The following is a 57,671-nucleotide window of genomic DNA, read 5'->3' as shown; positions in this document are numbered from 1 at the left end:
GGCTGATGAGCGGTAGCAACGCTACAGCGAGGAGTAGGTATCTATGGAGAGATTGTATGGTGCGAATCATATAGAATACTTGATATGAAGACAAAGATACTACTTCCCGCGAAAATAGAGGTTAGACTTTAGAGATTAGAGGTTAGAGATACTACACGCCAAAGGATACGAGAAGAGATCTAACCTCTAATCTCTAAAGTCTAACCTCTAAAGTCTAATCTCTAAAGTCTAATCTCTAACCTCTAAAGTCTAATGCGACACATGCACCCGCTTGGTGGCGGGAGCCATCGTCAGCCTCTCCTGCACGCGCTCCGTCACAGCCGTGGCTAGCTCGGCGAAGTAGTGACTCATCACCTGATCACTCTGCGCTGCTATCGGCTCTCCCGCATCGCCAGCCTCGCAGACACTCTGCACGAGCGGTAGCTGACCCAAGAGCGGGATGTGAAGTTGCTCGGCCAATCGCTTGCCTCCGTCACGACCGAAGATGTAGTACTTATTGTCGGGCAGCTCGGCAGGCGTAAACCATGACATATTTTCCACCAAGCCGAGGATAGGCACATTGACAGGATCCGTCTGGAAGAGGTTGATCCCCTTCATCGCATCGACGAGCGCCACCTCTTGCGGTGTGGTCACCACGATAGCGCCCGTGAGTGGAAGCGTCTGCACCAGCGTCAGAGCGATGTCTCCCGTTCCTGGAGGCATATCGATGAGTAGGTAGTCCAACTCTCCCCAGTGACCCTCGGTAAGCATCTGCTTGAGCGCATTCGAAGCCATCGTACCACGCCATAGGAGCGCTTGGTTGGGACTCACGAAGAAGCCGATGGAGAGCATCTTGATCCCCTCAGTCACGACGATCGGAGCGATGCGATCCTTGCCGTCCACCTCCTCAGCCACAGGCCGAGCGTCCTCACAGTGAAACATCTTAGGCATCGACGGACCATAGATATCGGCATCAAGGAGCCCCACTTTATACCCTTGGCGAGCTAGAGCCACCGCCAGATTGCTCGTGACCGTACTCTTGCCCACGCCCCCCTTGCCACTGAAGATGGCGATCGTGTTAGAAACCATCGGGAGCGGGTTCTCCACTTCAGGCTGCTCAGGCTCCTCTCTAAAGGTTGCCTTGATACGACCCGCCACATCTGCCTTCGCATCTAGGAAGGTGAGGATAGCGGTCTCAGCCGCTTTGACCACGGAACGAGCAAACGGATCTCGCACACGGGGGAAGTGTAGCGTCAGAGAGATCTGTCGTCCATCGATCTGTATGTCGTCTGTCACGATACCTGACGTGACAATATCGGTACCCGTACCTGGGTAGCGCACATTGCGTAGCGCATCGAGTACCTGCTCGGTTGTATAGCTATTCATATCTTGTTTCGATTACTTGGTCTGAGCTTTTATTCTTCCTGAGCGAACGCTCGCTCCACTTGATGCAGGAGTCCTCCAGGGACTTGCGACCAACTGGTATAGTCGTCATGCTCTGGCTCACTTTCGGGCTCCAGCCACTGCTCGCGCATAGGTAGCGCAAAGCGGATATACTTGATCACCTTACCTCTGCCTAGCCACTGCTTCTCGTAGTGAGTCAGGACACGTGGTATGCCGTACTGTGTCAGCAGAGATTCCTCTTGGTAAAGGTCTGCCAGCGCCACGATAGGCTCCACGCCATTGACCTCCAACAAGCTCAGCGTGTACTCATAGAGGAAGGTGCTATCGGTCTTAAGGTGCACCACTCCATCGGGCTTGAGATAGCGGTTGTAACTAGCCAAGAAAGCTGACGAGAGAAGTCTAACACGTGTGCGCTTCATCTGCGGATCGGGGAAAGTGATCCAAAGCTCACTCACCTCACCAGGGGCAAAGGCTAGTGGCAGTAAGTTAATGTCCGTACGCAGGAAGGCCGCATTAGTCAACCCTTTGTCTAGAGCCTCCGTAGCTCCGTGCCACATACGTGCGCCCTTACGGTCCACGCCAATATAGTTGTGCGTAGCATCTTGCTGAGCCAGTGCCACCGTGTACTCACCTCGTCCGCAGCCCAACTCTAAGACGAGCGGGCGATCCGCATCAAAGGCGCACCCACTCCACCCGCCAGCTATCTCTCCCGCCACCTCTGGTGAAGAGAGCTCCGCATAGCCATACTCATACACGTTGGGATAGCTATGCAGGTCGGCAAATTTCTCCAGTTTACGTCTAGCCATAGGCGCTCCTCAGGATCAATTACTCCTGATCCTCATCGGTGTCTATGACATCGACCAGCCCCTCCTCGGCATAGTAGTCGTAGAGCGTAGAGACGAGATCGTACGCATCGTCCTCGTGCATCTTGACGCCCATGTCCTGACTCAAGTGATCAGAGACATAAGCTGCCATTGCGTCTAGGTCTAGACAGACCTCCTCATCATCGCCCTGCGTCTCAGTATAGTCGTCACAGAGATCCATCACATAGAGAAAGATCTCATCATCGTCATACTCCTTGATAAAGGAGGGATCGAGATGATTGCGCATGTACTGAACCGCACCTCGATCAAGCTGCTCAAAGTCTAAGTCTGCCATCTTGATATGTAGTCTATATGTATAGGTTAAATGTGTCTCTCGTCCCCTTTACTTCAGCGACTTGTAGAAAGCCTCCAGGAGCCGTCCCGCACCCACGAAGGGGGTGATATGATTCTCCAGAACCTCGTGCTCTACCGACTCTTGAAGCTGCTTGACCTGCTCATTGTCGTAGAAGGAGCGGCGAAGCTCCTCATTGACCGTCTCATACATCCACCACTTCTCCTGCCGACGACGATTGTAGTCAAAGTAGCCACTCTCCTTAGTCGTCTGACGATAAGTATCGATCATGTCAAAGATCTCCTTGATACCTATCCCCTTCAGTCCTGAGTAGGTCATGACCTTCGGCTCCCAGCCCGACTCGGTAGTGGGAAAGAGCTGTAGCGCATTGCGAAAGTGCTGCGCTGCCAGACGAGCCTTGTCAACGTTGTCGCCATCAGCCTTGTTGATGATGATTCCATCGGCCATCTCCATGATACCGCGCTTGATACCTTGCAACTCATCGCCTGTACCAGCCAGCTGAATCAAGAGGAAGAAGTCGACCATCGAGTGTACTGCCGTCTCACTCTGCCCTACCCCCACCGTCTCAACGAAGACCGTGTCAAAGCCAGCAGCCTCGCAGAGGATAATGGTCTCACGCGTCTTGCGCGCCACACCACCCAGCGAAGAGCTACTAGCACTCGGACGAATGAAAGCACGCTCCTCCCGTGAAAGGCGCTCCATGCGTGTCTTGTCGCCTAGGATACTTCCCTTAGAGATCTCACTACTAGGGTCTATCGCCAGCACCGCCAGCTTGTGTCCCTGCTTGATGAGGTGCATGCCGAAGGCATCTATCGACGTACTCTTGCCAGCTCCAGGCACGCCCGTGATACCGACACGCATCGACTGCCCACTGTATGGCAAGCAACCCTCCAGTATCTGCTGCGCCTTGAGCTGATGATCGTGACGTGTACTCTCGACGAGCGTCACGGCACGAGCCAGGAAGGTACGATTGCCCGCTAGGATCTCCTCTATATAGCGCTCAGCGGGATAGTCCTCACGCTGTACCCGTTGCTGGCGCAGATAGGGATTGACCATAGGCTGGACGGAGACACCTTTATTCACCTTGAGACCCGCATAGCGAGGGTCATTCTCAGGATGATCGTTTGTGAGCATGGAGGATTTAGAGGTTAGAGATTAGAAACTAGAGGTTAGAAGCTAGAGATTAGAAGCTAGAGATTAGAGGTTAGAAATCCAGTTATTCTGATAGCTCCGATGGCTTTAGTCTATCGCTTAGGAACGACGATCAGGACGTTGCGTAGCGGAGCATTCGGATCGTTGAGCAGGAGGTCAAAGTTTGCCTTGAGAGCTCGACGTGAGCGATCCACGCCCTCCAGCTTGAGCTGATAGCGTATGTCGGCACTAGCACCTGGAGCTATCGTCTTCGGGTAATCCAAGATGGTCAGGAAGACGGTATTGCTCTCCACTGAGTAGAGCTGCATAGGGGCTTCGCCATCATTCTTTAGGGCGACAGTTCCCTCATAGACTTGATCTTCTGGGGTCAAGTCGGTCAGACGCTGGTAAGTCTTCAGATCGGCACGAGGTGTTGGTGCTCCCTTGACAAAGCTGGGAGGCATCACAAGTCGTACCATCACTCCACCCGAGAGGTCTGACTCGCCGTCCTGCGTATGTACGGTGATGCCTATCCACCCTTTGTGAATGCCAGGCGCTATCGACCCGTCATTATGTGCCTTTAGAAAGATCTCCTCAGGCTCGTAAGCCGCCAACGTAGCTCGGCTTATACTAGTAGACAGGAAGCTAGGCACTGTATCCAGTGACACCTCTAGAGGCTGACCCGTCGGATTGTTGAGCATCAGGCGAATCGTATTCTCTTCGCCAGCAGGCTGTAGCGGGAAGTCTAGAAAGAGGTTACTCACCTGTAGCGCTCCGATCTCTTGCTGGTAGAGCGCATTCGTTGGGGTCTGCCTACCAAGTGTAGCTACATTGCCCTTGATCGTCAGCTTGACAGGCCTACTCGGATCTACGGAGGTGTAGACACGGGTATACTTGACGAAAGAGCCTGGACGATTTAGCGGATTGTAGGTGATCTGGATAGGTATCGAATCGCCAGGAGCTACAGCGGTACGATCATATGTAGGGGTCGTACAGCCACAGTCCGTATTGACACGCAGGATGACCATCGGCTGGTCAGAGACGTTGCGCAAGGTGAAGCTATGCGACACCGTCCCCCGCTCCTCAGCTATCGTCCCGAAGTTGTGGATCGCTGAGAGCGAGTCAATCATCTTCTCCGTCTGCTGTGCACGTACTACACATAGGGTAGTGGCAAGGCAAAGCAGGAGAGCTACCATTCGTCTTGTAGCCATACACTATCTATCTTAGTTCGCTTGAGATACACTCCTCCACCCCATCGCCTTCGTGATGAAGGCTCTAGGGCTGAGCGTGTATCGCTTCAAGTGACTGTAGAGTCCTAACTCTCTTACAGTAGTAGGACTACTCGACAATACCCTTGATGCGTAGAATGTAGCTACCATCCTTGCCATTGCTATAGACAGAGATGGTCTTGACGAATTGACCAGGACGTCCAGCAGGGTTGTAGGTCACCTTGATCGTAGTGCTCTTACCTGGAGCTATAGGTGCTGTCTCAAACTCAGGCTTCGTGCAGCCACAAGAGGCTACGACACGAGTGAGCACGAGGGGTGCTGTACCTGTGTTCTTGATCGTAAAGGTATGACTGACAGGGCCATCAACCTCCTTGATCGAGCCAAAGTCAAACTCAGTCTCCGTAGCGGTGATCTGAGGACCAGACTGCTTGCCAGTTTGCTTGTTCTGAGCTCCAGCTAGTGTAGCACAGAGGAGGAGGATCGTTGTTAGGATTGCAATGCGTTTCATAAACTTTGTAGTCTTAAGATTTATACTCTATATGACTGGTACGGCTATAGAACTCTGATCCAGCGGGTAAGCCTCTCAGCGCCCCATCGCCTCACCTAGTAGGTCGTCCAGTGTCCGCCACACATGCGACAGAATGGAGTGGACGCAACCTACGCACTGCAAATATACTATTTTCTAATGATACAGAAATCAATTACGCAAATCCGACTGTGCGTTCCTACAATCGTTACACGTATCGCCTTGACACAATGGACGCTCAGTCGAGCGTCCCTACGACGATTACTCGTCCCAAGCGTTTCCTCTCTAACCTCTAATCTCTAACTTCTCCCCTCTCTAACTCCTTCGACGCACTCCGAGGCCCTACAATGACTCCGACGCCACGCCCTTGAGGAAATCAGCGATTTCCTCGGGATGAATTTTTGATCCTCCACGGAGGAATAAAAAAATTCTTCGGAACTTTGATTTCTTTCTTCCGAACTTTCATTTCATTCTTCCGAACTTTTATTTCCCGGCTCCGTGGGGATTTTTCGTTTTCTCGTGAGCTATTTGGAAATAGCTCCGTGAGGAGTGCGTACGGTATGTGTCAATTAGCCAGAAGTCTATCCGACAAAATCGGATCTAGACCTGTCGCTACAGTGAGCCTGAGCGGGGTAAATAGGAAGAGAGGTGGCGACCTATAGATCACCACCTCTCTTATTTGTTGCTTGCTCGTCTAGCTAGCGCTTATCTAGGAGTGCTCCTAGCCTAGCCTTATGACGTCAAGATATAGTTGTCGTTGCAGTCGATTACTTGATATCGATGATAGCGACGCGGTTCCACTCGTTGGTAGCGAATGGCTGTACGGTATCACCCTTGTAGTCGATGACGATGTTGTCTGGGTTGACTCCGTATTTGTTTACAAGAGCCTTCTTGACAGCCTCAGCACGACGCTGAGAGAGTGACATGTTGATCTTGGCATTACCAGTCTGCTCGTCAGCATAGCCTACGATGTAGATCTTGCCACCGTTTGCCTTAGCAGCCTCAGCAGAGTTGTAGACGTTGATCATCTGGTTCTTGTCAATCTTAGCGCTACCGATACGGAAGGCTACGACATTCTCAATGACAGCTGAGGTCTTAGCAGGAGCAGCCTCTGGGCACTCAGGGCAAGATACAGGACGCTTGCTGAGCTCAGCATTCTGAGCACGCAGTGAGCTAATCTGACCGTTGAGGTCGTTGACGAGGTCGTAGTCCATAGGAGTAACTGGCTGGAACTCTACCTTACCAAGCTTGAAGGTCAGACCTGCAGATGCAAGTGCTGTGACATCAGCTGGCTGATGAACGGTATAGGTGCCCTGGAAGTTGTTCTTAGAGACCATCATCTGACACTCGAGGTTGAGGTCGACACGCTTGCCTAGACGGAACTTGAGAGCGAGACCACCGTTGAGGAGACCGCTGTAGTCATTCTCCGTACCGAGCTTGTCACCGCTCTTATCGTCTGCTGAGTAGAACTTCATATGACCACCTAGACCAACGAAAGGAACGAGGTGGAAGACGCGGTTCTCTCTGTATGGAGCGAAGTAGTTGACCAGGTCAAACATAAACTCTAGTGAGGCAGCTCCGAAGAGGTTTTGATAACGTGTTACCTCAGTAGCACCAGGGAGCTTGTCAAAGCTATATACATTCCAAGCGTAGCCACGTAGACGAGTAGCAAAGTAAGGAGAGTGCCAACGTCCGAACGAAAGGCTGGCGATGGGAGATATGCGGTTTACAAACTCAGCCTCACCATTAGCCTTATTGCCGAAAGGTAGCATAGCAGCACCTCCGTGTAGCTCGATGAACCAGTGAGCAGCTGGATCTTGCTCAAACTCCGTCTTGTATGCGGGGCGGTTGTCGACCTGTGAAGCCTCCTGAGCTTGAGCTACGAAAGCTGTTAGGGCAACAACGAGTGATAGCATAAATACTTTTGCTTTCATATTTCTAGTGTGTTTAATTCGTAGATTGATGATTTGAGTGAGCTATACGACTTACTTAGAGCGGATGATGACGACACGGTTCCAAGCCTTCGTATCAAACAGCTTGTCTGTAGCGCCCTCCCACTGAGTCGTGATCATGTCAGCAGATACGCCGAAGTCGTTGACAAGAGCCTTAGCAACAGCCTTAGCACGACGCTCAGATAGACCTAGGTTGTACTGAGCATTACCCGTTGTATCGGTGTAGCCGATGACTAGGATAGGCGTGTTGTGAGCCTTGACATACTCGCTAACGTTGTAGAGCGTAATCATCTGGTTCTTGTCAATGCGTGAGCTGTCAAACTTGAAGAGGATCGTCTTGTCAGACATAACCTCGGTAGTCTTAGCAGGCTGTGCTGCTAGCTCGGGGCACTCAGGGCAAGAGACGGGACGCTTGCTGAGCTCAGCATTCTCAGCACGGAGTGAGCTGATCTGACTGTTGAGATCGTTGATCAGGTTGTAGTCCATGGGGACAACCTCTGTCCACTCGACACCACCCATGCGGAAGTTAAGACCAGCCGTGAGGGCTCCGTAGAGACCGTTGTAGGCATTAGGATTCCAGACCTTAGCCTTTGGGCAGTTGCTGTAGTCAAAGTTGAAGTTGTTGTAGATAGCCTTACCCTCGATGACGAGATCAGCACGACGACCAAGACGGAACTGGAGCTGTAGACCAGCGTCGATAGCTGCTGTGTGATGTAGATCCTCGAAGGCTTTGTTGAACTTCATGTTGTAGCCCACACCTGCAAATGGGATGATGTGGAAGACACGCTTAGCATTGTAACGGCTGAAGTGATTGACGATGTCAAACATGAAGTCGTAGTGAGCGCCTACGAAGCTCGTCTCGTAGTTCTTGAGCTCGTCACCCACCTTATAATAAGTGTGAGCCTGAGCGCCAACTAGGTTAAGGCGCGTAGCAAAAGAAGGAGTGTGGTACTTGCCCAGAGAGAGCGAGTAAGACATCTGGAGGCGATCCATAAAGGGCTTCGCATCGTTGCAGGAGATGAACTGAGCTCCTACGCCACCCTGTAGCGTAAGGAACCAATGATCTGCTGCTGTGCCATGCTCAAAGGTTGTCTTGTAGACAGGCTTTGTGCCAGCTTGAGGTGCTGCAGTCTCCTGCGCACTCAGCGTTAGAGTAGTAACTCCCAACAAGAGGGAGATCAGAAAGAACTTTACTTTCATAATATACTTTGTCTTGTTACTGGTTTGTTTCTGATTAGTTAGTTTAGGGTGTCTTAGAGTACTCTTCGCACCCGAAGATCGGTATGCTAAGACACGCAATACACTGCAAAAGTAGTATTATTTATTGACGTAGCCAAATGAATTACAAGATTGAGGGGAAATTTATCCTTCAAAGCTTCCACATTGAATTCCAATGCGCCGTCAGCGCTCCTCGTAGGAAAGGCCTTCCAACGTTTGCCCCACACTAAGGATCTCTCGTCTCTAATCACCAAAAGCTGTACCTTTGTGTCGCAAAGCTGTAGTACGACCCCTATGTCTCATACGTACATCCTCATAGATCAGGGTAATAGTCGTCTGAAAGTCGCGCTAGCGACGGACGCTCAGCTCTACCCGACACGACTCTACCCCGAGCCTCCCTCCAGCGACCAACTACTGGAGCTACTGCGCATGTACCAGTTGCCAGAGCAACCTCTATACGCTATCTACAGCTCCGTGGGAGAGCGAGAGGCACCTTGGCTAGAGTCGATCAAAGGCATCTGCCAACGCTTTGTCACGCTTGACGCTGAGACTCCACTACCTCTAGCAGAGGTGCAGTACGATAGGCAGTGCCTGGGGGTAGATCGCATAGCCAGTGTCGTCGGCGTAGCTCAGCTTACGACGGAGCCCTCGCTGGTCATTGACATTGGCACCGCCATCACCTACGACCTGCTCCTACCCGAGAGACGATACATGGGTGGCAACATATCCCCAGGTCCTGAGCTACGACTTCAAGCACTACATGACTACACGGCTCGGCTACCTCGTGTGCCGTGGTCTGACATCCAGTCACATCTAGACTTATGGCACCAAGAGCTAGGCGAGCAGACGGATCAAGCTATATGGCTGGGTGTGGCTCGAAGCATTGTCCACGAGATAGACTCCTATATAGAGGGTCTACGCAAGCGCTACCCTAGCTTAGAGGTCTGGATCACGGGCGGATATGCGGTGGATTTTGTCAAGTGGCTAAAATATCCGACCTTTGTGGAGACAAACTTAGTCGAACGAGGGCTACGTGACATACTTCAGTATCAAGTAGCACGCTCGCACGATAGTTAACCGATCCGTAGTTCGCGACGGCCACAGCTACCACCCCTTATTATAATACAGCATATATGTCTCGACACATAGCACGCATCACTACCATAGTAACGCTCCTAGCGACTATCTTCCTAATGCCGATCACAGCCTCCGCACAGAGCAATAACACGGAGTCGCCTTACAGTCGCTTCGGCTTGGGTCGGCTAGACAAGCAGACGCCTCATGCCCTCAGGGGAATGGGTGGACTGACGACCGCTATACGAGACAACATGATTATCAACCCAGCCAACCCAGCCTCCTACACGGCAGTGGACTCGATGACGTTCCTCTTTGACTTCGGACTCTCTACGGGTATGAATATGCTCTCCGAAGCGGGAAAGCGTGACACACGTATGGTGGGCAACTTCGACTATGCCACGGCTTTGATACCACTCGGTAAGCACTTTGCCGCCAGTGCAGGACTGGTTCCCTACTCGACTGTCGGCTATCGCTACGGCACAAAGGTCTCGGTACCAGGTGTCCAGGATCACTACGCTGCGCATGCTTACAAGGGAGAGGGCAACCTACAGGAGGTTTATCTAGGCTTCGCTTGGAAGCCTCTTCCCTACTGGTCGCTTGGTGTCAACGCTTCGTACCTCTTTGGCAATATACAGCATGAGCGTCGCATCACATACGATATTAAGGAGAGTCTGAATCCGACTTTCCTTGACCACCTCCGCATTCGCTCGGTGGGTGTACGCATCGGTACTCAGGGGATCATACCACTCTCAGCTGAGGGGCACCAGATCAATATAGGTCTTACCTACGAGCCCAAGCTCCCTATGTGGAGCAGACAGCTCTCTCTCCAGACGGAGACCGTGACTGGCAAGGGAGCTCAAGTCATCCAAACGGATACGATCACTAGTAAGTCACTCTTTGCCCGTCCACACGTCTTCAGCGCGGGTCTAGCGTATCAGATAGAGAATAAACTTATCGCTGGAGCGGATGTCAAATACAGTAGATGGGGCGAGGCTCTTGCCACGAACCAATCACTAGACTACCAGGGGGTAGACCAGTGGCAAGTGGCGCTAGGCATGTCGTGGATACCTAACGAGCGCTCCTCAAGCTACGGACAGCGCATAGCTTATCGCGCTGGTCTGCAGGGAGAGAACGCATACCTACGTATCCCCAACAGCCTAGGAGGGCACAACTCCTACTACCAGATAGGAGCTAATCTGGGACTCGGACTACCACTCGTGGACAGACGCTCGCATGTGGACGTAACGCTCGGGTACTCCTACCTGCTCCCCTCTAGCCGCACAGGACTAGCGGAGCACTATCTGACACTGGGAGTGGCACTACGCTTCAACGAGGCGTGGTTCAACCCAATCAAACTTGATTAAAACCTTTTATATAAGCACTAAGCCATACAGACAATTATGAAACTGAAGAATCTACTGATAACCTCCATACTCGTCCTGCTAGCGACGGCACTGACGCTGGGAGCTCAGACGGGCGTAGAGACGGGAACACCATTTGGCTCTGGAGATGATAGCATTCAGTGCCGACAAAACATTAGCCTTTTCACCACTTATGTCAAGGCTAAGAACTTTAAGGAGGCTTACCCCTTCTGGCTGGAGGCGCTGGAGAAGTGTCCAGGCTCCACAAAGAACATCTACCTCTATGGCGTGCAGATCATAAACTGGAAGATTGAGAAGGCCGAGAACGATGCTGCTCGTCAAGACGCTATCGAGAAGCTATTCAAGCTCTACGACATGCGTATCAAGTACTTTGGCGATGACCCTAAGTATGGCAAGGACTACATAACCACGGCTAAGATCAATGACTACCTACGTCTCTACGGTGACAAGGTTAGCTATGACAAGATCTACGAGTGGGCTAAGCCTGTCGTTGATGAGATGGGTGATCAGACCGAGAGCCAGCTAGTATACTTCTTCGTCTTCTCATCTATGAATAAGGCAATCGGGAACCCCAGTTGGCACGAGCACTATGTAGATGACTACATGACGGGCAACGGTATCCTACAGGCAGACGTAGACAACCTCACTGAGGCTGGCGACACTGTCAAGCTACAACATCTTCAGACCCTCAAGGGGCAACTCGACGAGCTTTTTGCCACAAGTGGTCTAGCTGATTGCAACATGCTTATCAAGATCTATGGCGAAGGCCTAGAGAAGAACAAAGACAACGTCAAGTACCTACAGGCGATGCTGGATATGTTTCGCTATGCTAAGTGTGAGAACAGTCCTCTCTACGCTACCGCTAGTCGCTACCTCTACAACATCAAGCCTACCGCAGCCTCTGCTATGGGCTTAGCCTCTGACTGCATCAACAAGGGACAGATGAGTCAAGCTAAGCAGTATCTCATAGACGCTGTCTCTCTCACCTCAGACAAGCGTCTTCAGGCTACGGCATACTACACGCTTGGCGTCATCGACATGAAGGCTCATAGCTATGCATCTGCGCGTCAGTACTGCAACAAGGCTATGGCTGCCAATCCTTCCTTTGGTGCTCCGCTTATCCTCATCGCTCAGATGTACGCAGCCTCCGCCAAGAGCATCTTCCCGGGCGATCCTCTCAGACAGCGTCTCGTCTACGGTCTAGCTATCGACAAGCTACAGAGAGCTCGTAGCATCGACAGTAGCGTCTCTGGTGAGGCTGGCAGACTCATCAGTCAATACTCAAGGCAGCTACCCTCTCAGCAGGATATCTTCTTTGATCCTAACCTGAATGTGGGAGACTCCTTCTACGTAGGCGGTTGGATTGGAGAGTCTACACGCATCCGCTAAGGAAGTCACGTTCCCACACACTGTGGGGCACATCTATAGATCTCACAACAACTAGAAAAGTCAGCCAGCTTAGCAAGACAATGAGACTCGCTATACTGGCTGACTTTTGTTATATCCCTCAACCATCACCCTATGAGACACGACAATAGTAGCACCGTGCAGATGATGCGGACACTCCTATGCCTCTTGGCGGGGAGTCTGCTTGTCGTGACCAGTTGTCAGCGCAAGGATCCCCCGCCACTCTCCGACGTAGGTCTAGATCCCGAGACAGCCTACTCAATGTACACGAGAGATGTGCGTGCCCTCGTCGCCGACTCAGGCATCACCCAGTACAGACTTATCACGCCCGAGTGGTACGTGTATAATAAGAACGAAAAAGTAGGTCGTGAGGCTCACTGGTATTTCCCTCGAGGGATCTACACCGAGCAGTTTGACGAGCGGGACAGTACGACCGTCTTCGTAGAGGCAGACTCAGCCTTTTACTGGACAGACCGCAAGCTATGGGAGCTACATGGCGAGATCAACGTGCGTAACCGTGCGGGCTCACGCTTTTACTCCCACCTCCTCTACTGGGATCAAGAGGAGAAGCGCATCTACACACCAGACAGTGTATGGATAGAGACCCCAGAGCGAAAGATACAGGGGTGCAACTTCGAGAGCGACGAGCAGTTTACCCGCTACACCTTCCACGGGAGCAGTGGTCAGATGCTCGTAAAGGATGATCCCGAGATGAGTCAGTAGCATGTCGTGATGCGCATATTTCCACTATCTTTGCAGACATATGAAGCATACAGCTAGAGATCCATTACATGGCTGATACGATTTGGTTACTAGTATATATAGTCCTGCTCCTACTCCTCTCGGGGTTCTTCTCAGGGACTGAGATTGCTTACCTCTCGGCAGATCGTCTGCGGCTAAAGCTCGACAGCAATCGCGGAGGGGTCGTCGGGCGTACCTTGTCGATGCTCTACCGTCGGCCAGATCGCTTCATCACGTCCCTACTCGTCGGCAACAATATCGTGCTGGTCATCTACGGTATGCTCATGGCTCGGCTCTTCGCCCCCGTGCTCACCTCTATCAGCAGTAGTCCCGTCTTCCAGATCACGGTCAATTCGCTCATTTCCACCTTCATCATCGTCATCTTCGGAGAGTACCTACCCAAGGCGCGCAATCGCATGAATCCCAACGAGCAGATGTATCGCAAAGCTCTGCCCTCGGGATTCTTTCACATACTCCTCTACCCCATCACACTCTTCTCCATAGGGCTCTCCAAGCTCTTCATGCTCCTATTGCCCAAAGGCGCTATGCCCGCCACTGAAGAGCACCCCAAGCTCACGACCCTAGACCTAGATAACTACCTCAACATGAGCCAAAGCGGAGAGGGCTCCAGCGACCTTGACACCGAGGTCAAGATCATTCAAAACGCTATCGACTTCTCCACCACACAAGTGCGAGACTGCATGATACCCCGCAACGAGATCGTCTCCTGTGAGATCGGCACAGATGCGGAGACACTCACCTCGCTCTTTATCTCTACGGGTCTAACCAAGATTATCGTCTACCGAGAGAACATAGACAACGTACTAGGCTACATTCACTCGGCAGAGATGTTCAAAGGTCCCGACTGGCAGGGGCGTGTCCGCACGGCAGTCTTCGTCCCAGAGAGCATGAATGGGCAGAAGCTCATGGGTATCCTCATGCAGCGCAAGAAGTCCATCGCCATCGTCATCGACGAGCTGGGAGGCACCTCTGGACTGATCACCCTCGAGGACCTTGTTGAGGAGATCTTCGGAGACATTGAGGACGAGCATGATCAAAACAAAATCGTATCTAAGCACAATGCCGACGGGACCTACACCTTCAGCGGACGACTAGAGATCGATGATGCGAATGAGCAGTGGGGGCTCGCTCTCCCCACCGATGATGAGTACATCACCATCGCAGGACTGATCATCCATCACCTCGAGCGCATCCCTGTGCCTGGTGAGCAGATCGTGATCGGCAAGCTACACTTTGATATAATCAAGTCAACGGATACCCGTATCGAACTCGTCAAGATGTGGAAAGACCTCTGATAACTGAATTTTAACTACCTTTGCCACCTAGATAGCTTTCATCTCCTGTTCTCCCCCTAGAGGGAATAGTCACAGACAAGCTACCAGACCTGAGAAAGAAAAAACAGATAGTACTATATAATGGCTACGCTACAGAAAATTAGAAATCGTGCCGGCCTGCTCATCATCGTAGTAGGTGTCGCACTCCTAGCATTTATCATCGGTGATGGTCTACGATCAGGCTCATCGCTACTTCAGGACAACAAGATGGTTGCGCTCAAAATTGACGGCAAAAAGGTCAAGTACGATGAGTTTCAGCAACTTCTGACCGAGCGCACCGAGCCATACGAGCGCCAAGGCAAGCTAACGGATCAGGATCGTATGCAGATCAGCAATCAGCTCACACAGGAGCTCATCTCAGACTACGTCCTAGAGCAAGAGGCCAAGGCGGTCGGACTACGTGTCACCCCCGCAGAGGTTTCAGCACTTATCTTTGGAGAGGGGCTACCTACCTCACAGATGGCGGCTCAGTTCTTCTCTCAGTTTGGCGTGAATATGGGCGATCCCGAGCAGATTCGCAGCGTCATGAGCGAGCTAGACCTAAACAAGATCAAGGCTCTCCCCGCAGAGCAGCAGAGCATGATGATCTCTGTACGCAACCAGTGGCTAGAGACTGAGAAGCAGATCCGTAGCCAGAGACTCTCTGAGAAGCTCAATGCACTGCTCACACGTAGCTATGCCATCAACTCACTAGACGAGAAGTACACCACAGGACTAGGCTCACGCACGGTCGCTGTCGTACGCACACCTAGCACCATCCTGCCCAATGATCAGGTCAAAGTCACAGACCAGCAGGTACGAGCTTACTATGATAGCCACAAGCAGTTGTACGCATTCCCATTTGAGCAGGCTAAGGTCAACTACTACAGCACGCTCGTACGTCCTAGCGAAGCTGACTACGCTGCCGCAAAGGCCAATGTAGACTCTGCACGCATGCAGCTCCTAGCTACGACGACTCCTGACAAGGTGGTACGCAACTATGAGAATGGTCACGCTTACGAGACCTACTTCACTGACAAGGAGCTAGAGCAGTTCCTCTCTACCCAGCCCAACGCTATGACTATGCTTCGCGAGGGTGCTATAGGTAGTGTCAATGAGCCAGTTATTGTCAATGACAGCTACACTCTCATCAAGCTCATCGACCGTAAGCAGGCTCCCGAAGAGGTCAAGGTGAACATAATTCCACTGGACTCAACCAACGCTCCGAAGGCTGACAGCCTAATAGCTGCTATCCAGAGCGGTGCCACGACACTAGCTCAGGTCGTAGCGACCTACTCTATGGATGATCAGATTAAGGCAAATGGTGGATACCTCATCAATTCGGATCAATACACTGGCATGCCCGACAGCACCTTCACCGAGTCCGAGCTCTTTGGTATGCAGCTAGACACACTGAACAAGACTCCGATCAATCAGTTTGTCAAGATAGAGCGTCCTGGAGCTACCCTTCTCATTCGTAAGACAGCCCCCTCGGCATCTGTCAATCTCTACAAGATCGCACAGCTCACAGTACCCATCAACTTCTCCGAGGAGACCTACCGTAAGGAGCAAGCTAAGATCAACGAGATCTTTAGTGGTGACAAGAAGTTTGCCCAAATGATGGATGCAGCGCAGAAAGCTGGTCTATCCGTCGTCCGTGGTGAGTATGTCAACAGCTCCTCAGCTTCTCTCGCATCGATTCCTAACTCTCGTGAGATCGTCAGCTGGGCACTACGCTCTAAGGCGGGTGCAGTATCAGACAAGATCTTCCGCTGTGGCAACAACGACTATCTAGTCGTAGCAGAGGTCGAGACAAAGTATCCTGCAGGCTTCCAGCCCTTCGAGCAGGTTGCTGATCAGATACGAGACTACGTCCTGATGGAGCAGCGTGGTGACCAGCTTGCAGCCAACCTAGCAAGCAAGAAGCTCAAGAGCCTCGACAGCTATGCCACAGAGATGCAGTCGAGCGTAGATACCCTCTACAACATCAGCTACGTATCCTCGCCCAATACACCTGCAGCACTCGTAGGTAATGCCATGACAACTGGCATCGGTCAGCTCTCGACACCATTCCGTGCAGGCACCGAGGTCGTTGTCCTCCAGCCTATATCGGAGAATGTAGACGCTTCTGTCACGAAGCCCTCACCCGCAGCTACGGCTCAGAGACGTCGCTCCTATGGGCAGCAGATGGCATACAGAGCTATGCAGGAGCTTATCATACGGACGCCTATTGAGGATACACGCTATCGCTTCTGGTAGGAGACAAGCGTCGCTTTAGGACGCTCCTATAGCTTCATAGTAGACGCACACCTGCAGACGAGCGGGTGTGCGTCTTCTCATATCAGATGCGACGATCCTAAGACCCGCAACGCATACAAGCCCGATGCAGGGTATAGCGACTGTTGCAAAAGTCAACAGTCTCACAATCTTGCATGCTAAATTGTCCTGACCTTGCAGAAAGGATGAAGCGCAAGGCGCTGAGGGTGAGGTCTGAAGGGAGCATACCTCCGTATGTGACCGAAGCCGAATCCCGAAAGCGACACAGCGATTCGCCTTTATGCAACAGTCTCTTTTAGGATCCACAACATAGGATGACTTCTAGGGTATATATGGCTAGAGCCTCGCTACGTAGCGCTATAAGCGCCCTCGATAGCTACTCCTACATCTCCGCTGATTTTAGTTTCTACCGAGGAATTTGGGGATCTTCAGGGAGCAAACAAAAATTCTCCACGGAACCGGGAAATAAAAGTTCGGAAGAATGAAATGAAACTTCGGAAGAAAGATTTCGAAGTTCCGAAGAATTTTTTCGTTCCTCACTGGAGATTCGGAAATCTCCACCGAGGAATCCTTTGATTTCCTTGATACTCCCGTGTATGGAGTCGTCCTATACCATGGACATATGCGTCTAGCTAGACCCGACAATGCAACATTTTGCCACTTTAATCGTCTATTGGGTATAGCACCTCTTAGGAGCTGACGACTATAAGCAGAGTTCCTTTAGGACTATTCACCTTGTCAATCTAATTAGCAAACAGATATACCTTCAATACTATGAACAAATACCTCAAGTACACACTCCTGACACTGGGCATAGCCCTCGTCAGTGGATTTGTATCGTGGGCGGTCGTACGCACCACCCTCAGGAGAGCAGCCTCAAGTGACTCTCCCTATGCTGCTATGCTACAGAACTACCCAAGCTCCGAAAACGACTACGGCTTCCTACAGTCCGACTATGAGCTCACCTCCAGTCGTACCGTAGGCAATGCGCCAGACCTCACCCCAGCAGCTGAGCTCGCCGTGCAGGCTGTCGTACACATCAAGGTCGAGGGAGAGCAGACCATCGACTACGTAGACCCATTTGAGTTCTTCTTCGGTGGTGGTCGAGGCTTCGACCGTCCGCAGTCACGTACCGTCACCAGCTTCGGCTCTGGCGTCATCATCAGTACCGACGGATACATTATCACCAATAACCACGTCATCGAGGGTGCCAAGAGCATCTCCGTCTCGCTCAACGATGGTCGCTCCTTTGATGCTAAGCTCATTGGCTCCGACCCTTCCGTAGACATTGCGCTACTCAAGGTCGATGCTAAGGATCTACCCACCATCCCCTTTGGCGATAGTGACAAGATTAAGCTCGGTGAGTGGGTACTTGCCGTGGGCAACCCCTTCAACCTGACAGGCACCGTCACGGCGGGCATCATCAGTGCCAAGGCTCGTAGTACCGCTGTCGAGGGACCACAAGGCAATGCTCAGATAGGACGCTTCATACAGACCGACGCTGCCGTCAACCGAGGCAATAGTGGAGGCGCTCTCGTTGATGCTCAGGGACGACTCATCGGTATCAACACCATGATCTTCTCCGAGACGGGCAACTACTCAGGCTACTCCTTTGCAGTGCCCATCAATACCGCAGCCAAGATCGTCAGCGACCTCAAGAAGTATGGCTCCGTACAGCGCGCTGTCCTAGGCATCATCGGCGGAACGGTCAATGAGGAAGTCAAGAAGGAGAAAGGTCTCAAGGTCTCTCAGGGCGTATACGTCAATGAGTTCTCCGAGGTCAGCGCAGCCTATGCAGCTGGTATCGAGGAGGGCGACGTCATCGTAGCCATCGATGGCAACAAGATCACCGAGATGGGTGAGCTACAGGAGCGCATCGGTCGTTGCCGTCCAGGCGACACGATCGTTGTCACCGTAGACCGCAAGGGCACGAAGCGAGACTTCAAGGTAAAGCTCAAAAACGACGAGGGTAGCACCGACATCGTCAAGAAAGATAGCAGTAGCCTCCTCGGAGCCACCCTGCGCGAGATCTCGGGCGACCAGCTACGCAAGCAAGGCGTCAGCTATGGCCTTGAGGTCACCAAGGTGGGCAATGGCAAGTTCCAGTCCGCAGGCATCAAGAAGGGCTTCATCATCCTCTCGATCAATAACAAGCCTGTACGCACCGTCTCTGCTGCACGTAAGCTAGTCGAGGCAGCTCAGAAGACGCGCCTCGGAGACAAAGCGATACTAGTCAAGGGATTCTATCCAGGCGACTCCATGAAGTACTACGCCATCGACCTGAGCTAGCAGATTCATTTGTAGCGTTAGGGCAACCTGCTATTGCTCCTGTATTATTTTTTCCCTATCTTTGCCAACAGAAGAAGTCGCTAGACTGATGACAAGCCTAACCACAGGACGTGTCCACAGGGCTTGGCATCTCTAGCGAAGCAAGCACACACTTACACACGCGTATTACTAACCAACTAAAACCAAATAGTTTCTATGAGAAAACTCACAGTCATCCTAATGTCCCTCCTACTTGTCGTAGGACTGGGATCCTGCAAGAAGGATAACGGCGTCAAGGGACCGAACAACAACGGTAATAACGGCAACGGCACCGCCACTACCGAGCAAAACGAGCTCCCCTTGCTCAAATTTGACTTCAAGACCAAAAGTTCTGGAGAGGTCATAAGCAAAGACATCATCGATCACGAGGCAAAGATCGGTCGTGAAGCCACTAAGCTCACCGTTGGAACAGATGATAAGGGCAACCCTGTTGAGGCTCCAGCTTTCGTCAATACTGACCTAACCATCGCTGGTGTTGTCTACATGCCGAAGCTTAAAGAGCAAAGATCGGTAAACATCTACGCATTCGCCAACGAGAAGCTGGGAAGCTGCCCTAAGACAATAGCTATGCTTAAGGAGGTTGGCTTCGATAAGATTGAAGACAAGCAGTTCGAAGACAAAACTCCGTACAAGTATGGTGTAAGCAGCAAAGATGACAAGATTAGCGTCCTCATCATGGAGGAGACTAACGAGGAGCTAGGTACATCAATCTCTATTCGATTTGAGTACAAGCCTGACCTAGAGGTAAAACATCCCTTTGTTTCCACCGCTAAGGACTTCCCCGACTATGAGACATTTATGACGAAAGATGTCGACAAGATTAAGGCATTTGAGGAGAAGCTCGGCTTCCGCGAGCCTTATAAGAGCGGTGATGCTGCTAAGGACGCTGCTCGTGAACAGAGGAAGGAGCTGTGGTACATAACCAAAGAAGCCCAACTTCCGAACACCAACTTTTTAGCAGTGGTCTACATATCTACTCCTACCAAAGGGAAACCCTTTATCAAAACTATCTTATGCTCTATCAAAAATGAGAAGGAGTTAGCAGATCCTAAGGTGAAGGAGTGGTTTACGGCCAACGGCTATGGAGAGAAGTTTGAAGTAAGCACACTCAATGGCTACGCTGCAGGTTTTGATAAGACTGGCAAAACCATCGCTTTCCTCTATATTGATAAGGAAAATGGAACTGTCTTCCTCGAAATTGGCGCAGCTCCAGAGAAAAATAGTGTAGCCAGCCAACTACGTCTTCTAAACGATCGTAAGGAGCTACCCTTGAGTGCCTCTGACTTCTCAGCTAAGAAGCAGCTCCAGTAAGAAACTCGGCTGCTCGTCAGCCCACTTACTTGTCGCTCGATCGCGACTGGGACTTCCATAGTTACCAGCACTACGTCCTCATCGGCTAGTAGCTGACTTAGGAGATCCCCACAATAATAGAGGAGCACCTCACAGTATCTAGACTGTGTGGTGCTCCTCTCTTTTGATTAGTTAGAGCTAGGCTCTTCTGAGCGACTTTTGACAGAAAAGTTGTACCTTCGTGACAGCACCAAGGCTAATTAGCATCATATGGATCTAGACAATCGCGACGATATAGAGCAAGAACAAGAGATAGGCACCACATCCGCTGAGACAACCTCCGCCACTGAGGCGGTGGACGAGAGCTACGTGGCTCCCAAAGAGGAGGAGGTCGAGGGACGACTGCACACCCTCGGTGGCATGTACCGTCACTGGTTCCTCGACTACGCTTCGTACGTAATCCTAGAGCGTGCAGTGCCTCACATTGAGGACGGGCTCAAGCCGGTGCAGCGACGGGTGCTCTACACGATGCACTTGATGGAAAACGGCACCCTCCACAAGGTTGCCAAGATCGTGGGCGCTACGATGGCATACCACCCACACGGCGACGCCTCGATCAATGATGCCTTGGTACAGCTCGGACAGAAGGGCTATCTCATCGACACGCAGGGTAACTGGGGTAACATACTCACGGGCGACGAGGCGGCAGCGGGGCGATACATCGAGGCTAAGCTCTCCAACTTTGCCCTCGAGATACTCTTCGGCGACAAGATCACGCCCTGGATGAAGAGCTACGACGGCAAGTCTCGCGAGCCTGTTTACCTTCCCGCCCGCTTTCCCCTACTCCTGGCGCAAGGTGCCGAGGGTATCGCCGTGGGACTCTCCTGCAAGATCCTTCCGCACAATCCCAAAGAGCTGATCGAGGCTGCCTGCGCTCACCTTCGTGGGGAGCCCTTTACGCTCTACCCTGACTTCCCCACGGGTGGCATCATTGATGTGGATCGCTACAACGACGGTAAGCGTGGTGGACAGGTCAAGAGCCGAGCACGCATCGAGCGCATTGAGGATCGTGTGCTGAGTGTCCGTGACCTACCCTTTGGCAAAACCACCTCAACGCTCATTGACTCGATCCTAAAGGCAAATGACAAAGGACTAATCAAGATCAAGCGCATAGACGATATGACCGCTGAGACGGCCGACATACGCATCTACCTGCCCGTAGGTGTCTCGGCCGATAAGACGATCGACGGGCTCTACGCCTTCACCGATTGCGAAGTTTCTATCTCGCCGAATGCGTGTGTCATCGAGGACGACAAGCCACGCTTCCTCGGCGTGAGCGACCTGCTACGCCACTCGGTGGAGCATACACGTGGACTACTGGAGGAGGATCTGCGCTTACAGCTACACGACCGTCAGGAGGAGTATATGGGTGCTTCGCTGGAGCGACTCTTCATCGAGCATCGCATCTACAAGTTGCCAGCCTTTGAGGATGCACCTGACCAGCAGACCGCTCTAGATGTGATCCGCAAGGCTCTGGAGCCTATCGTGGGGGACTCTTTGCTAAGGCCCATCACGGACGATGACTTAGCACGTCTCCTCGAGATCAAGATGGCGCGGATCTTGAAGTTTAACCTAGAGAAAAACGAGCAGCTCATCCTACGCCTCACCGAGGAGATGGCGCAGATACAGCACCACCTAGACCATATCACCGACTATGCCATACACTACTACAGCTCGCTCCTAGAGGAGTATGGCGCAGGTTGGGAGCGACGCACTCAGATCGGACACTTTGGCTCGATCGAGGCGACGAAGGTGGTCGAGGAGAATCTCAAGCTCTACATAGATCGCAAGATGGGCTTCGCTGGGACGGGCATCAAGGGCGGAGAGTATGTGTGCGACTGTAGCGAGATCGATGACATGATCGTCTTCTTCCGTGATGGCACCTACCTAATTACGAAGATCGAGGAGAAGAAGTTCCTCGGCAAGGAGCGTGTCCTACACATCAATAAGTATGTGCGAGGCGACAAGCGCACGATCTACAATGCGATCTATCTGGATGGCAAGACGAAGACTTCGTTTATCAAGCGCTTTCACGTGTCGGCCAGCGTTCGTGATCGTGAGTACGACTTGACGATGGGGACACCAGGGAGCAAAGTACTCTACTTCTCGGCCAACCCAAACGGCGAGGCGGAGAGCGTGACGATCAAACTGCTCCGTGGAGGCACCTCACGACGCATCCTCTTCTTCAACAAAGACTTTGCCGACATTGCCATCAAGGGTCGCACAGCCAAGGGTAACATCGTGACCCGCGCTCCGATTGAGCGTATCTCACTGAAGGAGCAGGGCGGGTCAACGCTCGGAGGACGTAAGGTGTGGTTTGATCCAGATGTCAACCGCATCAACTACAATGATCAGGGGAACTACCTAGGCGAGTTTGAGTCGAGCGACCGCATCCTCGTCATCCTACCCTCGGAGCAGACCTATACGACTGACTTTGGCGAGAGCAACCACTTTGCCGAGTCACCTAAGGTTATCGAGAAGTATGACCCCGACAAGGTCTGGAGCGTCATCTACACTACGCCCGAAGGGGTCACCTACATCAAGCGAGTCTACCTACCCGACAGGAAGAAGCCACAACCGATCATAGATCCTGAGGAGCAGCTCCTAGCTCTTACGGATGAACCCGAGGCGCAGTTTACGCTGATCACGAAGCCACAAGGACGCAAGAAGGAGACAACGATCGAGATCTCCGTAACTGAGTACGAGCCACTCAAGAAGATCTCCGCACGAGGCAAGCGGATCACGGCGCTACCTATCGAGAGCTTTGAGCAAGTTGCGTCCGTAACAGACGAGACAGAGGACGAGGAAGAGGAGCTAACCGACGAATAAACTAAGCATCACGAGCTATGACACAGAGATTACGACAGATCCTGCTAGCACTTTGCGTGGGGCTATCACTGCTAGGCACCAGCGCCTCGCTCTCTGCACAAGAGGCGGACACGACGGTCACTGCGCCGCACCGACTACTCTACCTAGCGCACGACTTTCGCTTCGGATGGAATAAGCTATACAACGAGTATCTCTCACCGCTCTCCTATCGTGGTCAATCTCTGGGCTACCGACTCTCCTCGGAGGCGCCACTCACGCAGTCGCACCCCGAGTGGCTCGTCATGCAGAGCACGCAGGTCTCCTATGCTCAGCTCCTCAATCCTGCACGCAACAGTGCCACCAGGCATATTGCTTTTGACACAAAGTGGAGCTTCGTACATCAGTGGCGCCTGCCCTTTGGGCTAGTCCTCGGTGTAGGGCCTGGCGTCCTAGTCGAAGCCGCAACCTCCTATAACGGGCGCAACCAAAACAACCCAGTCGATCAGCAACTCAATGGCGACCTGACGGCACAAGCCTTGGCAGCCTACCGACTGCACATCGGATGGTTTGTCGCTGACCTGCGCCTGCAGATGACCTCGGCACTGGCGGGGCTAGGCTTCGCCCCTTATTACAATGAGTCTTACCTGCAGGCCTACTACTACGACAAGATCATCAACCACATTGCGCCACACACCTTCGGGCGGCGCCACTACTACCAGATAGGACTGTCTTTGGACATCCCCATATGGCGCATCATGACGCTACGCATGAGCTACGACTATACCGACTCGGCAAGACGGATCCACTCCATCTACCGAGGCTTCTCGGGGCACTATCTCGGTGTAGGCTTGGCCACTTACTTCCGTCCATTTAGAGGTTATCAAGAGGTCCAAAGTACCAACCACACGACTGCCATCAGCTTATGAATCTATCGAGACTACAAAGCGGGCTTGTCGGCCTGCTCCTCCTGCCACTACTGCTAATAGCCTGCACACAGGAGCCTAAGGAGCAGCGATACACTAAGGACTATCAGACCAACTTCTTAGCGCTTTGGACCATACTAGACGAGGGCTACTGCTTCTTTGACGATAAGCTACCATCCTCGGGCGATACCACCTGGAGCGACCTCAAGGCGATCTACACGCCACGGGTTGCGCAGTGCCAGTCGGAGGATGAGTTCTTCGACCTGATGGTAGAGCTGATGTGTCACCTCAAGGATGGGCATGTAAACCTCTTTGCGCCCTTTGACGTAGGAGGCTGGAACATTCGCAAAGGGGCTAGACACTGTCTAGATAGTCGCATACGCAACCTTTACCTGCAGCCTCACATGCGTCGTGCAGGTTCTATCTACTATGCGCCTATCACCTACAATGGCCACGCCTCCGACTCAATCGGCTATATGGTCATCCCCTCCTTCTCTTCCAGTATCTCCTTGGTTCATCTGCATGCGGTCTTCACACGGCTGGCGCACTGCCGTGGCTTGATCATTGATATGCGTAGCAATGGCGGTGGACTGCTCTCCAATGCCGATCGTCTAGCTAGTGTCTTGATCCCCTCCGACACGGTCGTCGGATATATGAGTACGAAGACTGGGCCTGGCCACCAAGACTTCGGGCCGCTCAAGGAGATCCAGCTCGCCCGTGCCCCTATCAGCTGGCAGCGCCCCACCGTGATCCTCGTGGATCGAGGCACTTACAGTGCGGCCAATTCGCTGGTAGCTTATGTCAAGGGGACGACCCGTCACGTCCTCTTCATGGGAGACCGTACGGGTGGCGGCGGTGGTCTGCCTCGTAGTAGCGAACTGCCCAACGGCTGGTGGCTACGCTACTCCTCCTCGCGTATGTACGATGCTCAGCGACAGAGCATCGAGGGAGGCATCGAGCCACACATCATTCAGGAGCAAACCGAGGAGGCGACGGCTAAGCAGCAAGATGCACTCATAGAGCGTGCCATCGCCCTACTCCTCAAAGGCAATAAGTAACTAACTCATCATACCTATAGACGCAAAGAGAGCCTCCCATCACAGGAGGCTCTCTTTGTGACCGCGGCAGGATTCAAACCTGCAACCCTTTGATCCGTAGTCAAAAGCTCTATTCAGTTGAGCTACGCGGCCGATGAAAACTAAACCCTTAAAACGACAAACAAGGGGGTTGAAACAATCGGAAGCTCACAAGAGTGAGGCGTTCCTCCCCGTTTGCAGATGCAAAGGTACAACATTTTTCGGAACCTGCAAGCCCTTTCCGCAACTTTCTTTGGAGATAATGGAGAGACACCACCACAAATAGCCATACAACATCAAGATATTCAACCAAATAGACTATAAAATCGACCATCTCAATCAATTTATCCGCCCCCCTTTCCGCTTAAGCGCTCCCCGCCCCTACGACTTTTGCCGAGCCTAGTTAGTTATACCTAGGTATTCAATACGAAGCAAATCAGCACTGTTAGGTATTTTCGGCAGAGATAATAGCCCGTAACTTTGCATAGATAAAGGGGGGCTCACAGAGTTGCACAGCTCCCCAGTCACTACTATTCAAATAAACATCTATCTATGCAACAGAAACGACTACGTTTTAGTACATTGCTCTTGTGCCTCCTGCTCCCGCTCATCGGGCAGCTACAGGCGCAGACCATAGACCTGGGGGACTTTGCCAATCCCTCGTCACACTTCAATCAGAGTGTCGGGCAGACGGCGCCCTTTGACTTTGATTACCTCAGTAGCGTCACCCAGCAGATCTACACCGCTGCGGAGCTACAAGGACTAGAGGGCAAGGAGATCACCAAGCTCGCCTTCCAGATCTACCTATCTGATGGTGAGTCCTACAATACGGAGTACACCAACGACCTACAGATCTACCTCACCAACGTCCCCGATGACCACTTTGTGCCAGTATCGGGCAAGTACCACTGGCTACCTATCAATCCAGCGCAGGATCTCTATATGAAGAAGACGATCACGCTCGATCTGATGGACATGACCATCAGTGGTAATAACGAGACCTCAAAGGCTGGTGTAGCCTATCACACGCTAGAGCTAGAGCTCGACAAGCCTTTTGTCTACACAGGGCAGTCTATCCTCCTCTCCGTACGCTCTAAGGCTAGTAAGTCCGCTGTCGATGGTCCAGGCAGATCCATGATTGAGTTCTGCAGCTATCCTAAGAATGTCAAAGAGATGCCCGTCCGCACGATCAATAAAGCGACAGATAAGGCTATCAAGGAGGGCTTCGTCGGTGTACTCGGTGAGACCGCTGATCGTGGACAGAAGGATCGTGCCGTGATGCGCATCACCTTCCGTGACGCCAGCACGCCTCAGCCTAGCTACGACCCGATACACCCTGTCGTACAGCTCACCGAGGCTGGTTCTCTAGCTAAGCTGATGCAGGGGATGGATCTCCTCAAGTGCCAGTCCATCACGGTATCTGGTCCGATGAATGCTGAGGACTGCAAGACAATACGAGACAACATGGGCAATCTGACAGAGATCAACATCGCAGATGCGACCTTTGCCGAGGAGCAGCTCCCCGAGGCTGCTTTTTATAATATGCCCCTCGTTCGCAAGGTGACACTCCCTCACACCCTCAAGGTGGTTGGTGAGAGAGCTCTTGCTCAGATGTATAAGCTGGAGGAAGTCGTCCTCGGCACTCAAGTGACTAAGATATGCGATAGCGCCTTTGCACAGAATCGCAGCCTAAGTAAGATCAGCCCGATGCCTGCACTCACCTCTATTGGCAAATATGCCTTTAAGGAGTGTACCGCACTCACCACATTCCCCTGGCCTGAGACACTGACGACGCTAGACACAGAGAGCTTCTCTGGCTCTGGACTCACCGAGGTGCGTCTACCCAATGTTGCTGTCGTACCTCACACTTGCTTCGCCAGCTGTAAGGCTCTTGCGAAAGTGTATCTCGGAGCCAAGACCACAGAGGTTGTTTTTGGCGCATTTGCTCACTGTACAGCGCTGACAGATATTACTATCGAGGCGGTGCAGCCTCCTAAGGCTATCAACAAAGCCTTCAATGGGCTCAAGCCTGCGAACATCAGTACCATCAATCTCTTCGTACCTGGTGATGCGCAAGAGGCTTACAAGGCGGCTAATGTGTGGAAGGACTTCCACATCGTCCCCATCCCAGGCACAGAGCCACAGGTCAAGAAGTACCTCCTCACCTATCGTGTCATCGGAGAGCATGGCACCCTCAAGGCAACAACGGCTACAGGCGTAGCAATACCTTCGCAGACAGAGGTTGAGGAGCATACGGCTATCACCCTTACCGCAGATCCAGAGCGTGACTACATCGTCAAAAGCTTTAAGTTCAATGGTACAGAGACCCCTATGACCGCTGGCGAGCAAAACGTCCAGACGTATACGTTCAACATCGAAAAGCCAACAGAGGTTACGGTCGAGTTCGTCCATCGTCCCTATATCGTCACCTACTCTGTACGAGACAACGTGGGAGGCACGATTACAGCTACCTACAAGGGGAAGCCTCTTGACTCAGGAGCTACGACAGCTGTTGGAGAGTCTGAGACAATCATCTTCACCGCACACCCTGCGGAGCACTACCACGTCAAGAAGTGGTTCGTCAATGGTCAGGAGGGGCCCAAGCCTGCTGAAAACAATCAGTGGCAGGTCATCTCGGGCAAGGACTATGTCGTCGAGGTTCTCTTCGAGCGTGACAAGGTCTACTACACGATCGATGTGTCACAGGAGGGCAACGGCGGTCCTATCTACCTAGAGATAGGCGGTGTACGTAGTGCTCTCAAGAGCAAAGCTCCTGAGAATATGGATATACGTGTCTATGTCGAGCCCGACAAGGGCTACCGTCTAGACTACTGGATGGTCAATAGGGAGCGCATCAACCCTGTCGATGGCTCACTAGAGTACACAACCAAGGCTACGAAGAATCTACGCATCGTAGCCTACTACGCCAAGGTGGAAGAAGGCAACGCCATCGATGCTCCTACAGCAGCCAATGCCAACGTAACTATTGCCCTAGAGGGTCAGAGTATTACCCTAACCAACAACACAGACAAGGCGCTCGGTACCGTCGCTCTCTACGACTACGCAGGTCGTCTCATCGAGCAGCGCACCGTAGCCGACAAGCTCTGCACGCTCACCGCACCACAAGCTGGCGTATATCTGCTCTCTATCGGCACGACCACAGCAAAGGTCTGTGTCAAGTAAGGTATGTAGCACTCTCATCAAAGCTTCCTAACCTTACTATATAGGAGGCAACCCGTCAGGACGCACGGACGTGTCACCCGCTCATGGGATAGGCGCGATCCGTGCGTCCTTTTTCATTATTGCTGTTCGAATACTTGACTTCGACCAGTCTCCAGTTTCCTCCGATGAAACTCTAGTTTCTTAGCCATGAAACTAGAGTTTCTCCCGTATGAAACTTTTGTGCCACGAGGCATGAAACTTTTGTTTCACCCAAGTGGTACGGATAGTTAGCTCATTTCTGTAGGACGACCTACTCGAGCCTCCAAGAGACTCTTACCAGACAGCAATGTTTTTTATGGAAGGAAGGATTAGAGAGGTTAGAAGTTAGAGATTAGAAGACAGAGGCGGGGGATGCTCTATCTGCGCGCTTTTTCGTACCTTTGCTGGTAGAAGTGGATGAGTCACTAGATCAATGCGCTCACCAGCTGTACGGCGACAATTAGTCTCACAGTACCATACAGCTCATATGGAGAGGCTTACGATCTGCCACGGAGGTAGTTGTGGCTCTGTATCGACCTAGATGACAACGACCGAGCAGAGCGTCCGACATCACACAGGACTGACCCATCACTTACCCCTATTCATATGACACACCTTACTTAGGTAAGCCCCTCATCCTAGCTAGTCTGTCTCGCCACAGCTCCTGCTAGTGAGTTGGTTCCCTTGCCTCTATCATCTCGCTTATAGCTTCACACAGTGACTCTGCGCTATAATGTGATAGCCTTTTGCAGTAAGTGGTAAGGTGCATTTATCCAGCAAACATATTACACACCATGCAGAAGTATACCATTGTAGATCTCAACGGAATGACGGAAGAGCAACTCAAAGAGATTGCCTCCCAGCTTGAGATTACCAAGATGGCCTCCGAAAAGAAGGAGATCATCTACCAGATCCTAGACGCACAGGCCGAAGCTGTCGCTACGCAAACGGTCGAGCAGCAACAGCAGAGCAAGAAGCGCAAGCAGAGCGACTCACGCAGTAACCGCACCAACAAGGAGGAGACGAAAGAGTCTAAAGATGAGAAGGAGCGCCCCGAGCGTAAGAGTCGCTCCAACTCACGACAGAACAAGCGCTCCGCCAAGGGTGACACAACTGACCAGCCGACAGAGATAGACCGTCAGGAGGCTATCGCTATCGTTGAGGAGGCTGCGGCAGCTCAGTCCGAGGAAGGCGACTCCAAGCCTCAAGAGTCCAATCGCTCGAAGCGCAACAATAATAAGGAGCGCAACAATAACAAGGAGAACAAAGAGCGCAACAACCGAAACAACAAGCGCCCAGAGCCTGCTGATCAGTCTGACAATGAGGAGGACAAGCAGGAGCATGCGGAGGAGACGCCCATGGTCTTCACCCATCCCGACGCAGACTCACTGCTAGGCGAGGTGCTAGGCGAGTCGCACAAGGAGCCGCGAGAGAAGGAGGTCGACTCTGACGATCCATCTCACAAGGCTAAGCAGCAAAACAACAAGAGCAAAGAGGAAGAGGAGGAGCCCTCATACGACTTCTCCAACATACTGACCGCTAGCGGACTACTAGAGGTCGCTCAAGATGGATACGGCTTCCTCCGCAGCTCGGACTACAACTACTTCCCCTCGCCAGACGACATCTACGTCCCAGGGGACATGATCAAGAAGTGGCACCTTAAGACGGGTGACGTCATCGAGGGTAGCATCCGCCCGCCCAAGGGGAGCGAGAAGTACTTCCTACTCCAGAACATCCTGCTCGTCAATGGTCGCCATCCTAAGGACAATCTGGATCGTGTCTCTTTTGACATGCTGACTCCCCTCTTCCCAGAGGAGAAGTTCAAGCTAGAGTCTCAGGGCATCGCGGCTGTCTACGACAAGACCGCTATGCGCATCGTGGATCTAGTCACCCCCATCGGCAAGGGACAGCGCGGCCTCATCGTGGCGCAACCTAAGACGGGTAAGACAATGCTGCTCAAGGACATTGCCAACGCTATTTCCGCCAATCATCCTGAGGTCTACATGATCATTCTCCTGATCGATGAGCGTCCTGAGGAGGTGACAGATATGGCTCGCAATGTCAATGCGGAGGTTGTCGCCTCGACCTTTGACGAGCCTGCTGACCACCATGTGAAGCTCGCTGAGCTGGTGCTCGCTAAGGCGAAGAGCATGGTCGAGAGCGGTCACGATGTGCTCATCATGCTTGACTCGATCACCCGTCTCGCTCGTGCCTACAATACGGTACAGCCCACCTCGGGCAAGATCCTCTCGGGAGGTATCGAGGCGAATGCACTGCAAAAGCCAAAGCGCTTCTTCGGTGCTGCGCGCAACATCGAGCACGGTGGTAGTCTCACCATCTTAGCAACGGCTCTGACCGAGACGGGATCCAAGATGGATGACGTCATCTTTGAGGAGTTCAAGGGTGCGGGCAATATGGAGCTACAGCTTGACCGTCGCTTGTCCAATAAGCGCATCTTCCCCGCTATCGATATCCTCGCTAGTAGCACCCGTCGTGACGATCTCCTACTAGACTCGACGACGCTACAGCGCATGTGGATTCTACGCAACCACCTCTCTGACATGAATACGGTGGAGGCGATGGAGTTCCTCAAGCAGCGCATCGAGCTGACGGAGACAAACCTTGAGTTCCTCGCCTCGATGAACGACTAGGTCTCGACGAATCACTAGCTTTCAAGCACTTAACGGAAACAACTGATACTTCCGCTCCGCACCACACGCTTCAGTTCGTGGAGATTGCTTAACTTTGTGGTGAGGAGCGGAAGTCTTCTGCCCCCTTTCCCCGAGGGTGCTACGCTAGGTAGCCTCTCTAGACTCGTAATCATCCACTCTTAGCCTGTACATCTCAATGTATCGCATCGGAGATATCTTAGAGCAAGCTCTACTACTGCACGACTGCGTCGTACTCCCCACGATAGGAGCCTTCATCGTGGAGCAAACGCCTCCACTCTATGACCTGGATCTCAATATCATCACGCCAGCAGGGCAGCGCATCTCCTTCAACGCCTCTCTCGTCGAGCGTGACGGCATCCTGGACAGTTGCTACGCTCGTACCCTAGGGCTCTCCGTGCGTAGAGCGCGTCTCGTGGTAGACTCCGACGTGACCGTCATCAGACACCAGCTATACCAGTCGGGCTCTCTGACTATCGGCTCCAACCTCGGCACCATCACGCTACAAGAGAGTGGCGAGCTACTCTTTACTCCAGTACAGGAGCGCCAAGGGCTCAGGTCAATACACTCTTACGGGCTCTATCCGCAGAGCTGCTTGCTTTCTGCCGTTGCGTCCTCCGCGCATGCCACTGCCGAGCCAGCCAGCGAGGCGAAGGGTGACCGGAAGTACTGGACGATACGTATCAATCGGACCGCTACCAATTGGGTGGTAGCAGGTGCTATATGCCTTCTGTGCCTACTCCCCATTAGCTCGGACAGTCACCCTGACCGCTACAGTGCAGGCTTCGTACCTTACGGTTGGCTCGATGAGGCGAGCGTGGTGACGACAGAGCAAAAGCAAGCCTTGTCGGGTAGCGAGACAACAGCCACGCAATCCAACAAGGCTACAGAACAAGCAGAGATCGTCTCTGCTACACCAGAACAAGCTTCGGAAGCCCCCACCTCTCACGCCCTACTGATTACACATGCCGAGGCGCTACAGCAAGGTAGCCACGCAGTCGTCGTAGGTGTCTTCAAAGGACCTAAGCGTGCAGAGCGATTTATCCAAGAGGTTAGCGCCGACCCAGCTCAGACTGAGGGCATCTCTCTGCAGATTGTAGAGGAGTCCTCTCGCTGTCTCGTCATCGCTGGCATTCGTTCCTCCGAGGAGCGTGCAGGCGAGCTGCGTCGCACGGTCTCTGCGCTATCCGATAGCTTCGCAGGAGCCTGGATCTACGCCCTTTAGTAGCGCAATCAGCGCTCTTTTATAGCAACGGTGTAAGTAGACGCATCACGCCATAGACGATACGTCGCCAAAGTCTGTTGCGTCGCCAGGAGACTCTGTGACATAGCGAGCGAGCCTCCTCAAAGCTATCGACAAACTGCCGTGCGACTTCCGAAGAGTAGACGATGGTGGTCAGATCAAAGTTGTACTCAAAGCTTCTAAAGTCCAGATACGGCGTACCCGTCAGCACGCTTTCCCCATCGACCACCGCATAGGTTGCCTCACGCAAACCATCGTAATAGTATATCTCCACGCCAGCCCGTAGCAAGTCGGTAAAGAATGCATGCGAAGCCTTAGGCGCCAGTCGACTACGACCACGACGAGGCAGGATTACCCGCACCTGTACTCCTGAGAGCGCCGTGGAGATGAGCGCTCGCTGTATGCTAGAGGTGGGAATCAAGACAGGAGTCTCGATGTAGAGCGACCGACGTGCCTGTAGGAAGGCATGCGTGAAGATCATCTCTAGCGAAGGGAAGTCGTCCGTAGGGTGCGTCGGGAAGATCTGTAGCTGGACAGGTGTAGACGTTGTCCGCATAGCGGGGAACTGTCGTAGCGAGAGCAGTTGCTGTGTCACCACGTACCAGTCCAGCGCAAAGCTGTACTCCAGCTGTCGTACCGCAGGCCCGCTTATGCGCAGATGAGTCGTCGCTAGAGGAAAGAGTCCCTCACGTAGATGCGAAAGCTCCGAGAGAAGAATGTTTCCGCCTGTAAAGCCCACAGCACCGTCCACCACCACGAGGTTACGATGGTTGCGATAGTTCACACGGCTCGTCAGCAACCTAAAGCGTACGGGGAGAAAGGCAGCCACCTGTCCGCCCAACTGCGCCATACGCTTACGGTAGCGACGGCTCAGGTTGCGTGACCCTACGTCATCGTAGAGCCAGTAGAGCGACACCCCCTCTTGAATGCGCTCTGCGAGTAGATCTAGTAAGACATCTAGCCACGGGCCATCCTCAATACGGTACAGCTCAATGTAGATATAGCGCTCTGCTCGTGAGATCGCTTCACGACAAGCTAAGAGCCACGCCCGACTATCGTCATAGTGCGTCAGCTCATAAGCTGTCGTCAGGGGCGTATCGCTCACACTCTCTATCAGCGAGGAGAGCGACTGCAGCGTATGATCTGCATCCTCCGCCACATCTGTGCTAGGGAGGGACTGCGTCTCTGTAGCCGCGTCCGAGAGAGCCTTCCGCACCTCCACATCGATCAGCTGCTTACGTCTCAGCGAATAGCCAAAGATGATATATAGTAAGAGCCCTACGACTGGGAGAAAGATGACCACCAGGATCCACGGGATCGAAGAGACCGCACTACGCTCCTCTCCGAGCACGATCACTATGCCCCCGATGACCGAGAGCAAGTAGAGGACGAAGAGGAGCAGAGGCATTAGGCGAGGATTGTTAAGTCATACGGATGGCTCTCACTGTAAGCCTCCGCACGAGCCATGATACCGTCGAAGCACTCTCCACGAGTGGTCCGTCCATTTTGCACAGCGACCGCCTCAACTACACCCGAGGCACACTTCACGCCGTCACTGCGCACGATGATTTGATCGAAGATAAGCTTAACCCCCTCACGTCTCGCACGCAGTGCCGTGTGAAAGGTATCCCCGCTACGTAGCGAGCGATGATAGGTGATCGAGACCTTGTAAACGAAGAGGTCAAGACCCAAATCGTGCATCTCCGCAAAGCTATCGCCCAGCGCCAGCCAAAACTCATGACGCGTGTGCTCCATGTAGCACTGATAGTTGCTATTATTGACCACCCCCTGGAGGTCGCACTCGTAGTCTCGCACCTTGAGCGTGAGACCATACTGATATTTGATTGGTTGTTTCATATGATATATAAGTATCTTGGTAAAATGCTTTTAGTCAAACTCGGCTAGCCCTTGAAATGATGCACCTCCGTTCGCTCCCTAAAGAGGTAAAGCTTGTCATTCGCCCGCACCTTGCGTGGTACAGGGATAGAGATGCGTTGCCCTTTGGTCGCATGAGAGACTGGCTCCAGCTCGTAGCGCATCTCCGAGAGCGTCATATCCACTACGCCCGTCGTCGGTCCGATGATCAGAATGCGATCTCCCAGCGCCAGCTCGCCACTCTCGACCTCCACCTCGGCAACCCCAATCTTGCTAAAGTACTTGACAATGTGCGCCACGTACTCCTTCTCCCGCACAGCACTGGAGCCTGCAAAAGGTGTCCACTCGCCCAAGCGCTGACCAAGATAGTAACCATCCCAAAAGCCTCTGTTGAAGACCTCTCGTAGTCGTTCATTCCACTGCGCTATCCGAGCTTCGTCGTAAGTGCCCGCACAGACGGCGTCGATAGCCTCGCGGTAGCACTGCACCACCGTCGAGACATACTCTGGGCCACGAGCGCGACCCTCTATCTTAAAGACCGAGACACCCGCCAGCATCATCTTATTGATGAAGTGAATCGTCTTCAAATCCTTCGGCGACATAATGTTTGGGTGCGTCACCTCCAGCTCCACCCCCTGGCGATCATCGTAGACGCGATAGCCACGGCGACAGATCTGTGCACAGCTGCCCCGATTGGCACTCGTAGCTTGGTGGTGCAGACTCAGATAGCACTTGCCCGAGACCGCCATGCAGAGCGCCCCATGGGCAAACATCTCGATCTCCACCAACCTACCCGACGGACCGACGATCCGCTCCTCAGCTATCTTGCGTCTGATCTCCGCCACCTGATCTAGATTAAGCTCACGAGCCAAAACCACCACATCGGCAAACTGTGCGTAGAAGCGCAGAGCCTCCCAGTTGCTAATGTTGAGCTGCGTAGATAGATGCACCTCCAGCCCTAGGCGATGCGCCTCCATCAGCGTTGCTACATCGGCAGCGATCACTGCTGTAACCTGCGCCTGATGCGCATGGTAAAGGATCTCACGGAGCAGTGTCAAGTCCTCGTCGTAGATGATCGTATTGACCGTCAAGTAGCTCTTCACGCCACTCCTCCGACAAGTCTCCACGATACGATAAAGGTCGTCAGTCGTAAAGTTGTAGGCCGACTTCGCCCGCATATTCAGCGCCTCAATGCCAAAGTATATACTATTCGCTCCAGCACGTATCGCAGCGCTCAGGCTCTCATACGACCCCACAGGCGCCATCACCTCGTAGCGACTAGGATCACGTAGCTCCTCAGGGAGCACCACCAGCTCACGCTGTATGATCGAGTCAACCGACTCTATTCTCTCTGCACGTTCATTCATAGGTACAAAGATACAAACTTACCCTCAAGCGCCCCACTTTCGCACATTTCACCTAGCGACTGACTCGTGATAAAAACGAACTTGTCTCAGTTACTCCCAAGGAAAGCACTCGCTACATGACCGACGGAGGTTACGATCGGAGGGAACAGAGGTGGAGGAGCTTGTAGAGAGCGAAGAAGCGGAGCGAGGGGTGGCCCGAGGTGAGCTGCCGTCGTAGCAGGTGCTTGAGGAGCGGAGCGAGGCTGCCGAGCAACGGGACGAGCCTGGCGCGCTCCAGTCGTAGGTAGAGCTGGAGGAGACGTATCGGATAGGGCGCGAGCAGGGCACGGTGTCGGTAGAGGTTCTCCACGTAGCGCTCGGTGGTGTCGAGGAATTGGTCGCTGGTCTCCTTGAGCGCATGGATGACAGGGTTGTCGATGTGCGTGATGACGACACCTCGCTCGGCTAGGCGATAGCCGAAGTAGGCGTCTTCGTAGCCCATGCCCATCTCTGCGGGGAAGCCTTCCTCTAGAAAGATGTGACGAGGTATCAGGAAGCTCATACTGACGAAAGCATCTGCGGGCGCTTGCTGTCGCTCGGCGAGGCTACGGGTCTCGACTTTGTGCCCATACTTATAGCGCAGTAGCCTGTCGCTGGTCGGGCGCTCGGTGGGATAGCGAAAGCCCCCTACTACTACCCTATCGGGATGCGCTGCCTGCAGGTAGTCCACGACGAAGCTGTCGGAGGCGGGCATCGTGTCGGAGTCAATGATGAGAAGTTGGTCGCCCTCGGCTTGCTGCGCTAGGTAGTTGCGCATGCACCCCGCCCCAAGATGTGTCATGGGGCGGACGAGCCGTATGAGCCCCTCCTGCTGGAGTGAGTCGTAGAGCTGAGCATAGCGAGGATCGGAGGAGTCATCTCCGAGGATGATCTCACCCTCTACGTGCGCCTGTAGGAGCTGACGACGCAGGGTCTCTACGAGTGGGCGGCAGTCGTAGTTGCGCGTGGGAATCAGTATGGAGATTGGCTTTGCTGGCATGAGAATGTGGACTAGGCGACCCTTTCGCTGAGTGAGCGAAAGAGTGCTCCACAAAAGTACTCATTTCGGGGAGCATAGACACAACAAAAGCGAAGGCACCACCAAGCTCACTGGCTGGCGGTGCCTTCGCTATGTTATATATGTATCTGTGGCGACTAGTAAGATTCCTCCTCGTTCGGGAAGTCTTGACTCTTGACATCAGCTATGTAGTGCTGTACCGCATCAGTCATGATGGAGCCAAGGTCAGCGTAGCGACGCAAGAAGCGCGGGCTAAAGCCTTGCGTGATGCCGAGCATGTCGTGCATGACGAGGACTTGACCGTCTACCCCACCGCCAGCGCCGATGCCGATGACGGGGATCGTTAGCTCAGAAGCAACCTTGGTGGCTAGCGGTGCTGGGATCTTCTCCAGTACGAGGGCAAAGCAACCTAGCTCCTCGAGGAGATGTGCGTCGGCCAGCAATTTATCAGCCTCTGCCTGCTCCTTAGCACGGACAGCGTAAGAGCCAAACTTATTGATCGACTGAGGCGTGAGCCCAAGGTGCCCCATGATTGGGATACCAGCCGAGAGGATACGCTCTACCGACTCACGGATCTCGCTACCTCCCTCTATCTTGATCGCATCAGCGTGGGTGATCTTCATCACCTTGATGGCGCTCTCTAGGGCGATCTTAGAGTTGCCCTGATAAGAGCCGAAAGGGAGGTCAACGACGACCAGCGCACGCTGCACCGCTTTCATCACGCTCTTGCCGTGATATATCATCTGGTCAAGTGTGATGGGTAGCGTAGTCACATTACCCGCCATCACATTACTGGCAGAGTCGCCTACGAGGATCACATCCATACCAGCAGCGTCGATGATCTGTGCTGCAGAGTAGTCGTAAGCGGTGAGCATGGAGATCTTCTCCCCACGCTCCTTCATCTCGAGTAGTCGTCGGGTGGTTACCTTGCGACTATCGGTAGCTTGATAGGTGGACATATTGATTTAGATATTAAGTAGATTGATTGAGCGAAAGGTTACTCCCACTCAATCGTTGCGGGTGGCTTCGACGACACGTCGTAGCAGACGCGATTGACGCCACGCACCTTGTTTATGATTTCGTTAGAGACCTCTGCGAGGAAGTCGTACGGCAGTCGAGCCCAGTCGGCACTCATCGCATCGACGCTCGTCACCGCCCGCAGAGCCACCGTGTACTCGTAGGTGCGCTCGTCACCCATGACGCCCACGCTCTGCACCGGCAGGAGGATAGCTCCAGCCTGCCAAACCTCATCGTAGAGGTTGTACTTGCGGAGCAGATCGGTGTATATCTTGTCAGCCTGCTGGAGGATAGCCACCTTCTGAGGAGTCACCTCGCCCAAGACGCGAATGCCTAGGCCTGGCCCTGGGAAGGGATGGCGAAAGATCATGTGTCGTGGCATAGCGAGTGCTAAGCCGACACGACGCACCTCATCCTTAAAGAGATGCTTCAGCGGCTCCACCAGCTTGAGGTGCATACGCTCAGGCAGTCCGCCCACGTTGTGGTGGCTCTTGATCACCTTGCCCGTGATATTGATGGACTCGATGATGTCCGGGTAAATGGTTCCCTGTCCCAGCCAGCGAGCCTGCGGTAGCTTCTTCGCCTCAGCCTCAAAGACCTCGATGAAGTCTCGACCGATTACTTTGCGCTTAGCCTCGGGATCTCGGACGCCTGCCAAATCATCAAGGAACTTCGCACTCGCGTCAACCTTGATACAGCCTAGTCCGAGTGCTTTGTAGTCCGCCAAGATCTGCTCCGCCTCGCCTAGTCGCATCAGCCCATGATCCACAAAGATACAGGTGAGTTGATCGCCGATAGCACGGTGCAGAAGGACCGCAGCAACCGAACTGTCCACGCCTCCACTGAGCGCCATGATGACTTGCTCGTCACCTACCTGAGCTTGGATCGAGGCGATGCTGCTCTCGATGAAAGACTCGGACGACCACTCGCCCTTGATGCCACAGAGCGTGACGAAGTTGTCGAGGAGCTTCGTACCCTCCTCACTGTGATGTATCTCTGGGTGAAACTGCACACCCCAAGTCTCCTCGCCCTCTATCCTATAAGCGGCATACTGCACCGAGGGAGTCGAGGCAATCACCTTAAAGCCTTCGGGAAGGCGTGTGATCGTGTCACCGTGCGACATCCAGACCGTGTGCTGTGGCGAGAGCCCAGCAAGCAGTGGATCGTCTTTGTCCACCAATTGTAGTGTAGAGGCTCCGTACTCACGGGTATTAGAGTTCTCCACGGCACCTCCGCTCTGATGCACCATCAGCTGGGCACCGTAGCAAATGCCTAGGATCGGCAGCCTTCCACGGATAGCGGCTATGTCTGCGGTAAAAGCCTCCTCAGCATAGACTGAGTAAGGGCTCCCCGAGAGGATGACGCCGCGAACGCCCGTCAGGTCTGTGGGAATCTTGTTGTAGGGGACTATCTCGCAGTAAGTGTTCAGGTCTCTCAAACGACGCCCGATGAGCTGTGTAGTCTGCGAGCCAAAGTCTGCGATAATTATCTTGTCCGGCATAGGTTGGTTCTATTTCGGTGTTAATACTTTGTACTAGAGGCTCTATACGTTGAAGCGGAAATGCATGATATCTCCGTCCTGCACGACGTAGTCCTTGCCCTCGACCGCCATGCGACCAGCCTCCTTGACAGCCGTCTCAGAGCCGTAGTGCACGTAGTCCTCATACTTGATCACCTCAGCACGTATGAAGCCACGCTCGAAGTCGGTGTGTATGATGCCCGCACACTGAGGAGCCTTGCTCCCCTTGACAAAAGTCCAGGCACGGCACTCATCAGCTCCAGCCGTAAAGAAGGTCTCGAGGTTGAGCAACTTGTAGGCTGCACGGATCAAACGGTTGACACCCGTCTCCTCCAGCCCTAGCTCCTGAAGGAAGAGCTGACGCTCCTCATACTCCTCCAGCTCAGCTATCTCGCTCTCGATATGCGCCGATACGACCAGTAGCTCCGCATCCTCATGAGCGATAGCCTTGCGAACGGCCTCCACATAAGCATTGCCCGTGGCGGCACTCGCCTCGTCAACATTGCAGACGTAGAGGACTGGCTTAGCCGTTAGGAGGAAAAGGTCTCGCAGCGCCTGCTCCTCGTCCTTGTTTTCTGGCGTCACCGAGCGAGCGTTAAGCCCTTGCAGCAGGGCCTCCTCTATACGCTTGAGGAGCGCCACACGGATCTTCGCCTGCTTGTCGCCACCCGTCTGAGCCTGCCGCTCGGACTTCTTGAGTTGCGTCTGCACCGTCTCCAGATCCTTGAGCTGTAGCTCCGTATCGATGATCTCCTTGTCCCGCACTGGATCTACGGAACCGTCAACGTGCGTAATATTGTCATCGTCAAAGCAGCGCAACAAGTGTATGATCGCATCGGTCTCTCGGATATTAGAGAGGAACTTATTGCCCAGTCCCTCGCCTTGACTGGCACCCTTGACCAGTCCCGCTATGTCGACAATCTCTACCGTGGCAGGCACCGTCCGCTTAGGATGCTCCATCTCGACCAACTTATTGAGACGCTCATCCGGCACGGTGATGACCCCAACGTTGGGTTCGATCGTGCAGAAGGGGAAGTTGGCCGACTGCGCCTTAGCATTCGACAAGCAGTTAAACAAAGTGGACTTACCGACGTTGGGTAGTCCTACGATACCGCACTGTAGCGACATATATTATAAGGATAAGTATACAACGTGACGAAGCCTCGCTCTCGTGTCAGCTCGGCTCTCCTGCAAAGGTACTAATTATCTTGCTGTCGGAGGGAATCCACCAGCATCGTGACGCTTGCACGGGACTTCTAACACCCGCTGTCGGAATGCACGGTTCATGTCTAAACTCTAGCTTCTACCCACTAAGAAAATCAAGTAGGTCGGGAAACAAAAAGTTTTCTGACCTACTTTCGTTTCCCAACCTACTCAATTAAGAGTGCTACTCGTATCAGTAGCAAACGCTTCCTGTGTACTCGTCCAGCTAGCCCTCGTAATTTGGCAAATCCCGCTTGAGGACTAGCTGTAGGAGTATGCGCTTAGTTTTAGAGTCTTCATAGATCTGGCATAGATCTCCATCATGATTATACACCATTACCACATTGGCGGTGGCATCGACGTAGTACTCTTGATCAAAGCCGTTGCGAGCGAGATACTCCTTGAGCGCAGTAGACTTGATGTCGGCCTTGCCATTGGGGCAGTTGAGCTCAGCATTGATAAAGGGGTGACTGGGATCCTCGCGTAGGGTGTAGTAGACCCACTTGATATTGCTCTTCTCTAGTGCTTCACTCTTCGTGACAAACATACGGCTGTAGTGCTTTGAGTCTTGCTTGCTAAACTCACGAAGTCCCAACTGCTGTTCGAAAGCTTGCGCTTTGTCCAGCGAGCCAGTCGCTAGAGCCTTGAGCGAGGGGAAGTCCTGGACATTGGTCATAATACTATGATGGCGAGGCATACGCTTGACAAACTCCATATACATCTGAGCTCCAAACTCGGGATACTCCTCATCCATCATCACGACCGTTATATCTGGATCTATGTCACTCTTGGCGCGCAAGACCGAAGTCTTCTCACCAGCCACATCTATTACAGCAGACTCTATCTGGGAGAACCCACTACTCCGTAGCATCGTACGTGTACGAGGGCAGTGTGCTATGGTCTCCTTACTATAGGCTATGATACGCTTATCATGACCATCTTCCGTAGGTATACCATAGATGACGGCTGGTATCGTTGTCAAGTCTAGATTTACAAAGCCCTCGTAGGTCTGCTGCATATTATAGCGAATGGATTGCGATCTGCGACCTAAGCTTTGCTCATACGATAGAATGCTGGGTTCTGTGATGTGACCTGTAGCATCTCGCTGAGGAGCAAACTTCATCAGAGGCAACTCTGTCGATACCTTAATATTAGGAGCCGTCACAGACACCCTCACAGAGACCTGTGTCGAGAGAGCTTGTAGCATGATCGTCGTCTCGCCTACGGAGACACCTCTGACACATCCACGATCATCCACCGTGGCGACCTGAGGAGCTGCAGAGGTAAAAGTCACCGGAGTGCCCTCAGGAGATACCGTATAGCGGATTCGTGTAGTATCACCCTCGACAACACTTATATCAGTCTCGGGGAGTGATATAGCCACTGCCTGTGCAGAGACCTGCACCCGACAAGTATCCCGTAGAGATCCGAGTGCGACAGCTATCGCTGTCTCGCCTGAGGCACAGGCGGTGATAAGGCCAGTAGGATCAACTCGTGCGATGGTCTCATCAAGACTCTTGAAGGTGACTTGCGGAGAGGTCGCTTGTGGCGTTATAGCTACATTAAGGCGAGCTGTATCACCTACCGTGAGGAGGAAGGTGCGAGACGACAAGGTCATCTGTAGAGGCTTCGGCATCTCATCGCTACAGCTACATAGTAGTGCGACTGCAAGGAGGGTGAGACAGACCGTGGTCACTCCCCTCAAGAGGGGCTGGCGGTGTAGATTTGCGATTGTCATACTCCGTCTATATTATTTGCGGATGATGGTCAGAGAGTGGTCTGTAGCACCGACCTTGAGCAGATAGGTGCCTATAGGTAGGTATGCTAGATCTAGCGTCACCTCGCTCTGCACTAGAGGTAGGAGACGTAGCAACTCACCTCCCGCTCCTAGGAGATATGCGGTCTCGCCAATGTAAGTCGCCGGTACAGAGACGATACAGTAGCTATCTGTAGGGTTAGGGTATACCTTAAGGAGCAAGCTCTCGTCAGGCTCCTCCACACCAGTCTTCTGCTCAAAGGTAGCGACAACGGTCGACTCGCCCGCTACCGTAAACTTCTTTGCCGAGAGGATGTCCTGCTCATTGACCTTCAGGCTCTTGAGCTCGTAGCCCTCATCAGGCGTAGCCTCGACCTTAACCTCTGTACCACGCTCTAGCGTAGCATTAGGCTGGATCTCCTGCTCCCCTGAGAAGAGCTTCAGATGTCCATGCTCTGGCTGTGCAAAGTGAATGGCGTAGGTGACGGGCTTCTTCTGCTCAAAGGTAGCGACAACGGTCGACTCGCCCTCTACCGTAAACTTCTTTGCCGAGAGAATGTCCTGTTTATTGACCTTCAGGCTCTTGAGCTCGTAGCCCTCATCAGGCGTAGCCTCGACCTTAACATCAGTACCACGCTCTAGCGTAGCATTAGGCTGGATCTCCTGCTCCCCTACGAAGAGCTTCAGATGTCCATGCGCTGGCTGTGCAAAGTGAATGGCGTAGGTGACTGGACGTGTAGAGATAAAGATCCCTCGTATAGTCAAGTCTCCCGTAGGTGTAAGCACATAGGTATTCTTATCTGAACTATCCCCTGTTTGCGACTTCTCATTGATTACATAGCGGTCAAAGCGGTAGCCAGCCTTGGGACGTGCCTCTATGTAGACCTTCGTCTTTTCAAGGACGGTGCCACCATCGGGGATAGAAACCTCCTCAACTTCGTCACCATAGAAGCCTACTTGCTTCTTCCAGTAGACCTTGATTGTTCCCCCATCAGCAGGGTCGCTCGCATAGCTAATCTTATATTGCTTAAGACGCTTACAAGTCAATGCGATTTTGCTGTCTTTCTCAAGATATCTAATGTTGAGCCAAGTGGGGTTCCTGCCCTTTGTTACTTTGCCATTGACAGTCCACGAGCCAGCTTCCCAGCCCTTGGAGACTGTCGCCACAAAGTTGACGGCTGTACCCTTAGGCAGTCTCGCTCCAGACTTAAAGAAGACCTTGCCACGACCATTCTCTACGTCAAAGTAGTAAGCCTTGATGGTTCCCCACTCATTAGTCTCTGAGAAGGTAACCAAGCAGCCAGTCGTCGCCTGCGTACCTGCGCCTCTCACGGACGCATGAGCGTAAGACAGACTTGCTAGCATTGTAATAAGGAGGAACCCTAGGAGGATCCAATTGTTGCGTAATAATCTCTGCTTCATAATATATGATATACTATTATAGGTTGTACTACGAAAAGTATCCACACCATCCCCTCTCTAGAGAGGACGTAGCAGACACGATCATCCATCAGACTAGTTATCGGCACAGTCTTGATGACCCCTTTCTTTTGATTCAAGGTGCAAAGGTAGTACGGGTCAGATTTCCTAGCAATACCCACTTCTGGGGATGCCCATACTCATTGTATATCATTTACTTATCTCTCTTCTAAATTCTAACCCCCAACCTCTAAATTCTAACATCTAATCTCTAAATTCCAACATCTAATCTCTAACCTCTAAATTCTAACCTCTAATCTCCTTCCTACCGAGGAAATCAAGAACCGTCAGGGAGGAAACGAAATTTCCCCACGGAGGGGCGAAATAAAAGTTCGGAAGAATGAAATGAAACTTCGGAAGAAGCAAATTGAAGTTCGGAAGAATTTTTCGTTTCCTCGGTGGAGGATTTCAGTTTGCTACCGAGGTGTTTTTGATTTCCTCGGAGGTGTGGGGTCTAGGGAGTCGAAGAGCGTCGGAGTGCCTCGGAGGAGTGAGAGGCTAGAAGTTAGAGATTAGAGGTTAGAAGTTAGAGGTTAGAATTTAGAGATTAGAGTGAGACGCCGCCCTGTAGGAACGCACGGATAGTGTCGAGTCGGAGGGCGTCCGTTGTCAAACGAAGAGACGAGTAACGGCTGTAGGGACGCTCGGTCGAGCGTCCGTCCCCGTTAAAGCCATGGAGCTGTAACTTTTGATACAACAGACGCCCTCCCATTAGATACTCACCGTGCGTCCCTACACCCGCTACTCGTATCGCTTTGACGACAACAGACGCACGAGCCGTGCATCCCAACAGTGGGTTGCACGTCCCGTGCGTCCGTTTATTTCGCCAGTCGTCTCGCTGTAGCGAATTGCGAGGTTACTCGGGGAGGGCGTCGATCTGCGCGAGGATCGTCTCGCCGAGGAGCTTCTTGCGACTGATGTGGTCGTGCACCTCTATGACGAAGGCATTGTCCTCATAGTTGCCTCGCACCTGCTCGAAGTCGATGCGCCGGTTGTGATCCCCATCGAGGTCTATGCCGAAGCCGACCTGCGTGAGCATCTCAAACTCTTTGTGGGCATCCTGGAGGAGGTACTCGTCTAGCGTGATGACGGTCTCTTGCCACTCTTTGATGATCTGTATGACTCGCTCCACGGTGAGATCCTTGGCTGCGATGTCGTACCAACGAAGCAGCAGGTCGTAAGCCCAGTGCCACTCGATCTCGTAGTAACGACTATGTATGGCGCGGATGGCGACGTTGACCTCTTCGAGCGTCTTGATCTGTCCCTCCTTGATCTGTTTGATCAGATTGCGCACGAGCCGACGAGGAGCGATCATACCTGCTAGGTCGAGCCAGTCTGAGAGCCCCTCATTGCTGGTGGGTGGCAGGCAGGCGACAAGTTCGCTTTTGCTCTTGGGAGCTTGGTCCTGGATGCGCTGGATGAGGGAGTTGCCGAGGAACTTGATGATGCCCATCTCGTAGTAGCGACACCCCTTGACTAGGGAGCTATGACGGATGTGCATATCGTGATAGATGTAGGTCGCATCGGCACTGCCGAGGTGCGTCTCCAGCGCCTTGAGCTTGTGCCACCCTTTGTACATTTTACCGACCGTATAGGGCGAGAGGAGGTTATAGTTGATGCAGTCAAGCTTTTCCTCTGGGTGACGCTTATCACGCTTAGGCCACTTCTTGGTATCACGGATGGTTCCGACACTACGCAGGTTGGTGCCTGGCACGAGGTAGCTCTGGTTGTCATTCTCTATAATATAGGAGAAGGGGAAGTCTGACGAATCAATGTGCGCTACGTGACGCCCCATGATCAAGCTAAAAGCACCGATGCGCGAAGGCCACAAGACGTACGAGTCGGATGTGGTCTTACTGCCACGCTCTACGATGCCCTGGTGAATGGGGCCGAGCTTGTAAAGGTGGTTGCTCTGGTTAGATCCACTGCCCGCATTGAGGAAAGAGTAGTAGCCAGCAATCAGGAGGCTACTCTTGTGCATCGTAACGGTAAAAGGACCAGCAAAGACGGCACATGCCTCACCGTTTTCGCACTGACAGTTGGCAAAGAAGAGCGAGTCGTGCGCACTGAAGAGGTGGGTCACCGAGCAACCCTGACCGATGAAGCTACGCGAGACGTTGGAACCGTCTGAGACGACACAACCAGCGGAGAAGATGAAGTCCCGACAGATCACTCCGTAGCCAACCTTTGTGGGGCTCAGAGCCGTACTATTGACAGATCCATTTTCTAGTACAGAGGCGCCAATGATGGAGCTGTGAGGGCCAACCTTGACATTGGTCATAAGACCGCAATGCTTGATGTTGGAGCTCTCGCCGATGGTGCCACGGTCCGAACGCACGGAGTCGGTGTACTCCTCAACAAGCTTAGAGAGTGCAGCCTGTAGTTCCTTGTCGTGGCGATACATGGCCAGCATATAAGCAGTCTGAGCAGTCAGGATGTCGCAGATGGGCACCTCGCGACCGCCTGTCTCGTTGAGTACCTCGACGAGGTAACCATTGCCAAAGGTGGTCTCGCCCATTACCTTGAGAGCGGCTATATCGTGAATAATCACATCGTCAGCGATGTCGTAATGCGAGATGCAGTCCCGCACCCCGTCAATGATGACGCGGTCACCGATGGTACAGTTGATTAGCTTCACATGAGCCAAGCGGTAAGGCTCGACGTAGCTCGGCTCCTCCTCAGAGGGGCGACCGCCACGGTTGTCTCCGATCTCACAGCTCCCGATGAAGTGAACCTGCTGACAGCGACTAGCGTCAAAGTATCTATGAACGCGAATCAAGGACCAGTCCTGCGCTTGGCAGCCCTGATCCGTTAGTTGTTTAATCTCTTTTGAATTAAGCTTTCGCATAGATTATAGGTTGGGTTGTTTGTAGAAGTTTGGGAGAAAATAATAGGATTCTACGCTCACAGCCGATGGGTCTCTGCGATCATCTGGCGGAGCTGTCGTATCCAGTCGTCTGGGAGCTCCTCGACAGCGATGGGCATGCGGTAGCTCCATACATGGTGGGGATTGCTAGGATCATTGATCTGCTCGCTCTGCGGATCGACCGTGGCGCAGTGCTCGGGACTCAGGGCTAGCCAGTCTTGTAGCGGCAGGATGCAGAGTCGTGAGGGGCTCTCTAAGTGCCGGCGCACGATGATCTCCGCCAGCTCGGGCGTGAGCGTCGTGTCGTAGGGGACTCCGTAGTCGGCGAGAAAGTAGTCGTAGTAGCGTCGTGAGCGCGCCTCGTCTTCTGCCCACCACAGGCGCAGTGGGGCGCAGTCGTGCGTTGAGGTGGTAGCGACGCTGTCCTCGGAGAAGTAGGGCGCCGCCTCAAACTCGATGCCGGCACTCTTCGGCATGCGCTCCACGTATAGCTTGAGGATGCCGAGCTCCTCTAGGACGGGGTAGACACACTGGGGGACCATCCCCAGATCCTCGGCACAGAGATGGATGCTCGTAAGATCTTTCAGAAAGGTTAGACGCTCCAGTCCACGCTCGCGCCACAGCTTTTCGTTGCCGCCGTAGTAGTAATCCTCGCAGACGGCTCTCATACGCTCCTGTAGGTCGGGCGACAGCATCGCAAAGGGCGCAGCACTCGCCACGTCGTAGCGAGGCACGTAGCCCGCATCGAGACGCTCGATCCAGAACACCTCTTGCGTCGTCACAGGCTTTTTGCTCGGCGCTATCCACTCTGGTCGTAGTGTCTCAGCGAGTCCTAGCTTTGCAATCTCCCTCTTCAAGTAGCGTCGTGAGGGAAGAAAGTAACCCAGCATCCCAGAGCGCCCGTCACGAGGTATGGACCACATACGGAAGAAGCCTAGCACATGATCCACGCGCAGGTAGTCATAGAAGCGCTCTAGGTAGCCAAAGCGCTCTTGCCATAGCATTTTCCAATTCCTGCGACAAGTTAGGATACCCCAGTTCTGCCCGTCGGGAGAGAAGTAGTCGGGAGGAGCTCCGCAAAAGAGGCGCTTGTTAAATTTGCCTGGGTAAGCAAGCGTGTCCGCCGCATGCGGATCTACCCCCACAGGCAGATCTCCCATGAGTGACAGCCCGTGCTGACGAATCGTTGCCACGGCACGGCGCATCTGTCGCTGCGCCACCATATAGCAGTAAGCGTAGAAGTTGCCCGTACGGACGACCAAGGCTTTATTTTCCTGCTCCAGCTTATTGACCCGCTCCATCGCTTCCCAGAAGTCCCACTCCTCACGATTGAGGTCCGGCAATAGGTCTAGAATCATTCGCTCGCAAACCCAGTAATGCCAGATAGGGGTACTCTTAAAAGGAGCATGCTTGCGAGTCAGCCGTGCATAGCGATTGATCATATCGGTGAAGTATGGCGAAGCGTCCGCTTGCTCCGTAAAAGAAGCCCACAGCCAGCGTCGCTTGAGTTGCCACACCGCCGTATAGTCGAAGGTCTTTTGCGCACTGAGACTCTGAGCCTCCGCACGCAGCTCCTGCTCCAGTTGTTGATCCGCCAGCGGGGGAAGCTGATCCACCGCTATGTAGATCGGATTAAGTGCCGTCGAGGCTAGCGGTCCATAGGGATAGGAGTCACGGCTATCGCCATAGAGGGTGGTATCCTCCAGAGGGAGCAACTGTATGATGCGCACGCCCATACGCTCTGCCACTGGGGCGAACGCCTCCAGAGCGGCAAAGTCTCCACAGCCCGCATCGCCTTGGCGACGCAAGCTAAAGAGGGGGACGGCAATCCCAGTCTGACGCGGTATCTGACTCATATTATATATAGTGTGACCTCAGCGGTAGATTCGGAGAAGCCATGCAGCTCTGACAGAGAGAACTGCACGGCTTCTACAGCATCGCCCATCAGCGGACTAGGGCGACTGCTTTAGGAGAGATATGTGCTAGTGACGCTTACTCCTTGACACGCCCTACGTAAGAGCCGTCTCGCGTATCTACCGTAACCAGGTCGTCCTGATTGATGAAGAGCGGTACGCGGATCTCAGCCCCCGTCTCGACGGTCGCAGGCTTAAGACTATTGGTAGCTGTATCGCCCTTGATACCAGGCTCTGTGTGGGTGATGCGCAGATCTACGTGTGCAGGTAGCTCGCAGGTCAGGACAGTCTCGCTCTCAGCATGTACCATCGCCTCGACCATGTCACCCTCCTTGAGGAAGCGGACACCATCGATCAGATCTCCGTTGATAGCAATCTGGTCAAATGTCTCGGGGTGCATAAAGTGGTAGCCCATCTCATCGTTGTAGAGATACTGATAGGGACGACGCTCTATGCGCACCTCCTCTACCTTGACACCACTATTCCACGTCTTGTCAATGATGCGACCCGTAGCGACGTTGCGTAGCTTCGTACGGACGAAGGCTGGTCCCTTGCCTGGCTTAACGTGGAGAAACTCTACGATGAAGAAGTACTGCCCATCAATGTCTAGGCACATGCCATTGCGAAAGTCTGCTGTTGTAGCCATATATTATTTGTCTATTCAGTGAAGTTACTTAGTTACTTACTGGTGCAAAAGTAGTAAAACATCGGCTACTACGCAAATAGCGTCCGACACCTCTTACTGCGAAAAGAAGGTCATGTGGCGAAGTTTTTGTATTTTTGGAGTGTCATCATTCAATATAAATGGATTACTACTATGAGTACACAAAACCGCATCATACCTCCCAGCGAACTAATCGTCAATGACGATGGCTCTATCTTTCACCTTCATCTGAAGCCCGAGCAGCTGGCTGACAAGATCGTCCTCTGTGGCGATCCCTCTCGTGTGGATATGATCGCCTCCCACTTTGACTCGCAGGAGTGCTCCGTGAGCAATCGTGAGTTTCACACCATCACCGGTACCTATCGTGGCAAGCGAATCACCGTCCAGAGCCACGGCATAGGCTGTGACAACATTGAGATCGTCATCAACGAGCTAGACGCACTCGCCAATATCGACCTACAGACTCGTCAGGTACGTCCCAACCACCGCAAGCTGACGATGGTACGCGTGGGCACCAGTGGCGGGCTACAGCCTGAGACACCGATAGGTACGTATGTCGCAGCACACAAGGCGATTGGCTTCGAGGGGTCGCTCTTTTTCTATGCTAATACGGAGGCAATACGTGACCTCCCCTTTGAGGCAGCGCTCAAGGAGCAGCTACAGTGGCCAATCAAGGGTCTCGATCCCTACGTGGTCAACTGTAGCGAGGCGCTCTACCAGCAGATCGTCGGGGACTATGGCGACATCGTCCGTGGCTGTACGATCGCTGCCAACGGATTTTACGCACCTCAGGGAAGGCAGCTGCGCCTGCCTCTTGCTGATCCGACGCTCAATCAGAAGATTGAAGCTTTTGAGTATGAGGGTCAGCGCATTACCAACTTTGAGATGGAGTCGGCCGCACTCAGTGGCATCGGCAACCTCCTAGGGCACGACACGCTGACCGTCTGCTACATCATCGCAGGCCGTCAGAACTTGAATATGAATACCAACTACAAGCAGGGCATCGACGGGCTCATCGAGCTCGTCCTAGAGCGCATCTAGCGCTCCGCATGCCGAGAGGGCTTAGTCGGCGTGGCTACTAGGCGGGGTTGACACATGACGACCCTGTATCCTAGGAGCCACGCCTGACGATAGCTCAGGGACATAGGCATTTAGCCTCGCTACGGAGCTCTATAAACGCACATTCTAGTGACGACTACATCTCCGCCGATTGCAATTTCTCCCGAGGAATTTGAGGAACTCCACGGAGCAAATGAAAATTCTTCACGGAACCGGGAAATAAAAGTTCGGAAGAATGAAATGAAACTTCGGAAGAAAGAAATCAAAGTTCCGAAGATTTTTTCCGTTTCTCACTGGATAATCGAAGATCTCCACCAAGGAATTGTTTGATTTCCTTGATAGTGCCGTAGATGAACTCATCCCATATCAGGCGTTCTCCAGACGGCAAAGTCCTCTTCTTACTTGTCGTGTGACTATTTTTTCGTACCTTTAGAGTGTCAAGGTGATACTCCACCACTTTATAGGCGTAAGGAGAGTCACCGAGACAGAGATCTGCGGACGTAATCTGCAGACGCATGAACCAAGACAATAATATTCACTATAAAAGAACAGAACAGATATGAACAACACCGGACGTATAGCACTAGGCATTGCTATAGGCGCTGCTATCGGCGCTGCCATCACCTACCTCTCTGACCGCGACAAGCGTGATCAGCTCTATGACGACCTCAGCACGACGGCCGACCGCACTCGTGATACTCTCGTAGAGGGATACTATGAGGCTAAGGATCGCTTTGAGACTTATCGCGACAAGCTTCGTAAGCGTAGCAAAGACTTTGCTGAGGAGGTCGAGGAGCAGTTTGACGAGACCATAGGCAAGGCTAAGGAGACCGCTAGCAAAGCTAAGGAAACGCTAGACGAAGCTAAGAAAGCTGTCAAGTAGTCTATCGCACTGAGACTATCCCCACTGAGCTGTAACATTGAGCTATACACAAGAGCCATACACACTCAACTAGCACTTAGAGAGTAGCACGCTCATCCGCACCCGAGAGACGACCAGTCCCTCACGACAGATGAGTACGCTACTCTCTTGCTTATCTCTAGTCTCTAATATATCTAACCTCTAAAGTCTCACCTCTAATATCTAGTCTCTATGCAAGACTTCAAGACTTCGCGCTTTATCTATCACACCAAGGAGTACCTTAAGGCATCGGCGCGCCAAGCGATCTACTCGAGCACTGATACGGGTATGAAGGTTGTCGGCAACCTTGTGGCGCTACTTTTAGTACTCGCGCTCATCCCCTTCGTGATGCTCCTCTTACTCTTAGCTGGGGTAGCTGGTATCAATGTGTGGCTAGAGCTAGGATGGGGGTGGAGCCTACTCATAGGTGCTGGAGTCTTACTACTACTAGTCCTCATCACACTACTCCTGCGCAAGGTTATCGTACGCTCCGTCAGCACGTGCATCTACCGTAGACTGCACAGTTCGCTAGCCAAGATAGACGACAAACTACGCCCGCAGCCAATGCCCGAGGACTACGCTACTGAGAGCGAAGAGCCACTCTACCCCACCAACGATGAGCCTACCACGCCAACCCGCTAACTAGACTATACGACCATGAAGAAAAGAGTATCATACCAAGACTTCCAAAGACGTCAGAAACTCGCTGAGGCTGATCTCCAGATCGCTGAGCGTGTCTGGCAGAGAGACATAGAGTATATCAAGGAGCAGGGTGTCAAGAAGACAATCATTGACGAGGTCAAGGATCAGATCGTTCCTCCCAAATCGTTTCTAGGGCGCATCATCACCCCGTCTAAGCGACGTAGCAGAGGCAAAAGTTCGCTACTAGACAGATTGCTGGGAGGCTTCACACGCTCCACCGATAGGTCGCTGACACGAGGCGACTATGCCAGTGAGGTGCAGGGCGCAGTGCCAGAGCCTACTGGACGTACACAGCAACTGATTAGCACAGGGCTAGCAATCGCCAAGCCGATCTTGTGGACCGTAGGTCTGGGCATAGCAAAAGGGTACCTCCGCCGTAAGTTCAAGCCTCTGCGTCTCTTCATCCGCTAAGCCCTCTAGAGCCTAGGATCTTCGTCATAAGTGCTCACCAGCACAAGAGGCTTCAATCGCTTATTTCAGTACCTTTGCGGAGCGTAAGGTCACGCCTTAGTTTTAGTCTCTCTTGGCATTGTATTTTTCCGAAGCTTTATGCACCTCATAAGTAGATATCTCCTTATTCTCTTGCTAGCAGTCGGCTCCTATCCACTCGTAGCGCAGGAGCGAGCCGAGCTAGAGCAGTGCTATCAGACGATCATCGAGCGACCCCTCGGCGTAGCCCCCGCCATCAGCGACAGCGCTTGGGGTCAACTCATTCAGAAGGCGCTCGACAGACCCGACTCCACCGTCACCTTGCAGACCAAGTCTCAGGCTTCGCTGGAGATGCGGATAGACAAAGCTCGTCTTCGCTGCACAATCTCCGTTTCTGGCCTGCTTACCTACGAACTACTACGTGCGCCTTGGCGCATTCAGGGCGAACAACCCCTACTGCAGATCACCACGATTGAGAAGCCTTACCGTGTGAGCCAGCTCACAGCCTTCCTACCCAAGCGAGATCAGCAGTGGGAGCTGAACCCTACCATACCATACACGGACTGGCTTTTACATGCTAAGGAACCAGTACCGACCTCTTCTGAATCTCTTTTGACCCAGATGCCGATCGTGCTAGCCTTCGCCACAGAGCAGGGCAGGCGAGAGGTGCGGATCCTTGCGACGCCTTCGCTAGAGGGCTGGACTACTAAGGAGGAGGCCAAGCGCATCCAAGAACTCATCAGCATATCGCCCCAACCTTATCAACTGACACGGCGGGGCATCTTGAAACGAATCAAGTAAGACCCATGGCTAGACTAGACAACAAGCACATCAAGTACATCATCGCTGGAGCGGCTCTCGTGGTGCTCCTCGTCATCGTTGGTGCATGGATATATATAAGGAGTGAGCGACAGCAGATGCAGAGCGTCCAGAGCGAACTGGTCGACATGGAGAAGCAACGCATGCAGCAAGAGCTAGACGAGCTCGCAGCGCAGTATCAGCTACAGTACGACAAGCTCGCCTCAGCATCGGGCGAGACGAGTATCTCCTTTGACAATGATGAGCTACTCGCTCAGCTGGAAAGCGAGCAAGAGCGTGTCAAGCAACTAAGCCAAGAGCTTGCCACCGTAAAGTCGTCCAATGCGAAGCGCATCAGCGAGCTAACGGGCGAGATCAATACGCTCCGCGCCCTACTCCGTAGTTACATTGTACAGATCGACTCGCTCCATGCGACCAATGAGCGACTAGTAGCCGAGAACCAGCAGGTCAAGGAGGACTACTCCCGCGTCAGCAGTGAGGCTTCACGGCTCACGGAGGAGAAGGCCGCACTATCCAATCAGGTCGCCATCGCGGCTCGCCTAGACCTTTCTGGGCTTTCTGTCTCTCCGCTCAACAATCGGGGCAAGCGCACCTCACGCATTGACAAGGTAGAGACACTGGCGGTCTCTTTTACCCTCAAGAAGAATGTCACCGCTCCCGTCGGTAACAAAGCTATCTACGTACGTATCCTCAACCCAAACGATATGCCGATGAGTGGCTCTGGCGGAGCCTTCAGCTTCGAGGGACAGACTCTTCAGGCGACAGCCTCCAAGAGCATTGAGTACACGGGCGAGGACACCCCCGTCACCATCTATTGTCAGATCACACAGGCGCTTCTCTCGGGAAGCTACCGCGCAGACGTTTTTGCCGATGGACATCGCATCGGACACACCACCTTTACCCTATGATGAGAGATCTATTAGCGTCACTGCGAGGCGCACTGATACTCGCACTCTGTGGCATTCTCACCAGCTCCCTCTGCGCACAGACGGAGCCTCTCAAGCTGTCGCTACACGACTGCATACGTTACCACCAGGAGAGCCCCGCGCCCTCCGCACAGCTAGAAGCACAGCGACAAGTAGCGCACGCCACACGCCTCAAGGCTCAGAGCAACTTCTTCCCGCAGGTCTCCCTCTCGGGCGGATGGCTCTACACCCCAGCGAAGCTTAAGCCCTTCTCAATTGATCTCTCCTCTTGGCTTCCTCCAATGCAGTTGCCGAAGCTCCCTGGCGTACCCACGCTGAGCGAAGCACAGTCTTGGCTAGACGACAAGATGAGTCTTGAGCTAGGTCACATCTTCTACGGATCCCTCTCGCTACGCCAGCCTATCTTCGCTGGTGGTCGCATCTATAACGGGATGCGTCTGGCGCAGATTGGCGAGCAAGCTGCCGAGTACCAGTGGACCATCCAGCAGCGTGGCGAGGAGGAGCAAATCGCTAAGACCTATTGGCAGGCGGTGCAGCTACAGGAGCAGTTGCAAGCGATCGGTCAGTTCAATGCTATGCTAGCAAAACGCTCGCCGACGTCTCCGCCATGAAGGATCAAGGAGTCGTCGCTGACCGTGAAGTGGTCTCCGTACGAGTCAACCGCAACAACGCTAAGCTCCAGGAAGGTAAGCTACGCGAGGGCTTGCAGGCTTTGCTGATTCTACTCAAGCATCAGTGTCGCATCCCCGCCGAGCAAGCGATAGAGCTTACGCCAGACTTCACCCTCGCCAGCCATCAACCGATCGATCCGTGCCAGCCCAAGCTATACAGCACGGTCAATCCGATGGAACGTGTCGAGCTCAAAGCTGCTAACCTAGCCGTCGAGGCGGAGAAGCGACGTGCTCAGATGGCACTCGGAGAGATGCTCCCCGAGGTAGGCTTCACGGCACAGTTGCTCACTATGTCTCCCAATCCTATGGACGGGTTCAAGAAGCAGTTTGGTACTACCTGGATGGTCGGCGTAGCCGTTCAGATACCCATCACGGGCATCTACCAAGGAGTGCAGAGTCGCACCGCAGCGCTTGCCAACCAGCAGGTACGTCAGCTAGAGTTGCAAGACGCAGAGCGTGCTATCCAAATGCAAAACGAGCAAGCCTCACGGCAACTCACCGAGGCACTCACGACGCTATGCCGAGACAGAGCAGATCCGCACCGACGCAAAGCTCAACCTCGACCTCTCGACCGAGGGACACAAGGAGGGCGTCGGTCACACTCGAGACGCTCTCGCTAGCGCAGCGCAACTGGCTCGAGTCGGAGATGCAGTACATCGAGACCTTCGTCGCCGTGCGCCTAGCGCAGCTCGCCGTCAACGTCGCCACCGGTCAGCCCCTCGACCTCTAGACTCCACCCACAACAAAGTCATTAGACGAACTAACCGACCGTGCGGTCACAGAGTTACATCAGTAGCTCCGTGACCGCTCTTCATTTCACGCACCCTGCGCTCCATCTCCTACGAGGCTTCAGTGCCGACATCGGATGGCACTACAGTTTCATACGGGTGAAACTTCAGTTTCATATGGGTGAAACTAGAGTTTCATACGGGAGAAACTAGAGTTTCATACGGGAGAAACTAGAGTTTCATACGAGAGAAACTACAGTTTCGGCTGGATGGCACCAACGCTACGCCTGGTCGAGGCGAACTTTTGCAACGGAGTTGCACTCAGTTAGCTCTACCTTTGCCTTCGTAACAGTAACTCTCTATCGTTATGAATAAGAAACTAATCCGCATCATACTCACAGCCCTGCTACTCATCGGGGCTTATATCGTAGAGCGCACCTCGGCACTCCCGATGTGGCAGCTCCTCTTGGTCTACCTCGTGCCATACCTTATTATAGGGTACGACGTACTCGGTGAGGCGGTCGAAGGGGTGGCGCATGGCGAACTCTTCGATGAGCACTTCCTCATGAGCATCGCCACCGTGGGCGCACTCTGCATAGGCTTCCTGCCAGGTGCCGAGGCGCAGTTCCCCGAGGCGGTCTTCGTCATGCTTTTCTTCCAGCTGGGCGAGCTCTTTGAGGGATACGCCGAGGGCAAGAGCCGTCGTGCCGTCTCCCACCTCCTCGAGATACGCCCCGACACGGCACACGTGGCTGCGTGACGGCGTTGAGCAGACAGTCGCACCTGAGGAGGTGGCCGTGGGTGAGACGATCATCATCAAGCCTGGCGAAAGGGTACCACTTGATGGCTTCATCGTCGAGGGCTCCTCAGCGCTCAATACGGTCGCACTAACGGGCGAAAGCGTACCCCGCAGCGTCACCGTCGAGGACGAAGTTATGTCTGGCTGTGTCAACCTCTCGGGACTTCTCTCCGTCCGTGTTGCCAAGACAGCGGGAGACTCCACCGCTTCGAAGATTATCGAGATGGTCGAGCACGCCACCGATCATAAGTCACGGAGCGAGACGTTCATACGTCGCTTCGCCCGTGTCTACACCCCCGTCGTGGTGATCGTAGCGCTCCTGCTCGCCTTCCTGCCGCCACTCCTGATGGGCAGCTTCGCCGACCACTTCGCCACCTGGCTGTACCGTGCGCTGACCTTCCTAGTCATCTCCTGCCCCTGCGCTCTAGTCATCTCCATCCCGCTCTCCTTCTTTGCGGGCATCGGAGGCGCTTCACGGGCTGGTATCTTGGTCAAAGGGGCTAACTATATGGACGCTTTGGCGAAGGCACGTGCCGTCCTTTTTGACAAAACAGGCACCCTGACGAAAGGCACTTTTACCGCTAATGCCATACACCCGACAGCCTGCGAAGCGAACCATCTACTACATATGGTGGCTCACGTGGAGCGTCACTCTACACACCCGATCGCTACCTCGTTGCGTAACGCTTACCCCAACGAACAAGACGACTGCACCATCGAGGAGGTCGAGGAGCTGGCTGGGCGTGGGGTCAAGGCGCGTGTCAACGGCTCCGTAGTTCACGTAGGTAACGTAGCCCTGATGGAATCTATAGGGGCTCAGTGGCACCCCTGCGACCATGCGGGCACCATCGTACACGCCGCCATCGACGGCACCTATGCGGGACATATCGTCGTCTCCGACACGATCAAGGAGGAGTCTAGCCAAGCCATCGAGGCGCTGAGCCGTCTAGGCATCCGCCAGCTGGTCATGCTCACGGGCGACCACGAGGAGGTGGCTCAGCAGATCTCCAAGCAGGTGGGTATCACCGAGTACTATGCGGATCTGCTCCCAGCGGACAAGTTGTCTCGCCTTGAGGCGATCCTCCAGCAGCCAGCCCGAGGCACCGTCCTCTTCGTAGGCGACGGTATCAACGATGCGCCAGTCCTAGCGCGTGCCGATGTGGGTATCGCCATGGGCGGACTCGGCTCTGACGCTGCCATAGAGGCGGCCGACGTGGTCATTATGGATGACAACCCGCTCAAGATAGCAACCGCCATACGCATCGCACGCCACACCGTCGGCATCGCACTGCAGAACGCATGGTTTGCCATCGGTATCAAGGTGCTGGTACTCCTCCTAGCCTTGCTCGGTGTAGCCTCCATGTGGATGGCCGTCTTCGCTGACGTAGGCGTCACAGTCCTCGCCGTGCTCAATGCGATGCGCGCCCTGCGCCCTGTCAAAGTTAGCAGATCAAGCAACTAAAGCCGACACACGATCCCTATAAAACCCAATATCCACGGAGATATGCGCC

Annotated in this window: 43 protein-coding genes, 1 tRNA gene and 1 pseudogene (1 of these 45 running past the window's edge); 23 read left to right on the top strand and 22 right to left on the bottom strand. The window is 53.3% G+C overall.

From position 1 onward, the window contains the following. From PORUE0001_RS07100 to PORUE0001_RS07060, 9 genes are all read right to left on the bottom strand, one after another. Nucleotides 1-70, bottom strand: the 5' end (the start) of a protein-coding gene (locus tag PORUE0001_RS07100) for a DUF6242 domain-containing protein (protein ID WP_007365789.1). It extends 1,298 nt beyond the left edge of the window; 70 of the gene's 1,368 nt are visible here — the first part of the coding sequence; its start codon is at nt 68-70; its stop codon lies beyond the left edge, outside the window. A gap of 179 nt (nt 71-249) precedes the next feature. Further along, nucleotides 250-1,365, bottom strand: a complete 1,116-nt coding sequence (locus PORUE0001_RS07095) for an Mrp/NBP35 family ATP-binding protein (protein ID WP_007365821.1) — start codon at nt 1,363-1,365, stop codon at nt 250-252. Nucleotides 1,366-1,394: 29 nt separating this feature from the next. After that, entirely contained in the window at nt 1,395-2,189 is a 795-nt protein-coding gene (trmB, locus tag PORUE0001_RS07090; protein WP_007365792.1) for a tRNA (guanosine(46)-N7)-methyltransferase TrmB, read from the bottom strand. Between the two features lie 19 nt (nt 2,190-2,208). Further along, nucleotides 2,209-2,541, bottom strand: coding sequence for a hypothetical protein (locus PORUE0001_RS07085; RefSeq protein ID WP_007365799.1), 333 nt, complete (start codon nt 2,539-2,541; stop codon nt 2,209-2,211). A gap of 48 nt (nt 2,542-2,589) precedes the next feature. Next, nucleotides 2,590-3,693 carry a methylmalonyl Co-A mutase-associated GTPase MeaB gene (gene meaB / locus PORUE0001_RS07080; protein ID WP_007365735.1) on the bottom strand — a complete coding sequence of 368 codons (1,104 nt, stop codon included), beginning with the start codon at nt 3,691-3,693 and terminating at the stop codon, nt 2,590-2,592. Between the two features lie 110 nt (nt 3,694-3,803). Continuing rightward, complete coding sequence (locus tag PORUE0001_RS07075) at nt 3,804-4,901, bottom strand: DUF1573 domain-containing protein (protein WP_039865767.1); 1,098 nt, start codon at nt 4,899-4,901, stop codon at nt 3,804-3,806. A gap of 127 nt (nt 4,902-5,028) precedes the next feature. Continuing rightward, nucleotides 5,029-5,427 carry a DUF1573 domain-containing protein gene (locus PORUE0001_RS07070; protein WP_007365720.1) on the bottom strand — a complete coding sequence of 133 codons (399 nt, stop codon included), beginning with the start codon at nt 5,425-5,427 and terminating at the stop codon, nt 5,029-5,031. A gap of 785 nt (nt 5,428-6,212) precedes the next feature. Then, nucleotides 6,213-7,379 (bottom strand): OmpA family protein, encoded by a 1,167-nt coding sequence (locus PORUE0001_RS07065; protein WP_007365788.1) that lies wholly within the window; start codon nt 7,377-7,379, stop codon nt 6,213-6,215. Nucleotides 7,380-7,430: 51 nt separating this feature from the next. Continuing rightward, on the bottom strand, nt 7,431-8,597 hold the full coding sequence (locus PORUE0001_RS07060; protein ID WP_007365849.1) for an OmpA family protein: 1,167 nt from the start codon (nt 8,595-8,597) through the stop codon (nt 7,431-7,433). A gap of 312 nt (nt 8,598-8,909) precedes the next feature. On the opposite strand from PORUE0001_RS07060, the gene PORUE0001_RS07055 reads away from it, so the two are divergent. The 11 genes from PORUE0001_RS07055 (at nt 8,910) to PORUE0001_RS07005 (ending at nt 25,300) form a co-directional block, all read left to right on the top strand. Then, the gene (locus PORUE0001_RS07055; protein WP_039865766.1) at nt 8,910-9,692 is read left to right on the top strand and encodes a type III pantothenate kinase; all 783 of its coding nucleotides are present in this window, start codon (nt 8,910-8,912) and stop codon (nt 9,690-9,692) included. Between the two features lie 56 nt (nt 9,693-9,748). Further along, the gene (locus PORUE0001_RS07050; protein WP_007365803.1) at nt 9,749-11,056 is read left to right on the top strand and encodes a hypothetical protein; all 1,308 of its coding nucleotides are present in this window, start codon (nt 9,749-9,751) and stop codon (nt 11,054-11,056) included. A gap of 36 nt (nt 11,057-11,092) precedes the next feature. After that, nucleotides 11,093-12,463, top strand: coding sequence for a tetratricopeptide repeat protein (locus PORUE0001_RS07045; RefSeq protein WP_007365817.1), 1,371 nt, complete (start codon nt 11,093-11,095; stop codon nt 12,461-12,463). A gap of 132 nt (nt 12,464-12,595) precedes the next feature. After that, nucleotides 12,596-13,204: an LPS export ABC transporter periplasmic protein LptC gene (gene lptC, locus PORUE0001_RS07040; protein ID WP_007365754.1), complete on the top strand. Its 609-nt coding sequence runs from the start codon at nt 12,596-12,598 to the stop codon at nt 13,202-13,204. 68 nt (nt 13,205-13,272) lie between these two features. Next, the gene (locus tag PORUE0001_RS07035) at nt 13,273-14,538 is read left to right on the top strand and encodes a hemolysin family protein (protein WP_007365833.1); all 1,266 of its coding nucleotides are present in this window, start codon (nt 13,273-13,275) and stop codon (nt 14,536-14,538) included. Between the two features lie 120 nt (nt 14,539-14,658). Then, nucleotides 14,659-16,815 (top strand): peptidylprolyl isomerase, encoded by a 2,157-nt coding sequence (locus PORUE0001_RS07030; protein ID WP_007365761.1) that lies wholly within the window; start codon nt 14,659-14,661, stop codon nt 16,813-16,815. Between the two features lie 792 nt (nt 16,816-17,607). After that, nucleotides 17,608-19,122: a Do family serine endopeptidase gene (locus PORUE0001_RS07025; RefSeq protein ID WP_007365743.1), complete on the top strand. Its 1,515-nt coding sequence runs from the start codon at nt 17,608-17,610 to the stop codon at nt 19,120-19,122. Nucleotides 19,123-19,317: 195 nt separating this feature from the next. Further along, on the top strand, nt 19,318-20,472 hold the full coding sequence (locus PORUE0001_RS07020; protein ID WP_157750199.1) for a hypothetical protein: 1,155 nt from the start codon (nt 19,318-19,320) through the stop codon (nt 20,470-20,472). A gap of 249 nt (nt 20,473-20,721) precedes the next feature. Further along, nucleotides 20,722-23,340 carry a DNA gyrase/topoisomerase IV subunit A gene (locus tag PORUE0001_RS07015; RefSeq protein ID WP_007365724.1) on the top strand — a complete coding sequence of 873 codons (2,619 nt, stop codon included), beginning with the start codon at nt 20,722-20,724 and terminating at the stop codon, nt 23,338-23,340. Nucleotides 23,341-23,357: 17 nt separating this feature from the next. Further along, a complete protein-coding gene (locus PORUE0001_RS07010) occupies nt 23,358-24,245 on the top strand; it encodes a DUF3316 domain-containing protein (RefSeq protein WP_007365801.1) in 888 nt (295 codons plus the stop codon). Then, nucleotides 24,242-25,300: a S41 family peptidase gene (locus PORUE0001_RS07005; RefSeq protein ID WP_007365850.1), complete on the top strand. Its 1,059-nt coding sequence runs from the start codon at nt 24,242-24,244 to the stop codon at nt 25,298-25,300. The genes PORUE0001_RS07010 and PORUE0001_RS07005 overlap by 4 nt, the downstream gene beginning before the upstream one ends. Before the next feature lie 58 nt (nt 25,301-25,358). On the opposite strand, the gene PORUE0001_RS07000 is transcribed toward PORUE0001_RS07005, so the two are convergent. Further along, nucleotides 25,359-25,432 (bottom strand) — tRNA-Arg (locus tag PORUE0001_RS07000). 438 nt (nt 25,433-25,870) lie between these two features. On the opposite strand from PORUE0001_RS07000, the gene PORUE0001_RS06995 reads away from it, so the two are divergent. From PORUE0001_RS06995 to PORUE0001_RS06985, 3 genes are all read left to right on the top strand, one after another. After that, nucleotides 25,871-28,501: a leucine-rich repeat domain-containing protein gene (locus PORUE0001_RS06995; protein WP_007365759.1), complete on the top strand. Its 2,631-nt coding sequence runs from the start codon at nt 25,871-25,873 to the stop codon at nt 28,499-28,501. A gap of 812 nt (nt 28,502-29,313) precedes the next feature. Continuing rightward, nucleotides 29,314-31,170, top strand: coding sequence for a transcription termination factor Rho (rho, locus tag PORUE0001_RS06990; protein WP_007365775.1), 1,857 nt, complete (start codon nt 29,314-29,316; stop codon nt 31,168-31,170). Between the two features lie 196 nt (nt 31,171-31,366). Further along, nucleotides 31,367-32,413: a hypothetical protein gene (locus tag PORUE0001_RS06985; protein WP_007365809.1), complete on the top strand. Its 1,047-nt coding sequence runs from the start codon at nt 31,367-31,369 to the stop codon at nt 32,411-32,413. 19 nt (nt 32,414-32,432) lie between these two features. Here PORUE0001_RS06985 and cls read toward each other — a convergent pair whose 3' ends face one another. The 12 genes from cls to efp all read right to left on the bottom strand — a co-directional run bounded on the left by cls (nt 32,433) and on the right by efp (nt 49,108). After that, nucleotides 32,433-33,839: a cardiolipin synthase gene (gene cls, locus PORUE0001_RS06980; protein ID WP_007365835.1), complete on the bottom strand. Its 1,407-nt coding sequence runs from the start codon at nt 33,837-33,839 to the stop codon at nt 32,433-32,435. Next, entirely contained in the window at nt 33,839-34,288 is a 450-nt protein-coding gene (locus PORUE0001_RS06975) for an acyl-CoA thioesterase (RefSeq protein WP_007365812.1), read from the bottom strand. Before PORUE0001_RS06975 ends, cls begins: the two co-directional genes overlap by 1 nt. Before the next feature lie 44 nt (nt 34,289-34,332). Further along, the gene (locus PORUE0001_RS06970; RefSeq protein ID WP_007365723.1) at nt 34,333-35,673 is read right to left on the bottom strand and encodes a U32 family peptidase; all 1,341 of its coding nucleotides are present in this window, start codon (nt 35,671-35,673) and stop codon (nt 34,333-34,335) included. Nucleotides 35,674-35,803: 130 nt separating this feature from the next. Continuing rightward, nucleotides 35,804-36,691, bottom strand: coding sequence for a glycosyltransferase family 2 protein (locus tag PORUE0001_RS06965; RefSeq protein WP_007365739.1), 888 nt, complete (start codon nt 36,689-36,691; stop codon nt 35,804-35,806). A gap of 155 nt (nt 36,692-36,846) precedes the next feature. Beyond that, nucleotides 36,847-37,668, bottom strand: a complete 822-nt coding sequence (panB, locus tag PORUE0001_RS06960; RefSeq protein ID WP_007365746.1) for a 3-methyl-2-oxobutanoate hydroxymethyltransferase — start codon at nt 37,666-37,668, stop codon at nt 36,847-36,849. 38 nt (nt 37,669-37,706) lie between these two features. Further along, nucleotides 37,707-39,227: a glutamine-hydrolyzing GMP synthase gene (gene guaA / locus PORUE0001_RS06955; RefSeq protein ID WP_007365783.1), complete on the bottom strand. Its 1,521-nt coding sequence runs from the start codon at nt 39,225-39,227 to the stop codon at nt 37,707-37,709. Between the two features lie 42 nt (nt 39,228-39,269). After that, complete coding sequence (ychF, locus tag PORUE0001_RS06950) at nt 39,270-40,373, bottom strand: redox-regulated ATPase YchF (protein ID WP_007365839.1); 1,104 nt, start codon at nt 40,371-40,373, stop codon at nt 39,270-39,272. A gap of 301 nt (nt 40,374-40,674) precedes the next feature. Beyond that, nucleotides 40,675-42,186 carry an Ig domain-containing protein gene (locus tag PORUE0001_RS06945; RefSeq protein ID WP_081454311.1) on the bottom strand — a complete coding sequence of 504 codons (1,512 nt, stop codon included), beginning with the start codon at nt 42,184-42,186 and terminating at the stop codon, nt 40,675-40,677. A 12-nt stretch (nt 42,187-42,198) separates the two neighbouring features. Then, on the bottom strand, nt 42,199-43,569 hold the full coding sequence (locus tag PORUE0001_RS06940; RefSeq protein ID WP_198400685.1) for an InlB B-repeat-containing protein: 1,371 nt from the start codon (nt 43,567-43,569) through the stop codon (nt 42,199-42,201). Nucleotides 43,570-44,539: 970 nt separating this feature from the next. Then, entirely contained in the window at nt 44,540-46,531 is a 1,992-nt protein-coding gene (locus tag PORUE0001_RS06935) for a DUF4954 family protein (RefSeq protein WP_007365727.1), read from the bottom strand. A gap of 56 nt (nt 46,532-46,587) precedes the next feature. Continuing rightward, a complete protein-coding gene (locus PORUE0001_RS06930; protein WP_007365795.1) occupies nt 46,588-48,405 on the bottom strand; it encodes a 4-alpha-glucanotransferase in 1,818 nt (605 codons plus the stop codon). A 136-nt stretch (nt 48,406-48,541) separates the two neighbouring features. Next, complete coding sequence (gene efp / locus PORUE0001_RS06925; RefSeq protein ID WP_007365806.1) at nt 48,542-49,108, bottom strand: elongation factor P; 567 nt, start codon at nt 49,106-49,108, stop codon at nt 48,542-48,544. A gap of 171 nt (nt 49,109-49,279) precedes the next feature. Here efp and PORUE0001_RS06920 point away from each other — a divergent pair, with 171 nt between their 5' ends. The 9 genes and pseudogenes from PORUE0001_RS06920 to PORUE0001_RS06875 all read left to right on the top strand — a co-directional run bounded on the left by PORUE0001_RS06920 (nt 49,280) and on the right by PORUE0001_RS06875 (nt 57,622). After that, complete coding sequence (locus tag PORUE0001_RS06920) at nt 49,280-50,167, top strand: nucleoside phosphorylase (protein ID WP_007365802.1); 888 nt, start codon at nt 49,280-49,282, stop codon at nt 50,165-50,167. Between the two features lie 577 nt (nt 50,168-50,744). Beyond that, nucleotides 50,745-51,068 (top strand): YtxH domain-containing protein, encoded by a 324-nt coding sequence (locus PORUE0001_RS06910; protein ID WP_007365742.1) that lies wholly within the window; start codon nt 50,745-50,747, stop codon nt 51,066-51,068. 210 nt (nt 51,069-51,278) lie between these two features. After that, a complete protein-coding gene (locus PORUE0001_RS06905) occupies nt 51,279-51,728 on the top strand; it encodes a hypothetical protein (protein WP_007365816.1) in 450 nt (149 codons plus the stop codon). A gap of 15 nt (nt 51,729-51,743) precedes the next feature. Next, nucleotides 51,744-52,199 carry a hypothetical protein gene (locus PORUE0001_RS06900; RefSeq protein WP_007365790.1) on the top strand — a complete coding sequence of 152 codons (456 nt, stop codon included), beginning with the start codon at nt 51,744-51,746 and terminating at the stop codon, nt 52,197-52,199. A 138-nt stretch (nt 52,200-52,337) separates the two neighbouring features. After that, entirely contained in the window at nt 52,338-53,018 is a 681-nt protein-coding gene (locus PORUE0001_RS06895; RefSeq protein ID WP_039865762.1) for a hypothetical protein, read from the top strand. A gap of 5 nt (nt 53,019-53,023) precedes the next feature. After that, a complete protein-coding gene (locus PORUE0001_RS06890) occupies nt 53,024-53,944 on the top strand; it encodes a hypothetical protein (protein ID WP_007365772.1) in 921 nt (306 codons plus the stop codon). After that, nucleotides 53,941-54,573: a TolC family protein gene (locus PORUE0001_RS10935; RefSeq protein WP_007365794.1), complete on the top strand. Its 633-nt coding sequence runs from the start codon at nt 53,941-53,943 to the stop codon at nt 54,571-54,573. Before PORUE0001_RS06890 ends, PORUE0001_RS10935 begins: the two co-directional genes overlap by 4 nt. Beyond that, a complete protein-coding gene (locus PORUE0001_RS10930; protein ID WP_007365758.1) occupies nt 54,570-55,253 on the top strand; it encodes a TolC family protein in 684 nt (227 codons plus the stop codon). Before PORUE0001_RS10935 ends, PORUE0001_RS10930 begins: the two co-directional genes overlap by 4 nt. A 475-nt stretch (nt 55,254-55,728) precedes the next feature. Beyond that, a pseudogene (locus tag PORUE0001_RS06875) lies at nt 55,729-57,622 on the top strand (heavy metal translocating P-type ATPase). The last annotated feature ends 49 nt before the right edge of the window (nt 57,623-57,671 follow it).

This window comes from Porphyromonas uenonis 60-3, from assembly GCF_000174775.1.
Lineage (GTDB): Bacteria > Bacteroidota > Bacteroidia > Bacteroidales > Porphyromonadaceae > Porphyromonas > Porphyromonas uenonis_A.
This window is presented reverse-complemented; position numbering and strand designations above follow the sequence as displayed.

Excerpts from the sequence above, each read along its gene's own strand:
- rho (WP_007365775.1), top strand. The coding sequence starts at position 29,314 with ATGCAGAAGTATACCATTGTAGATCTCAACGGAATGACGGAAGAGCAA.
- PORUE0001_RS06975 (WP_007365812.1), bottom strand. The coding sequence starts at position 34,288 with ATGAAACAACCAATCAAATATCAGTATGGTCTCACGCTCAAGGTGCGA.
- PORUE0001_RS07035 (WP_007365833.1), top strand. The coding sequence starts at position 13,273 with ATGGCTGATACGATTTGGTTACTAGTATATATAGTCCTGCTCCTACTC.
- PORUE0001_RS06995 (WP_007365759.1), top strand. The coding sequence starts at position 25,871 with ATGCAACAGAAACGACTACGTTTTAGTACATTGCTCTTGTGCCTCCTG.
- PORUE0001_RS07030 (WP_007365761.1), top strand. The coding sequence starts at position 14,659 with ATGGCTACGCTACAGAAAATTAGAAATCGTGCCGGCCTGCTCATCATC.
- PORUE0001_RS07065 (WP_007365788.1), bottom strand. The coding sequence starts at position 7,379 with ATGAAAGCAAAAGTATTTATGCTATCACTCGTTGTTGCCCTAACAGCT.
- PORUE0001_RS07015 (WP_007365724.1), top strand. The coding sequence starts at position 20,722 with ATGGATCTAGACAATCGCGACGATATAGAGCAAGAACAAGAGATAGGC.
- ychF (WP_007365839.1), bottom strand. The coding sequence starts at position 40,373 with ATGTCGCTACAGTGCGGTATCGTAGGACTACCCAACGTCGGTAAGTCC.
- PORUE0001_RS06900 (WP_007365790.1), top strand. The coding sequence starts at position 51,744 with ATGAAGAAAAGAGTATCATACCAAGACTTCCAAAGACGTCAGAAACTC.
- PORUE0001_RS06965 (WP_007365739.1), bottom strand. The coding sequence starts at position 36,691 with ATGCCAGCAAAGCCAATCTCCATACTGATTCCCACGCGCAACTACGAC.
- PORUE0001_RS07050 (WP_007365803.1), top strand. The coding sequence starts at position 9,749 with ATGTCTCGACACATAGCACGCATCACTACCATAGTAACGCTCCTAGCG.
- trmB (WP_007365792.1), bottom strand. The coding sequence starts at position 2,189 with ATGGCTAGACGTAAACTGGAGAAATTTGCCGACCTGCATAGCTATCCC.
- PORUE0001_RS06940 (WP_198400685.1), bottom strand. The coding sequence starts at position 43,569 with ATGCTAGCAAGTCTGTCTTACGCTCATGCGTCCGTGAGAGGCGCAGGT.
- PORUE0001_RS06890 (WP_007365772.1), top strand. The coding sequence starts at position 53,024 with ATGGCTAGACTAGACAACAAGCACATCAAGTACATCATCGCTGGAGCG.
- PORUE0001_RS06930 (WP_007365795.1), bottom strand. The coding sequence starts at position 48,405 with ATGAGTCAGATACCGCGTCAGACTGGGATTGCCGTCCCCCTCTTTAGC.
- PORUE0001_RS06905 (WP_007365816.1), top strand. The coding sequence starts at position 51,279 with ATGCAAGACTTCAAGACTTCGCGCTTTATCTATCACACCAAGGAGTAC.
- efp (WP_007365806.1), bottom strand. The coding sequence starts at position 49,108 with ATGGCTACAACAGCAGACTTTCGCAATGGCATGTGCCTAGACATTGAT.
- PORUE0001_RS10930 (WP_007365758.1), top strand. The coding sequence starts at position 54,570 with ATGAAGGATCAAGGAGTCGTCGCTGACCGTGAAGTGGTCTCCGTACGA.
- lptC (WP_007365754.1), top strand. The coding sequence starts at position 12,596 with ATGAGACACGACAATAGTAGCACCGTGCAGATGATGCGGACACTCCTA.
- PORUE0001_RS06935 (WP_007365727.1), bottom strand. The coding sequence starts at position 46,531 with ATGCGAAAGCTTAATTCAAAAGAGATTAAACAACTAACGGATCAGGGC.
- meaB (WP_007365735.1), bottom strand. The coding sequence starts at position 3,693 with ATGCTCACAAACGATCATCCTGAGAATGACCCTCGCTATGCGGGTCTC.
- PORUE0001_RS06970 (WP_007365723.1), bottom strand. The coding sequence starts at position 35,673 with ATGAATGAACGTGCAGAGAGAATAGAGTCGGTTGACTCGATCATACAG.
- PORUE0001_RS06895 (WP_039865762.1), top strand. The coding sequence starts at position 52,338 with ATGCACCTCATAAGTAGATATCTCCTTATTCTCTTGCTAGCAGTCGGC.
- cls (WP_007365835.1), bottom strand. The coding sequence starts at position 33,839 with ATGCCTCTGCTCCTCTTCGTCCTCTACTTGCTCTCGGTCATCGGGGGC.
- PORUE0001_RS07075 (WP_039865767.1), bottom strand. The coding sequence starts at position 4,901 with ATGGCTACAAGACGAATGGTAGCTCTCCTGCTTTGCCTTGCCACTACC.
- PORUE0001_RS07055 (WP_039865766.1), top strand. The coding sequence starts at position 8,910 with ATGTCTCATACGTACATCCTCATAGATCAGGGTAATAGTCGTCTGAAA.
- PORUE0001_RS06985 (WP_007365809.1), top strand. The coding sequence starts at position 31,367 with ATGTATCGCATCGGAGATATCTTAGAGCAAGCTCTACTACTGCACGAC.
- PORUE0001_RS10935 (WP_007365794.1), top strand. The coding sequence starts at position 53,941 with ATGATGAGAGATCTATTAGCGTCACTGCGAGGCGCACTGATACTCGCA.
- PORUE0001_RS06945 (WP_081454311.1), bottom strand. The coding sequence starts at position 42,186 with ATGACAATCGCAAATCTACACCGCCAGCCCCTCTTGAGGGGAGTGACC.
- PORUE0001_RS07070 (WP_007365720.1), bottom strand. The coding sequence starts at position 5,427 with ATGAAACGCATTGCAATCCTAACAACGATCCTCCTCCTCTGTGCTACA.
- PORUE0001_RS07085 (WP_007365799.1), bottom strand. The coding sequence starts at position 2,541 with ATGGCAGACTTAGACTTTGAGCAGCTTGATCGAGGTGCGGTTCAGTAC.
- PORUE0001_RS07045 (WP_007365817.1), top strand. The coding sequence starts at position 11,093 with ATGAAACTGAAGAATCTACTGATAACCTCCATACTCGTCCTGCTAGCG.
- panB (WP_007365746.1), bottom strand. The coding sequence starts at position 37,668 with ATGTCCACCTATCAAGCTACCGATAGTCGCAAGGTAACCACCCGACGA.
- guaA (WP_007365783.1), bottom strand. The coding sequence starts at position 39,227 with ATGCCGGACAAGATAATTATCGCAGACTTTGGCTCGCAGACTACACAG.
- PORUE0001_RS07025 (WP_007365743.1), top strand. The coding sequence starts at position 17,608 with ATGAACAAATACCTCAAGTACACACTCCTGACACTGGGCATAGCCCTC.
- PORUE0001_RS07095 (WP_007365821.1), bottom strand. The coding sequence starts at position 1,365 with ATGAATAGCTATACAACCGAGCAGGTACTCGATGCGCTACGCAATGTG.
- PORUE0001_RS07020 (WP_157750199.1), top strand. The coding sequence starts at position 19,318 with ATGAGAAAACTCACAGTCATCCTAATGTCCCTCCTACTTGTCGTAGGA.
- PORUE0001_RS07010 (WP_007365801.1), top strand. The coding sequence starts at position 23,358 with ATGACACAGAGATTACGACAGATCCTGCTAGCACTTTGCGTGGGGCTA.
- PORUE0001_RS07060 (WP_007365849.1), bottom strand. The coding sequence starts at position 8,597 with ATGAAAGTAAAGTTCTTTCTGATCTCCCTCTTGTTGGGAGTTACTACT.
- PORUE0001_RS06920 (WP_007365802.1), top strand. The coding sequence starts at position 49,280 with ATGAGTACACAAAACCGCATCATACCTCCCAGCGAACTAATCGTCAAT.
- PORUE0001_RS06910 (WP_007365742.1), top strand. The coding sequence starts at position 50,745 with ATGAACAACACCGGACGTATAGCACTAGGCATTGCTATAGGCGCTGCT.
- PORUE0001_RS07005 (WP_007365850.1), top strand. The coding sequence starts at position 24,242 with ATGAATCTATCGAGACTACAAAGCGGGCTTGTCGGCCTGCTCCTCCTG.